This window comes from Sphingomonas sp. CARO-RG-8B-R24-01 (genome assembly GCF_022662295.1).
Lineage (GTDB): Bacteria > Pseudomonadota > Alphaproteobacteria > Sphingomonadales > Sphingomonadaceae > Sphingomonas.
The window spans coordinates 166,668-222,201 of sequence record NZ_JAKNQI010000004.1 but is presented as its reverse complement, the minus strand read 5'-3'; the positions used below and the strand labels follow the sequence as shown (position 1 = coordinate 222,201).

The 55,534-nt window shown below is 67.8% G+C and carries 54 protein-coding genes and 1 tRNA gene (1 of these 55 running past the window's edge); 34 read left to right on the top strand and 21 right to left on the bottom strand.

What is annotated here, in order from left to right:
• Positions 1-74: 74 nt before the first annotated feature.
• Both L8G49_RS10700 and bamE read right to left on the bottom strand, forming a co-directional pair.
• Positions 75-581, bottom strand: coding sequence for an RcnB family protein (locus tag L8G49_RS10700; RefSeq protein ID WP_242185597.1), 507 nt, complete (start codon positions 579-581; stop codon positions 75-77).
• A gap of 140 nt (positions 582-721) precedes the next feature.
• On the bottom strand, positions 722-1,240 hold the full coding sequence (gene bamE / locus L8G49_RS10695; protein ID WP_242138116.1) for an outer membrane protein assembly factor BamE: 519 nt from the start codon (positions 1,238-1,240) through the stop codon (positions 722-724).
• A gap of 129 nt (positions 1,241-1,369) precedes the next feature.
• Here bamE and L8G49_RS10690 point away from each other — a divergent pair, with 129 nt between their 5' ends.
• Entirely contained in the window at positions 1,370-1,885 is a 516-nt protein-coding gene (locus L8G49_RS10690; protein WP_242185577.1) for a ubiquinol-cytochrome C chaperone family protein, read from the top strand.
• Entirely contained in the window at positions 1,882-2,415 is a 534-nt protein-coding gene (locus L8G49_RS10685) for a DUF177 domain-containing protein (protein ID WP_242185573.1), read from the top strand. The genes L8G49_RS10690 and L8G49_RS10685 overlap by 4 nt, the downstream gene beginning before the upstream one ends.
• Before the next feature lie 747 nt (positions 2,416-3,162).
• On the opposite strand, the gene L8G49_RS10680 is transcribed toward L8G49_RS10685, so the two are convergent.
• From L8G49_RS10680 to L8G49_RS10670, 3 genes are all read right to left on the bottom strand, one after another.
• Complete coding sequence (locus tag L8G49_RS10680) at positions 3,163-3,699, bottom strand: histidine phosphatase family protein (protein WP_242185566.1); 537 nt, start codon at positions 3,697-3,699, stop codon at positions 3,163-3,165.
• Positions 3,700-3,715: 16 nt separating this feature from the next.
• Positions 3,716-6,448, bottom strand: coding sequence for an ATP-dependent DNA helicase (locus tag L8G49_RS10675; protein ID WP_242185564.1), 2,733 nt, complete (start codon positions 6,446-6,448; stop codon positions 3,716-3,718).
• A gap of 104 nt (positions 6,449-6,552) precedes the next feature.
• A complete protein-coding gene (locus L8G49_RS10670; RefSeq protein ID WP_242185563.1) occupies positions 6,553-7,125 on the bottom strand; it encodes a Uma2 family endonuclease in 573 nt (190 codons plus the stop codon).
• 53 nt (positions 7,126-7,178) lie between these two features.
• Here L8G49_RS10670 and L8G49_RS10665 point away from each other — a divergent pair, with 53 nt between their 5' ends.
• The 5 genes from L8G49_RS10665 to L8G49_RS10645 all read left to right on the top strand — a co-directional run bounded on the left by L8G49_RS10665 (position 7,179) and on the right by L8G49_RS10645 (position 13,282).
• Positions 7,179-8,747, top strand: coding sequence for a lysine--tRNA ligase (locus L8G49_RS10665; protein ID WP_242185560.1), 1,569 nt, complete (start codon positions 7,179-7,181; stop codon positions 8,745-8,747).
• A 12-nt stretch (positions 8,748-8,759) separates the two neighbouring features.
• A complete protein-coding gene (locus L8G49_RS10660) occupies positions 8,760-9,581 on the top strand; it encodes a shikimate 5-dehydrogenase (RefSeq protein WP_242185557.1) in 822 nt (273 codons plus the stop codon).
• A gap of 248 nt (positions 9,582-9,829) precedes the next feature.
• Positions 9,830-11,059 carry a Na+/H+ antiporter NhaA gene (nhaA, locus tag L8G49_RS10655; protein ID WP_242185555.1) on the top strand — a complete coding sequence of 410 codons (1,230 nt, stop codon included), beginning with the start codon at positions 9,830-9,832 and terminating at the stop codon, positions 11,057-11,059.
• Positions 11,052-12,056: a histone deacetylase family protein gene (locus L8G49_RS10650; protein WP_242185554.1), complete on the top strand. Its 1,005-nt coding sequence runs from the start codon at positions 11,052-11,054 to the stop codon at positions 12,054-12,056. The genes nhaA and L8G49_RS10650 overlap by 8 nt, the downstream gene beginning before the upstream one ends.
• The gene (locus L8G49_RS10645; RefSeq protein WP_242185540.1) at positions 12,056-13,282 is read left to right on the top strand and encodes an MFS transporter; all 1,227 of its coding nucleotides are present in this window, start codon (positions 12,056-12,058) and stop codon (positions 13,280-13,282) included. The genes L8G49_RS10650 and L8G49_RS10645 overlap by 1 nt, the downstream gene beginning before the upstream one ends.
• 237 nt (positions 13,283-13,519) lie before the next feature.
• Here the strand turns inward: L8G49_RS10645 and L8G49_RS10640 are convergent, their stop codons facing one another.
• The 3 genes from L8G49_RS10640 to sucC all read right to left on the bottom strand — a co-directional run bounded on the left by L8G49_RS10640 (position 13,520) and on the right by sucC (position 16,613).
• Entirely contained in the window at positions 13,520-14,449 is a 930-nt protein-coding gene (locus L8G49_RS10640; RefSeq protein ID WP_242185539.1) for an electron transfer flavoprotein subunit alpha/FixB family protein, read from the bottom strand.
• Positions 14,446-15,192: an electron transfer flavoprotein subunit beta/FixA family protein gene (locus tag L8G49_RS10635; RefSeq protein ID WP_242185536.1), complete on the bottom strand. Its 747-nt coding sequence runs from the start codon at positions 15,190-15,192 to the stop codon at positions 14,446-14,448. The genes L8G49_RS10640 and L8G49_RS10635 overlap by 4 nt, the downstream gene beginning before the upstream one ends.
• Before the next feature lie 221 nt (positions 15,193-15,413).
• Positions 15,414-16,613, bottom strand: a complete 1,200-nt coding sequence (gene sucC / locus L8G49_RS10630; RefSeq protein ID WP_242185534.1) for an ADP-forming succinate--CoA ligase subunit beta — start codon at positions 16,611-16,613, stop codon at positions 15,414-15,416.
• A 112-nt stretch (positions 16,614-16,725) separates the two neighbouring features.
• On the opposite strand from sucC, the gene L8G49_RS10625 reads away from it, so the two are divergent.
• Entirely contained in the window at positions 16,726-17,241 is a 516-nt protein-coding gene (locus L8G49_RS10625) for a sterol desaturase family protein (RefSeq protein WP_242185751.1), read from the top strand.
• Positions 17,242-17,266: 25 nt separating this feature from the next.
• On the opposite strand, the gene L8G49_RS10620 is transcribed toward L8G49_RS10625, so the two are convergent.
• Complete coding sequence (locus tag L8G49_RS10620) at positions 17,267-18,202, bottom strand: ribose-phosphate pyrophosphokinase (RefSeq protein ID WP_242138102.1); 936 nt, start codon at positions 18,200-18,202, stop codon at positions 17,267-17,269.
• A gap of 128 nt (positions 18,203-18,330) precedes the next feature.
• Here L8G49_RS10620 and L8G49_RS10615 point away from each other — a divergent pair, with 128 nt between their 5' ends.
• The 8 genes from L8G49_RS10615 to L8G49_RS10580 all read left to right on the top strand — a co-directional run bounded on the left by L8G49_RS10615 (position 18,331) and on the right by L8G49_RS10580 (position 25,974).
• The gene (locus tag L8G49_RS10615; protein WP_242185532.1) at positions 18,331-19,656 is read left to right on the top strand and encodes a glutamate--tRNA ligase; all 1,326 of its coding nucleotides are present in this window, start codon (positions 18,331-18,333) and stop codon (positions 19,654-19,656) included.
• A 354-nt stretch (positions 19,657-20,010) separates the two neighbouring features.
• Positions 20,011-20,685, top strand: a complete 675-nt coding sequence (locus L8G49_RS10610) for a TonB family protein (RefSeq protein ID WP_242185530.1) — start codon at positions 20,011-20,013, stop codon at positions 20,683-20,685.
• A gap of 52 nt (positions 20,686-20,737) precedes the next feature.
• Positions 20,738-21,088, top strand: coding sequence for a hypothetical protein (locus L8G49_RS10605; protein WP_242138099.1), 351 nt, complete (start codon positions 20,738-20,740; stop codon positions 21,086-21,088).
• 2 nt (positions 21,089-21,090) lie between these two features.
• Positions 21,091-22,122 (top strand): bifunctional diaminohydroxyphosphoribosylaminopyrimidine deaminase/5-amino-6-(5-phosphoribosylamino)uracil reductase RibD, encoded by a 1,032-nt coding sequence (gene ribD, locus L8G49_RS10600; protein WP_242185528.1) that lies wholly within the window; start codon positions 21,091-21,093, stop codon positions 22,120-22,122.
• A gap of 4 nt (positions 22,123-22,126) precedes the next feature.
• On the top strand, positions 22,127-22,744 hold the full coding sequence (locus L8G49_RS10595; RefSeq protein ID WP_242185527.1) for a riboflavin synthase: 618 nt from the start codon (positions 22,127-22,129) through the stop codon (positions 22,742-22,744).
• Complete coding sequence (ribB, locus tag L8G49_RS10590; RefSeq protein WP_242185525.1) at positions 22,734-23,897, top strand: 3,4-dihydroxy-2-butanone-4-phosphate synthase; 1,164 nt, start codon at positions 22,734-22,736, stop codon at positions 23,895-23,897. Before L8G49_RS10595 ends, ribB begins: the two co-directional genes overlap by 11 nt.
• Positions 23,897-24,316 (top strand): 6,7-dimethyl-8-ribityllumazine synthase, encoded by a 420-nt coding sequence (ribH, locus tag L8G49_RS10585; protein ID WP_242185518.1) that lies wholly within the window; start codon positions 23,897-23,899, stop codon positions 24,314-24,316. The genes ribB and ribH overlap by 1 nt, the downstream gene beginning before the upstream one ends.
• Before the next feature lie 284 nt (positions 24,317-24,600).
• Positions 24,601-25,974, top strand: a complete 1,374-nt coding sequence (locus L8G49_RS10580; protein WP_242185509.1) for a cytochrome P450 — start codon at positions 24,601-24,603, stop codon at positions 25,972-25,974.
• A gap of 325 nt (positions 25,975-26,299) precedes the next feature.
• On the opposite strand, the gene L8G49_RS10575 is transcribed toward L8G49_RS10580, so the two are convergent.
• Positions 26,300-27,388: an alkene reductase gene (locus L8G49_RS10575; protein ID WP_242185500.1), complete on the bottom strand. Its 1,089-nt coding sequence runs from the start codon at positions 27,386-27,388 to the stop codon at positions 26,300-26,302.
• 54 nt (positions 27,389-27,442) lie between these two features.
• Here L8G49_RS10575 and L8G49_RS10570 point away from each other — a divergent pair, with 54 nt between their 5' ends.
• The 6 genes from L8G49_RS10570 (at position 27,443) to L8G49_RS10545 (ending at position 33,749) form a co-directional block, all read left to right on the top strand.
• Positions 27,443-28,363 (top strand): DMT family transporter, encoded by a 921-nt coding sequence (locus tag L8G49_RS10570; RefSeq protein ID WP_242185498.1) that lies wholly within the window; start codon positions 27,443-27,445, stop codon positions 28,361-28,363.
• Between the two features lie 9 nt (positions 28,364-28,372).
• Positions 28,373-29,074, top strand: coding sequence for a COQ9 family protein (locus L8G49_RS10565; protein ID WP_242185496.1), 702 nt, complete (start codon positions 28,373-28,375; stop codon positions 29,072-29,074).
• Between the two features lie 367 nt (positions 29,075-29,441).
• On the top strand, positions 29,442-29,714 hold the full coding sequence (locus tag L8G49_RS10560) for a FeoA family protein (protein ID WP_131533015.1): 273 nt from the start codon (positions 29,442-29,444) through the stop codon (positions 29,712-29,714).
• A 14-nt stretch (positions 29,715-29,728) separates the two neighbouring features.
• The gene (locus L8G49_RS10555) at positions 29,729-31,591 is read left to right on the top strand and encodes a ferrous iron transporter B (protein WP_242185491.1); all 1,863 of its coding nucleotides are present in this window, start codon (positions 29,729-29,731) and stop codon (positions 31,589-31,591) included.
• A gap of 29 nt (positions 31,592-31,620) precedes the next feature.
• Entirely contained in the window at positions 31,621-32,193 is a 573-nt protein-coding gene (gene ssb / locus L8G49_RS10550) for a single-stranded DNA-binding protein (protein ID WP_242185489.1), read from the top strand.
• A gap of 32 nt (positions 32,194-32,225) precedes the next feature.
• Positions 32,226-33,749 (top strand): PAS domain-containing protein, encoded by a 1,524-nt coding sequence (locus tag L8G49_RS10545; protein ID WP_242185480.1) that lies wholly within the window; start codon positions 32,226-32,228, stop codon positions 33,747-33,749.
• Positions 33,750-33,752: 3 nt separating this feature from the next.
• Here the strand turns inward: L8G49_RS10545 and L8G49_RS10540 are convergent, their stop codons facing one another.
• From L8G49_RS10540 to L8G49_RS10530, 3 genes are read right to left on the bottom strand one after another with little or no spacing between them, the layout of a single operon-like run.
• Positions 33,753-34,151, bottom strand: coding sequence for a response regulator (locus tag L8G49_RS10540; RefSeq protein WP_242185471.1), 399 nt, complete (start codon positions 34,149-34,151; stop codon positions 33,753-33,755).
• 28 nt (positions 34,152-34,179) lie between these two features.
• A complete protein-coding gene (metW, locus tag L8G49_RS10535; RefSeq protein ID WP_242185469.1) occupies positions 34,180-34,812 on the bottom strand; it encodes a methionine biosynthesis protein MetW in 633 nt (210 codons plus the stop codon).
• Positions 34,809-35,924, bottom strand: a complete 1,116-nt coding sequence (locus L8G49_RS10530; RefSeq protein ID WP_242185467.1) for a homoserine O-acetyltransferase — start codon at positions 35,922-35,924, stop codon at positions 34,809-34,811. Before L8G49_RS10530 ends, metW begins: the two co-directional genes overlap by 4 nt.
• A gap of 108 nt (positions 35,925-36,032) precedes the next feature.
• Here L8G49_RS10530 and L8G49_RS10525 point away from each other — a divergent pair, with 108 nt between their 5' ends.
• A complete protein-coding gene (locus L8G49_RS10525) occupies positions 36,033-36,941 on the top strand; it encodes a prephenate/arogenate dehydrogenase family protein (protein ID WP_242185465.1) in 909 nt (302 codons plus the stop codon).
• 228 nt (positions 36,942-37,169) lie between these two features.
• Here L8G49_RS10525 and L8G49_RS10520 read toward each other — a convergent pair whose 3' ends face one another.
• The 4 genes from L8G49_RS10520 to ftsE are packed head-to-tail and all read right to left on the bottom strand — an operon-like array spanning position 37,170 to position 40,007.
• Entirely contained in the window at positions 37,170-37,880 is a 711-nt protein-coding gene (locus L8G49_RS10520; RefSeq protein WP_242185455.1) for a 1-acyl-sn-glycerol-3-phosphate acyltransferase, read from the bottom strand.
• Complete coding sequence (locus L8G49_RS10515; RefSeq protein ID WP_242138084.1) at positions 37,877-38,413, bottom strand: YdcF family protein; 537 nt, start codon at positions 38,411-38,413, stop codon at positions 37,877-37,879. Before L8G49_RS10515 ends, L8G49_RS10520 begins: the two co-directional genes overlap by 4 nt.
• Positions 38,410-39,303 (bottom strand): FtsX-like permease family protein, encoded by an 894-nt coding sequence (locus L8G49_RS10510; protein ID WP_242138083.1) that lies wholly within the window; start codon positions 39,301-39,303, stop codon positions 38,410-38,412. Before L8G49_RS10510 ends, L8G49_RS10515 begins: the two co-directional genes overlap by 4 nt.
• Positions 39,300-40,007: a cell division ATP-binding protein FtsE gene (gene ftsE, locus L8G49_RS10505; RefSeq protein ID WP_242185447.1), complete on the bottom strand. Its 708-nt coding sequence runs from the start codon at positions 40,005-40,007 to the stop codon at positions 39,300-39,302. The genes L8G49_RS10510 and ftsE overlap by 4 nt, the downstream gene beginning before the upstream one ends.
• 212 nt (positions 40,008-40,219) lie before the next feature.
• Here ftsE and L8G49_RS10500 point away from each other — a divergent pair, with 212 nt between their 5' ends.
• Positions 40,220-41,041 (top strand): zinc-ribbon domain-containing protein, encoded by an 822-nt coding sequence (locus L8G49_RS10500; RefSeq protein WP_277923208.1) that lies wholly within the window; start codon positions 40,220-40,222, stop codon positions 41,039-41,041.
• Here the strand turns inward: L8G49_RS10500 and L8G49_RS10495 are convergent.
• Positions 40,992-42,374, bottom strand: a complete 1,383-nt coding sequence (locus L8G49_RS10495) for an MATE family efflux transporter (protein WP_242185442.1) — start codon at positions 42,372-42,374, stop codon at positions 40,992-40,994. The genes L8G49_RS10500 and L8G49_RS10495 overlap by 50 nt on opposite strands.
• A 123-nt stretch (positions 42,375-42,497) precedes the next feature.
• On the opposite strand from L8G49_RS10495, the gene L8G49_RS10490 reads away from it, so the two are divergent.
• A tRNA-Leu gene (locus L8G49_RS10490) sits at positions 42,498-42,584 on the top strand.
• Between the two features lie 105 nt (positions 42,585-42,689).
• On the opposite strand, the gene L8G49_RS10485 is transcribed toward L8G49_RS10490, so the two are convergent.
• The gene (locus L8G49_RS10485) at positions 42,690-43,547 is read right to left on the bottom strand and encodes a serine hydrolase (protein WP_242138079.1); all 858 of its coding nucleotides are present in this window, start codon (positions 43,545-43,547) and stop codon (positions 42,690-42,692) included.
• Between the two features lie 394 nt (positions 43,548-43,941).
• Here L8G49_RS10485 and L8G49_RS10480 point away from each other — a divergent pair, with 394 nt between their 5' ends.
• Positions 43,942-44,385: a VOC family protein gene (locus tag L8G49_RS10480; protein WP_242185440.1), complete on the top strand. Its 444-nt coding sequence runs from the start codon at positions 43,942-43,944 to the stop codon at positions 44,383-44,385.
• Between the two features lie 66 nt (positions 44,386-44,451).
• On the opposite strand, the gene L8G49_RS10475 is transcribed toward L8G49_RS10480, so the two are convergent.
• Positions 44,452-44,712: a hypothetical protein gene (locus tag L8G49_RS10475; RefSeq protein ID WP_242185438.1), complete on the bottom strand. Its 261-nt coding sequence runs from the start codon at positions 44,710-44,712 to the stop codon at positions 44,452-44,454.
• A gap of 295 nt (positions 44,713-45,007) precedes the next feature.
• On the opposite strand from L8G49_RS10475, the gene htpG reads away from it, so the two are divergent.
• Positions 45,008-46,903, top strand: a complete 1,896-nt coding sequence (gene htpG, locus L8G49_RS10470; RefSeq protein WP_242185428.1) for a molecular chaperone HtpG — start codon at positions 45,008-45,010, stop codon at positions 46,901-46,903.
• A gap of 58 nt (positions 46,904-46,961) precedes the next feature.
• On the opposite strand, the gene L8G49_RS10465 is transcribed toward htpG, so the two are convergent.
• Positions 46,962-47,663, bottom strand: a complete 702-nt coding sequence (locus tag L8G49_RS10465; RefSeq protein WP_242185426.1) for a phosphatase PAP2 family protein — start codon at positions 47,661-47,663, stop codon at positions 46,962-46,964.
• 312 nt (positions 47,664-47,975) lie between these two features.
• On the opposite strand from L8G49_RS10465, the gene L8G49_RS10460 reads away from it, so the two are divergent.
• The 7 genes from L8G49_RS10460 to L8G49_RS10430 form a co-directional block, all read left to right on the top strand.
• Complete coding sequence (locus L8G49_RS10460) at positions 47,976-48,653, top strand: response regulator transcription factor (RefSeq protein WP_242185424.1); 678 nt, start codon at positions 47,976-47,978, stop codon at positions 48,651-48,653.
• Positions 48,646-49,998 (top strand): HAMP domain-containing sensor histidine kinase, encoded by a 1,353-nt coding sequence (locus tag L8G49_RS10455; RefSeq protein ID WP_242185422.1) that lies wholly within the window; start codon positions 48,646-48,648, stop codon positions 49,996-49,998. The genes L8G49_RS10460 and L8G49_RS10455 overlap by 8 nt, the downstream gene beginning before the upstream one ends.
• Positions 49,999-50,157: 159 nt before the next feature.
• Positions 50,158-51,231, top strand: coding sequence for a type III polyketide synthase (locus tag L8G49_RS10450; protein ID WP_242138072.1), 1,074 nt, complete (start codon positions 50,158-50,160; stop codon positions 51,229-51,231).
• Complete coding sequence (locus tag L8G49_RS10445) at positions 51,228-51,914, top strand: methyltransferase domain-containing protein (protein ID WP_242185412.1); 687 nt, start codon at positions 51,228-51,230, stop codon at positions 51,912-51,914. Before L8G49_RS10450 ends, L8G49_RS10445 begins: the two co-directional genes overlap by 4 nt.
• A complete protein-coding gene (locus L8G49_RS10440; protein ID WP_242185400.1) occupies positions 51,893-53,023 on the top strand; it encodes an FAD-dependent monooxygenase in 1,131 nt (376 codons plus the stop codon). Before L8G49_RS10445 ends, L8G49_RS10440 begins: the two co-directional genes overlap by 22 nt.
• A gap of 4 nt (positions 53,024-53,027) precedes the next feature.
• Positions 53,028-53,450, top strand: a complete 423-nt coding sequence (msrB, locus tag L8G49_RS10435; RefSeq protein WP_242138069.1) for a peptide-methionine (R)-S-oxide reductase MsrB — start codon at positions 53,028-53,030, stop codon at positions 53,448-53,450.
• Between the two features lie 182 nt (positions 53,451-53,632).
• Positions 53,633-55,534, top strand: partial view of a PBP1A family penicillin-binding protein gene (locus L8G49_RS10430; RefSeq protein WP_242185750.1) — the 5' portion only. The gene runs 186 nt beyond the window's last position; the window shows 1,902 of its 2,088 coding nt (coding positions 1-1,902); the start codon lies at positions 53,633-53,635; its stop codon lies off the right edge, out of view.

The following is a 55,534-nucleotide window of genomic DNA, read 5'->3' as shown; positions in this document are numbered from 1 at the left end:
GGATTGCCGTCCCCAATGACGACCGGCCGCCCCCCTGGCGGAGGACGGCCGGTGTCTCGCTACGAACGAAGCGGTTAGCGGTAGAAGCCGCGGATCACATCGATGACATAGCCGCGCCGGGTGTCGACGAGGATCACGTCGTTATAATGCCGCACCCATTGCTGGCCCCAGCCGGCGCGCGGCAGGCGATAGCGCCACGGGTCGGCGATGACATAGCGCGGTCCATAATACGGCGCGTCGATGCGCAGGCCAGGGCGGAAAGCGGTGTAGCGGAACGGCGCGTTCCAGTTGCCGCGGGCGTAATAGGCCGGGTTGCGGTCACGCCAGCCGCGCCAGTCGTCGCGGCCCCAGGCGCGGTCGCGGTCGCGCGCATCCTCGCGATATTCCTGGCGGGCATCGCGCACGTCGCGCCGCTGTTCGCGGATGTCGCGCGGGTCGCCGCTGCGATAGGCCTGGCGCAGGTCGCGCTGTTCCTCGCGGATTTCGCGACGGTCGTGCCGCAGTTCCTCGTTCGATTGCGCCTGTGCGGCCACCGGCGTCAGCGTGGCGGCAAGCAGGGCGGTGACGATAAGGGTACGCATCAATCATCTCCTCCAATGGCGGACCGGCGCTTCGCCGAAGCGCCGAACCATGAGAGGCGATATGCCCGGTGCGAACTGAACCCTCCGCGAACAGGCGCGTCAGCCCAGCGACAGGGTTGTATCAGGGTGTAACGCCGGCGTTACGGCGTGTCGCGACCACCGCCACTGCCGTTGGGGCCACCGCCCGTACCCCCGCCGCCACCACCGCCGCCGATGGCGCCGACCGTTCCGATGTTGCCGAACAATTCGTCGAAGAAGCTGCGCTTCTTGCCCAGGGTCGGCGTGATCTTGCTCGACGGGCTGATGCTCGCGACCTGTTCGACCCCGGTGCGCCGCACCGCCGACACCACGCCGCGATCGTCGAAGCTGATCCGCACGGTCGTCTGCTCGCGCACCTTCGGGTTGTTATAGGCGTAGTTGCGGGTCTCGCGGCTGATATAATACCAGTCGCCTTCGTTGAACTGGCTGGTGAAGGTAGGCTTGCCGAGCACCGCGAGCACCGACTGGCGGTTGTCGGTGCCGGTCTGGACCGAATTGACCAGGTCGGGATCGATCACATAGCCCTGATGCGATTTCAGCGGAACGCAGGCGCTCCCCCCCACGATGATGGTGGCGGCGAGGACGGCGGCCGTCAGCTGGCGGACGGACTTAAGGCTCATCGACTTCTCCACACGGGCACGACACCCCAGGGGCGGGGCGCGCCATTCCATTGCATCCCGGACGCGATGCCTCAATATGCCGGGAAACGCGGCCAAACAAGGGCAGGCCTTGGGCAACCGCGAGAGGATATGCGTTTGAACTGGTTATCGAAGGTTTTCGGGGGTCGCGAGGACGCGGTCGCGCTGGCGCTGTACCACGGCGTCGTCGCGCAGGCGCGGCTGCCGCACTGGTATGAGGCGGGGGGCGTGCCCGACACGATCGACGGCCGCTTCGACATGATCGCGGCGATCCTGTCGTTCGTCCTGCTGCGGCTCGAACGCGACCCGTCCGCCGCCGCGGCGAGCGCGCGGCTGACCGAGCGGTTCGTCAGCGACATGGACGGGCAGCTGCGCGAATCCGGCGTCGGCGACATCGGCGTCGGCAAGCATATCGGCAAGATGATGGGAATGCTCGGCGGTCGGCTCGGCGCCTATCGCGACGGTCTGGCGGCGCGCGACCTCCGCCCCGCGCTGGAACGCAACCTGTACCGGGCGGGGCCCCCTGCCCCCGCCGCGCTGGCGCATACCCAGGACGCGCTGTTCGCGTTCGACGCGCGACTCGCGGCCCTGCCCACGTCCACGATCCTTGCGGGAGACATCGCATGACCGCCCCCGAATTTTCCCGCACCGAGCGGATCGACACGATCGGCGAGGGCGAACGCACGATCGCGATCACGGCGAACGAGGCCGAGCGCGCGGCGCTCGCCAAGCGGTTCGACCTGGTCTCGGTCGACCGGCTCGAGGCGCAGTTCGCGGTGCGCCGCGATGCCGCCGGCGTGGTCGCGCGCGGGACCGTGCGCGCGGCGGTGGTGCAGGCGTGTTCGGTCACCGACGATCCGTTGCCGGTGACGGTCGAGGAGCCGATCGCACTGCGCTTCGTCGACCACGAACCCGATTCGGAGGAAATCGAGCTCGATCCCGACGCGCTCGACACGATGGTGTTCGACGGGGCATCGATCGATCTCGGCGAGGCGGCGGCGGAAACGATGGCGCTGTCGCTCGATCCGTTCCCGCGCGGGCCGAACGCCGCGGCCGCGCTCAGGGCGGCAGGGGTGATCAGCGAGGAAGAGGCCAAGCCCGCGGGCGCGCTCGCAGGGCTGAAGGAAGCGCTCGAGAAGCGGCTGAACCGGTCGTGACCCGTCGTTGACTCGAACAACACCGCCAGCCCCTCCCCGGCGAAGGCCGGGGCCCAGTCGCGAAGGTCGCTGAAGCGAAGCGCAGCACCCGCCTCATGCCGCCCGCTCCTGGGCCCCGGCCTCCGCCGGGGAAGGGATCAGGGTATGGCGGTGCCTGTTCCTGGACGGGCGTTTCACCACCTCCCGCAAGGTTCGAGCGGCATCAAGGGCACCTTCTGCGCTTCCCCGGCGAAGGCCGGGGCCCAGTAGCGAAGGTTGCTGGGGCGAAGCGCAGCACCCGCCTTATGCCGCCCGCTCCTGGGCGCCGGCCTCCGCCGGGGAAGGGATCAGGGTATGGCGGTGCCTGTTCCTGGACGGGCGTTTCACCACCTCCCGCAAGGTTCGAGCGGCATCAAGGGCACCTTCTGCGCTTTCCCCGGCGAAGGCCGGGGCCCAGTAGCGAAGGTTGCTGGGGCGAAACGCAGCACCCGCCTTATGCCGCCCGCTCCTGGGCCTCGGCCCTCGCCGGGGAAGGGATCAGGGTATGGCGGTGCCTGTTCCTGGACGGGCGTTTCACCACCTCCCGCAAGGTTCGAGCGGCATCGAGGGCACCTTCTGCGCTTCCCCGGCGGAGGCCGGGGCCCAGTAGCGAAGGTTGCTGGGGCGAAGCGCAGCACCCGCCTCATGCCGCCCGCTCCTGGGCCCCGGCCTCCGCCGGGGAAGCGATCAGGGTAAGTGCGATTTGCAAGACAGTAGCGGCGACCCGTCTCAGTCCTCGTCCGGCCCCAGGGTCGCGTCCAGATCGCGCGGGCGCACGAACTTCGTCAGCCGCGCCGCGCCTGGCGCGAGATCCCCCCATTCCCCGTCGAACGTCATCTCCGCCATCGTCGCGGTCGGATATTTCGCCTCGAGCGCCACCCGCAACGGCTCCTCCGACATCGGCACCAGCCACAAAGCGAGATCCTCCAGACCCGGATTATGCCCGACCAGCAGCAGCCGCTCGGTCGCCACGGGCACCGCATGCACCAGGTCGAGCAGCGTCACCGCCGAGGCGAGATAGATCCGCCGGTCCCACGCCGGCGCGAGGGTACGGCCATAGCCACTCTCCACCCCCGCGAGCGTCTCGACCACGCGCACCGCGGGCGAGGCGACGACGTGGTCGAACGCCAGCCCCGCGCCGCGCAGATGCGTCCCCATCATCGCGGCGGCGCGTTTTCCCTTTGCATTCAATGCCCGATCAAAATCGCGCAGCGCCGGGTCATCCCAACCCGACTTGGCATGGCGCAGCAGCGTCAGCGTCTTCACGGGCCTTCTCCGTCATTCAGGCGGTTGCGCGAGCCCCATGCCCCGTTTGCACGACCGAGGGAAGCGCCGCGGCGCGCGCAACGGCCTCATCGAGCGTGACGCGCGTGATCGCAACGCCGGGCGGAAAGGCGGTGAGCAACCGCGACGGCATCGCGGAGGACAGCAGCACGAACATCCCGTGATCGTCCGCGCGGCGGATCAGCCGCCCGAACGCCTGCGCCATCCGCGCGCGGACGATGCGGTCGTCATAGGCCTTGCCGCCCCCCTCCCCCGTCGCCGCCATCCGGCGCGCGGCGTGGAGCACGGTCGGCTTGGGCCAGGGCACGCCTTCGAGCACGACGAGCCGAAGCGAGCGCCCGGGAACGTCGACGCCGTCGCGGAGCGCGTCGGTGCCGAGCAAGGACGCCGCCGGATCGTCGCGGAAGATATCGACGAGAGTCCCCGGGTCGATCGGGTCGACGTGCTGCGCGTAGAGCGGTAGCCCTTCGCGCGCCAAGCGGTCCGCGATCCGCGCATGGACTCCGCGCAACCGCCGGATCGCGGTGAACAGCCCGAGCATTCCCCCGCCGCTCGCCATCCCGAGCCGCGCATAGGCGTTGGCCAAAGCGCCCATGTCGCCGCGCTTGACGTCGGTAACGATCAGCACTTCGGCTTGCGACGCATAATCGAACGGCGACAGCGCGGCGAACCGGCTCGCGCCGCGCAGCACGTGGTTCGCGCCGGTGCGCGCTTCGGCGACGTCCCAGCCTTCGTCGCTGCTCGCATCGCCGCCGCGCAGCGTCGCGGACGTCACCAGCACGCCATGTGCCTGCTTGAGCACCGTCTCGGCGAACGGTCGGGTCGGGTCGAGCCAGTGGCGGTGGAGCCCAACGTCGTAATCGCGCCCCTCGACTCGGTCGACCGCCATCCAGTCGACGAAATCGGGCGAGGCTGGTCCACCGATCCGCGTCAGCAGCGACAGCCACGCCGCGACCGTATCCGCGCGCCACGCAAGCGACGCGACCGCGCCCTCGATCCGCGCGCGCGCCTGCCCGTCCATCCAGTCGGGCCCTTCCTCGAGCACCGCCTCGAGCCGTCGCCCGAGCGCGACCAGCGGGCGCACCAGCGCATCGAGCGCCTCGGCGGCGGGTGCGGCGGCCTCGATCAAGGCGGGATCGGGTTCGGCAAGTTCGGTTTCCAGGCCATAGCCCGCATCGCCCTCGGTGTCGGCGCGCGCATAGGTCAGCCCGCGCACCGCCGCGAGCAGCGCCTCGACCGGCCCGAACGGGGCACCCTCCCCCAGCCGTTGCAACCAGCCGTCGCTCGCCAGCGCGTGCGCCGCGACGACCGCATCGGTGATCGCGCGACCGCCCGCCTCGTCATAGCTCGCCACGTCGGAGAGTCGCGCCGCGAGACCGCGCCGCCGCCCGCGCCCGCCCGATTCAGGGCCGATCACCCAGCGGCGCAGCTCGATCGTCTCCGCGCCGGTCAGCGCGGTCGAGAACATCGCGTCGGCGGCATCGAAAATGTGATGGCCCTCGTCGAACACGTAGCGCGTGGGACGGGTCGTCTGCTCGCGCCCGCGCGCGGCGTTGACCATCACCAGCGCGTGATTGGCGATCACCAGATCGGCATCGGCACTTGCGCGCGCGGCGCGTTCGATGAAGCATTTCCTATAATGCGGGCACCCCGCATAGACGCACTCGCCGCGCCGGTCAGTCAGCGCGGTCGATCCGTTGCGGCGGAACAGCGTGGTCAGCCAGCCGGGTAGGTCACCCCCGACCATGTCGCCATCCGCGGTATACCCCGCCCAGCGCGCGACCAGTTGCGCGAGGATCGCCGCGCGCCCGGCGAACCCGCCTTGCAACGCATCCTCGAGATTGAGCAGGCACAAATAATTCTCGCGCCCCTTGCGCGTCACCACCTTGGCCTTGCGCACGGTCGCGTCGGGGAACAGCCGTGCGCTTTCCTGCCCCAATTGCCGCTGGAGCGCCTTGGTGAAGGTCGACACCCACACCGCGCCACCCGCCTGCTCCGCCCACAGCGACGCGGGCGCGAGATAGCCGAGCGTCTTGCCGATCCCGGTGCCCGCTTCGGCGAGCACCATGTTGGGCGCGCCTTGCGTCATGCGCGGCGCGAACGCCTCGCGCGCGGCCTGGGCATAGGCGCGTTGCCCCGGGCGCTGCTCGGCGGCGCTGCCGGTGAGCGTGGCGAGCCGTTCCTGTGTGCGGTCAGCGTCGAGCGACACGGTGCGCGGGGCCGGGCGGGGCGCGCCTTCGGTCCATTCGGGGAGGCGCGTGTAGAGCCAGCGTTCGGCAACCTTGGGCTTGGGGAGCCGCTCGACCAGCAGCGGCGCCCAGGTCCAGCGCAGCTTGAACAAGGATTGCGCGGCGGTCCACGATCCCTCGCGCTCGGGCCAGTCGTCCGATCCGATCATGCCGAGCAACGCCTCGGTCGCGGTACGGAGGAATTGCGCGATCGCGGCGTCGGTCTCGGGCGCGGCGAGCCCCGCGACGCGCGCCAGCCCGCGCGGGGTCGGCACCATGAAGCGCGCGGGGCAGAGGAAAGCGTAGAGTTCGAGCAGGTCGAGCCCCGACAGATCGGCATAGCCCAGCCGCTGCCCGATCAGCGCGGCGTTGAGCAGGATCACGGGGGTATCGGCGGCGATCCGGATCGCCTCGCCACGCCCGATCGGCCGCGTGCCGTTCGCATCGGCGATCCAGATGCCGCTGTGGCTGGCATGCAGGGCAGGATAGGGAAGCGTGGCCACGGGGGGTATATCGCGTGGCGGGAACGGAATGGCAACGCTCGAGGCGGTGGATTGCTCGCTTCGCCATCGGAAACGGCGCTCCCCCGGCGCGCGTGGGGAAGCCGTTATAGGAGGCCGCGTCCGTCGATCGCCAACGCCGGCATCGTCGCACTGGTGAGTTCGCCCTCGAGCGGCACCATGCGTCGCGCGGCGAAGCCGTCCACCCCCGGATCCCAGAACTGGTGCACCTCGCCGCTTGCCACCGCGACGACCCAATATTCCGGCACGCCGTGCGCCGAATACAGCGCGCATTTGACGCCGAGATCGCGGGCAACCGTGCTGTCCGCTACCTCGACAACGATCGCGAGGTCGCGCACTTCATAATAGCGATCGTCCGACCCCCCGCGGGCAACGATCACGTCGGGCTGCGGCAAATCGTGCGACGGTAGCGCGAGCGACGATTCGCTGAACGCCTCATACCGCGAGCCGATGTCTTCCAGCGCGCGCTGCAAGCGACGGGTCAAATAATTCTTGATCCGATTATGCCGCCGGAATTCCGCGTTCATGACCTCGATCACCCCGTCAATCAGTTCGACCTTTCCGTACGCGTCAAACACGCCCGCGTGATCGAGGAGTGTGAAATCCTCGATACGGAGCTTCAGGCGATGCGGCTCGGTCAGGGACGGCGGCATGTTCATGGGATGACCATAGCATTTGCGCTTGCCCCCCTAAAGCGGCAAACGCGGGCATCATGACCGACACAGCTTTCCGCACCGCCGCCCAAGACTCCAAGGCCTGGCCGTATGAGGAAGCGCGCAAGCTCCTCAAGCGCCATCCCGACGGCAAGCCGGGGAACGCACCCGTCATCTTCGAAACGGGCTATGGCCCCTCGGGCCTCCCGCATATCGGCACGTTCAACGAAGTGCTGCGCACGACGATGGTGCGCCACGCGTTCCAGACGCTGTCGGATGCGCCGACCCGGCTGATCGAGTTCAGCGACGATATGGACGGGCTGCGCAAGGTGCCCGACAACGTCCCCAACCAGGCGATGCTGACCGAGCATCTCGGCAAGCCGCTCAGCCGGATCCCCGATCCGTTCGAGAAGTTCGAGAGTTTCGCCGCGCACAACAATGCGATGCTGCGCGACTTCCTCGATCGCTTCGGCTTCGAATACGAATTCATCTCCTCCGCCTCGCAATATGAGGCCGGGGTGTTCGACGATGCGCTCAAGGGCGTGCTGCGCAATTATGCCGCGATCATGGGCGTGATGCTGCCGACGCTGCGCAAGGAACGCGCCGCGACCTATTCGCCGATCCTGCCGATCAGCCCCAAGACCGGGGTGGTGCTCCAGGTCCCGGTCGAGGTCGTCAACGTCGAGGAGGGGACGATCCGCTTCACCGACAGCGACGGCGAAGTGCTGGTACAATCGATCCTCGGTGGCCATGCGAAGCTGCAGTGGAAGGTCGACTGGGCGATGCGCTGGGTCGCTTTGGGCGTCGATTACGAGATGTACGGCAAGGACCTGATCGACAGCGGAATCCAGTCGGGCAAGATCGCGCGCGTGCTCGGCGGTCGCCCGCCCGAGGGGCTGATCTACGAGATGTTCCTCGACGAAAAGGGCGAGAAGATCTCCAAGTCCAAGGGCAATGGCCTGACGCTCGAGCAGTGGCTCGATTACGGGACGCAGGAGAGCCTGTCCTTCTTCGCCTACCGCGAACCCAAGAAGGCCAAGCAGCTCCACGTTGGCGTCATCCCGCGCGCGGTGGACGAGTATTTCGACTTCCGGGGCAAATATGCAGCGCTTCCGGTCGAGCAGAAGCTCGGCAATCCGGTGCACCACATCCATGACGGCGCCGTGCCGGGGACGACCCCGCCAGTGACCTTCGGACTGCTGCTCAACCTCGTCGGCGTGCTCGGCGCAGGCGCGACCGCGGAGCAGGTGCGTGGCTATCTGAGCAACTACGTTGAAGGCGAGATCACGCCCGAGCTCGACGCGCTGATCGGCCATGCGCTTGCGTACAACCGCGATTTCGTCGCGCCGACGCTTCAGCGGCGCAAGCCCGTGGGGATCGAGGTCGCCGCACTCGAACGGCTCGATCGCGATCTTGCCGCCGCGCCCGCCGATGCGTCGGCGGTCGATTTGCAGAACATCGTCTATGCGATCGGCAACGAGGGCGGGTTCGATCCGCTGCGCAGCTGGTTCGGTGCGTTGTACGAGACGCTGCTCGGATCGTCGCAGGGCCCGCGGATGGGCAGCTTCATCGCGCTGTACGGGATCGACAATACCCGCACGCTGATCGCCGAAGCGCTGGCGGACTGACGGAGGGCGCTGATGCCGACCAAACCGCTGATCGGGCGCGACACACGGCTTTGCATGTCGCTGGCGGCGCGTCCGGGCAATTTCGGGACGCGCTTCCACAACCGGCTGTACGAGATGCTGGGGCTGGATTTCGTCTACAAGGCGTTCTCGACGCGCGACCTGGAGGGCGCGGTCCGCGGGATCCGCGCGCTCGACATTCGCGGCTGCGCGATCTCGATGCCGTTCAAGGAAGCGGTGATCCCCATCCTCGACGGGCTCGCCCCCTCGGCAGCGGCGATCGACAGCGTCAACACGATCGTCAACGACGACGGCGTGCTGACCGGGCACAATACCGATTACGCCGCGGTCGCACGGCTGATCGCCGACATCGACCCCGCGACGCGTTTCGTGCTGCGCGGGTCGGGCGGGATGGCGAAGGCGGTGGCGGCGGCACTCCGCGACGCGGGGTTTCGCGACGGGACGATCGTCGCGCGCAATACGGCGGCGGGGCAGGGGCTTGCGGCGCTGTACGGGTTCGGCTGGCGTGCCGAGCTGGGCGAGGATGCGGCGGGGCTGCTGCTCAACGTCACCCCGCTCGGGATGACGGGGGGCGATGCCGCTGCGCTCGCTTTCCCGCAGGCGATGATCGCGGCGAGCGACGTGGTGGTGGACGTGGTGCAATATCCGCCCGAGACGCCGCTGCTCCGCGCGGCGCGGGCGGCGGGCAAGCGTGTGATCACGGGGGCGGAGGTGGCGACCTTGCAGGCGCTCGACCAGTTCGTGTTGTACACCGGGGTGACGCCCGACGCGGATCAGGTCGCGGAGGCCGCAGCGTTCGCCCGCGCGAACGGGTAGGCAGAAGAGGAGCGGGGAAGCGGGCGAGGATTACCGCCACCCCATTCCGTCATCCTGAACTTGTTTCAGGATCCAGCCCTCCACATGTCCGGACTATGCCTGTTGCGCGGTGGATGCTGAAACACGTTCAGCATGACGGCAGCTTTTGGGGCCGGGGACGACCGAAGTGGCGACCGGGAAGAGGCGTTTCCCAAACCCGCCGCTCGCTTCCGGTTCCCCCCGCGTCTCCCACGCGTTAGGCCGGATACATGGCACACCTCCCCACCCCGCCGCGCGCCGTGCGGAAGATCCGTTCCGCCTTGCGGACCTTCCTGGCGCATGAGGCGACCAGCGGGCTGGTCCTGATGGCGGCGGCGGCGGTCGCGTTGATCGTCGCCAACTCGCCACTCGCCGACGCGTATTTCCACGTGCTCCACGTTGCGACCGGCCCGGTGCTCGCGCCCGCGATCGGGCCGATGACGGTGCATCTGTGGATCAACGACGGATTGATGGCCGGGTTCTTCCTGTTCGTCGGGCTCGAGATCAAGCGCGAGCTGGTCGACGGACAACTGTCCTCGCCGGCACGACGGCGCCTGCCGGTCGTCGCGGCGGCGGCGGGGATGATCGTTCCCGCGCTCGTCTTCCTCGCGATCGCCGGTGGCAATCCGATGTTCCGCGCCGGCTGGGCGATCCCCGCCGCGACCGACATCGCCTTTGCGATCGGCGTGCTCGCGCTGCTCGGCCGGCGCGTCAGCCCGGCGCTCAAGCTGTTCCTCACGACGGTCGCGATCGTCGACGATTGCGGCGCGGTCGCGATCATCGCGCTGGCCTATACCAGCGGGATCGACCTGGTCGCACTCGGCGGGGCGGTCGGCGTGGTGCTGATCCTGCTGGTGCTCAAGAACCGGCGCGTAATGCAGATCTGGCCGTATCTGGTGGGGTTCGCCGCACTCTGGTGGCTGGTGCTGCTGTCGGGCGTGCATGCGACCGTCGCCGGCGTCGTCACCGCCGCGCTGATCCCGGTGACGCGGTCGCCGGGCATGCCGGATTCGGTCGAATCGCCGCTCCACCGGCTCGAACATGCGCTGTCGCCGTGGGTGTCGTTCGGGATCGTGCCGCTGTTCGCCTTCGCCAACGCCGGGGTATCGTTCGCCGGCATCAGCCCGGCGGTGGCGCTCGACCCGCTCGTGCTCGGCATCGCGGGCGGGCTGTTCCTGGGCAAACAGGCCGGGATCATGGGCGGCGTCGCGCTCGCCGAACGGCTCGGGATCGCGCGACGACCGAAGGGGATGCGCTGGATCCAGCTGTACGGCGTCGCACTGCTCGCGGGGATCGGTTTCACGATGAGCCTGTTTATCGGGGGACTGGCGTTTCCGGGCAGCGAAGCGTTGCAGGACGAGGTCAAGATCGGCGTGCTCGCCGGATCGACGCTGGCGGCGGTGGCGGGCTATCTGGTCCTGCGACTGGTCCCGGCGACACGAAAGGAACGCGATGCGTAGCTTCTTCTCTCCCCGCCAGCTCGCGCATGCGCCGGCGCAGGAGCTCCACAACGGCGGCTTCACCGCTTATGCCGAGACACCGTCGCGCGCGGAGACGATCCTCGCCGCCATCGGCGGCGCGGAAACCCCGATGGATCGCGGCGACGCGGCGATCCGCGCGGTCCATACCGACGATTACCTCGCGTTCCTGCGCGACGGCCCGGGGCGCTGGGCGGCGGCGGGGCGGCCGGGGGATGCGATGGGCTATGTCTGGCCGGTGGTCGGGCGGCGGTCGCTCAGGCTCGACCGGATCGACGGGCAGATCGGGCGCTACAGCTTCGACGCCTCGACCCCGCTGACCGCGCAAAGCTGGGACTCGGCCTATGCCAGCGCGCAAAGCGTGCTCGCCGCGACGCAGGCCGTACTCGAGGGCGAACGCGCGGCGTTCGCGCTGTGCCGCCCGCCCGGCCATCATGCCGGCGCGGATTATTACGGCGGCTATTGCTACCTCAACACCGCCGCGATCGCCGCGCAGGCCGCACGCGACGCGGGGCGGCAGCGCGTCGCGATCCTCGATATCGATTATCACCACGGCAACGGCACGCAGGACATCTTCTGGGATCGCGGCGACGTGTTCTACGCGAGCATCCATGCCGATCCGGTAAGCGATTACCCGTTCTACTGGGGCCATGCCGACGAGACCGGCGCGGGCGACGGCGAGGGCGCGACGCTCAACCTGCCGCTGCCGCAAGGCGCCGGCCTTGCGCCGTTCCGCCGCGCGCAGGATCAGGCGCTGGAAGCGATCGCGCGGTTCGCGCCCGACCTGCTCGTCGTCAGCTTCGGCGCGGATACGTGGGAGAGCGATCCGATCGCGCATTTCAAGCTGACCACCGACGATTATGCCGTGCTCGCGCGGGACATCGCCGCGTGCGGCTGGCCCAGCGTGATCGCGATGGAGGGCGGCTATGCGGTCGACGCCTTGGGCCGGAACGTCGCCAGCCTGTTGTCCGGCTTCTGATGGCGGCGCATGCCAAGGGGAGTGCCGGATACCGCCGCCTGACGCTGGCGATGCTGTTCGCGGGCTTCTCGACCTTTTCGCTGCTCTATTCGGTCCAGCCGCTGCTCCCTGTCTTTGCGGCGCAATTCGGCGTGAAGGCGGAAGGCGCGAGCCTCGCGGTCTCGCTCGCGACCGGGCCGCTGGCGATCGGGATCCTGTTTGCCGGCGCGCTGTCCGACCGGATCGGGCGCAGACCGATGATGGTCGCCGCGATGTTCCTCGCCGGCCTGTTCAGCCTTGCCACCGCGATCGCGCCGAACTGGACGGTGCTGCTCGCGCTGCGCTTCGCCACGGGAGTCGCGCTGGCGGGGGTGCCCGCGGTGGCGATGGCCTATGTCGCGGAGGAGGTCGACCATGCCTCGGTCGGGTCCGCGATGGGCCTGTACATCGCGGGCAGCGCGATCGGCGGGATGGCGGGGCGGCTCGGCGTCAGCCTGATCGCCGAGGTCGCCGACTGGCGCTGGGCGCTGGGGCTCGTCGGGCTGGCGGGGCTGGCAATGGCGGAGGCGTTCCGTCGGCTCGCGCCCGAGTCGCAGGGCTTCGTCCGGCGGATGCAGCGGCGTGGATCGGTCTGGCAGGCGACGCGAACGCTGTTCGCGGATCGCGCGCTGCCGCTGCTCTATGCCGAGGCGTTCCTGCTGATGGGCGTCTTCGTCACGCTCTACAACTATGTCGGGTTCCGCCTGATGGCCCCGCCGTACGGCCTGGGCCATGCGGCCGTCGGGGCGATCTTCCTGCTGTACCTGCTCGGGTCGGCGAGTTCGGCCTGGTTCGGGGCGCTGGCGGGGCGGCGCGGGCGGCGGCTGGTGTTCTGGATGCCGGTGGTCCTGCTGATCGCGGGCATCGCGCTGACCGCGACCACGCCGTTGTGGAGCGTCGTCGTCGGGATCGCGGCGGTGACGATCGGCTTCTTCGGCGCGCATTCGATCGCCAGCGCCTGGGTCGGGCGGCGCGCGCTGGAGCATCGCGGGCAGGGCACCGCGCTGTACCTGTTCTTTTATTATGCCGGATCGAGCGTGCTGGGCTCAGCCGGCGGTATCGCCTGGACGCGCGCGGGGTGGCCCGGGGTCACGCTGTTCTGCCTGATGCTCGGTGCGGCCGCGCTGGTCGTCGCGCTGATGCTGCGGCATGTGCCGCCCTTGCCTGGCCAGACCGTGACGCCGCCCAAGCCGATCGGCAGCGATTGACGCGAAACGGGTGACGAGGTTCAGCGGACCGATGCGCTGCACAAACCGCGAACCCCCACGCGGGGCGCGCAAACGATTCGCTGAACCTGCCGACTCGTACTCGCTGCCCCCCCGAGCAACGGCATGGTTCATGCCGAGTAACGGCGCCGCAAACAACAAGGAATGTTGCGCTACCATAATAAAACGGGCGACCCTTTTGGGCCGCCCGCTTTAGCCGCTCGACGTCGGTCACGCCGCTCAGAGCTTGCCGGTCAGCTCCGGCAGGATCTTGAACAGATCCCCGACCAGGCCGATGTCCGCGACCTGGAAGATCGGCGCGTCCTCGTCCTTGTTGATCGCGATGATCGTCTTGGAATCCTTCATGCCCGCGAGATGCTGGATCGCGCCCGATATGCCGACCGCGACATAGACTTCCGGCGCGACGATCTTGCCGGTCTGGCCGACCTGATAGTCGTTCGGGGCATAGCCCGCGTCGACCGCCGCACGGCTCGCGCCGACGCCGGCACCGAGCTTGTCGGCGAGCGGATCGATCAATTCGTGGAACTTGTCGCCCGACCCGAGCGCACGCCCACCCGAGACGATGATCTTGGCCGAGGTCAGTTCCGGCCGCTCCGACTTGGCGATCTCGCTGCCGACATAGGTCGACACGCCGAGGTCGCCGGTCGTCGCGACCGCCTCGATCGTGCCCGTGCCGCCCTCGGTCGCCGCCTTGGCAAAGGCGGTGCCGCGGACGGTGATGACCTTCTTGGCGTCCTTCGACTGGACCGTCGCGATCGCGTTGCCTGCATAAATCGGGCGCGTGAACGTGTCCTCGCTCTCGACCGACAGGATGTCGCTGATCTGCATGACATCGAGCAGCGCGGCGACGCGCGGCGCGATGTTCTTGCCATTGGTGGTGGCGGGCGCGAGGAACGCGTCGTGATCGCCCATCAGCTGGACGATCAGCGGCGCGACGTTCTCGGCGAGCGCATGCGCATAGGCGGCGTCGTCCGCGACATGGACCTTGCCCACGCCCGCGATCTTCGCGGCTTCGGCGGCGACGGCGTCGACGCCCTGGCCAGCGACGAGCAGATGCACCTCGCCGAGCTGCGCAGCGGCGGTGACCACGGCGAGCGTGGCGTCCTTGACGGTGGCACCGTCATGTTCGACCCAAACGAGCGTCTTCACTTGGAAACTCCCATCGTCTTGAGCTTGGCAACCAGTTCATCCACGTCCGCGACCTTCACGCCGGCGGAGCGCTTGGCGGGTTCGACCACCTTGAGCGTGGTCAGGCGCGGGCTGACGTCGACCCCGAAATCGGCCGGTGTCTTCTGCGCCATCGGCTTGGACTTGGCCTTCATGATGTTGGGCAGCGATGCGTAGCGCGGTTCGTTGAGCCGCAGGTCGACCGTCACGATCGCCGGAAGCTTGAGCGTCCCGGTCTCCGACCCGCCATCGACCTCGCGCGTCACGGTGACGCTGTCGCTGGCGAGCTCGACCTTCGACGCGAACGTCGCCTGACCGACACCGAGCAACCCCGCGAGCATCTGCCCGGTCTGGTTGTTGTCGTCGTCGATCGCCTGCTTGCCGAGGATCACCAGATCGGGCTTTTCCTCGTCGACGATGGCTTTCAGCAGCTTGGCAACGCCGAGCGGCTCGACCCGGTCCTCGGACACGACCAGGATCGCCCGGTCGGCGCCCATCGCGAGCGCGGTGCGCAGCGTTTCCTGGCTCTTCTGCTCGCCGATCGACACGACGACGATCTCGGTGACACCCTTATCTTTGAGCCGGATCGCTTCCTCGACCGCGATCTCATCGAACGGGTTCATGCTCATCTTGACGTTCGCCAGATCGACGCCCGTTCCATCCGCCTTCACGCGGGGTTTCACATTGTAATCAAGCACCCGCTTGACCGGTACCAGCACCTTCATCGGCTATCCCTTCCAAGGTCGATTGCGTTCGCCGCCTGCATTTAAGGCGGTGCATCTGGCGAGCAGATGGCTATTTTCCGCGCTTTTCGCAAGTACGGTACGGAAAACCCTGCCTGACGTAACGGCATTTCATTTGTCCGGTCAAACTATTCCGGGCCTAAACGAGAAAGGGGCCCGGACGTTTCCGTCCAGGCCCCCCGATTTTCGCGAATCACGCCGGATCAGGCGGCCTTCTGGACCTCGGCAACGATCTTCTTGGCGGCATCGCCAAGATCGTTCGCAGGAACGATCGCGAGACCCGAGGACGCGAGGATTTCCTTGCCCTTCTCGACATTGGTGCCTTCGAGGCGGACGACCAGCGGCACCGCGAGGTTCACTTCCTTCGCCGCGGCAACGATGCCCTCGGCGATGATGTCGCAGCGCATGATCCCGCCGAAGATGTTGACGAGAATGCCCTTCACCGCGGGATCGCTCAGGATGATCTTGAACGCCGCGGTGACCTTCTCCTTGTTCGCGCCGCCGCCGACGTCGAGGAAGTTGGCCGGGAACATGCCGTTCAACTTGATGATGTCCATCGTCGCCATGGCGAGGCCAGCACCGTTGACCATGCAGCCGATGTCGCCGTCGAGCTTGATGTAGGCGAGGTCGTACTTCGACGCTTCGAGCTCGGCCGGATCTTCCTCGGTCTCGTCGCGGAGCTCCAGCAGGTCCTTGTGGCGGAACATCGCATTGCCATCGAACGCGACCTTCGCGTCGAGCACCATCAGTTTGTTGTCTTCGGTCACCGCGAGCGGGTTGATCTCGATCTGTTCGGCATCGGTGCCCATGAACGCATCGTACAGCTTGGACGCGACGTTCGCGGCCTGCTTGGCGAGATCGCCCTTGAGTTCGAGGGCTGCCGCGACCGCACGGCCGTGATGCGGCTGGAAGCCGGTTGCGCAATCGATATCGATCGCGTGGATCTTCTCGGGGGTGTCGTGCGCGACGGTCTCGATGTCCATCCCGCCCTCGGTCGAGGCGACCATCGACACGCGGCCAGTGGCGCGGTTGACGAGCAGCGCGAGGTAGAATTCCTTGGCGATGTCGACGCCGTCGGTGACGTACAGGCGGTTGACCTGCTTGCCGTGCTCGCCGGTCTGGATCGTCACCAGCGTGTTGCCGAGCATGTCGGTCGCGGCGGCACGGACCTCGTCAGCGGTCTTGGCGAGGCGGACGCCGCCCTTTGCGTCGGGGCCGAGTTCCTTGAACTTGCCCTTGCCGCGGCCACCCGCGTGGATCTGCGCCTTCACGACATAGAGCGGCCCGGGGAGCTTCTCCGATGCTGCAACCGCTTCCTCGACCGACATGGCGGAGAAGCCCGCCGGAACCGGCACGCCGAATTTCGCCAGGAGTTCCTTGGCCTGATATTCGTGGATGTTCATGGGTTCGTGCCTTTCAGAGGTCGAGTTTGCGAGTGCCTTAAGCACAGCGGGCGCGGTGAATCCACCCCTTGCGACCCTCGCCTTTGCGCCGCGGGTCGCCTATGTGGGAGGGATGTCGTGGATTGCTGCCCTTGCGCTGTTTCTCGCCACCGTCGTCGGGATGGAGGCTTTCGCTTACGCTGCGCACCGCTGGATCATGCATGGATTCGGCTGGTTCCTCCATGCCAGCCACCATGCGCCACGTACCGGCAACTGGGAGCTGAACGACTGGTATGCCGCGATCTTCGCGGTGCCGTCGTTCGTGCTGCTGCTCGGCGGCGTGCAGCTTGGCTGGTGGCCGGGATGCACCTGGATCGGCGCGGGGATCGCGGCGTACGGGGCGATCTATTTCGGGTTTCACGACATCATCGTGCACCGCCGCCTGCCGACCCGCTATCTGCCCAAATCCGCCTATATGAAGCGGATCATCCAGGCGCACCGGTTGCACCATGTGGTCGAGACCAGGGACGGAAGCGTCAGCTTCGGGTTTCTGGTCGCGCAACGGCCGGAAGACCTGAAGGCGGAGCTGAAACGCCGCCACCGCGCCGGGGTGCGCGCGCCGATGACGCAGCGCGACCCGATCCACTGAGGCGCGGGGGGCGTCGTCCCCCGGCTCAGTCGAACAGCGACGACACCGAGCTTTCGTCCGCGATCCGGCGGATCGCTTCCGCGAGCAGCGGCGCGATCGTCAGGTTGCGGATGCGCTTGGCGTCCTTGATCACCTCGTGCGTCCCGATCGAATCGGTGATCACCAGTTCCTCGAGCGCCGACCCCTCGACGCGCGCGACCGCGCCGCCCGACAGCACGCCGTGCGTGACATAGGCCGCAACGCCCTCGGCGCCCGCCTGCTTCAGCGCGGCGGCGGCGTTGCACAGGGTGCCGGCCGAATCGACGATGTCGTCGATCAGGATGCAGAAGCGGCCCTCGACCTCGCCGATGATGTTCATCACCTCGGACTCGCCCGCGCGCTCGCGGCGCTTGTCGACGATCGCGAGCGGAGCGTTGTCGAGTCGCTTGGCCAGCGCGCGCGCGCGGACCACGCCGCCGACGTCGGGCGAGACCACCATCAGGTTGCGGCTGCCATAGCGCGTCAGGATGTCCGCCGACATCACGGGGGCGGCGAACAGATTGTCGGTCGGGATGTCGAAGAACCCCTGGATCTGCCCGGCGTGGAGATCGACCGACAGGACGCGGTCGGCGCCCGCGACGGTGATCAGGTTGGCGACGAGCTTGGCCGAGATCGGGGTGCGCGGGCCGGGTTTGCGGTCCTGCCGGGCATAGCCGAAATAGGGCACAACCGCGGTGATCCGCTTGGCCGACGCGCGCTTGAGCGCATCGATGCAGATCAGCAATTCCATGAGGTTGTCGTTCGCCGGGTAGCCGGTCGACTGGAGCACGAAGACGTCCTCGCCGCGGACGTTCTCGTGGATCTCGACGAACACTTCCTCGTCGGCGAAGCGGCGGACGCTCGCCTGGGTCAGCGGGATCTCGAGATAGGCGGCAATGTCGCGAGCCAGCGGGAGATTGGCGTTCCCGGTGAGAAGTTTCATGTGTGGCCGCCCTTTACTGCGTGACAAAATCGCGACTCCCTTAGAAGCGCGGGGCGGATCGCGAAAGGGGGCGGGGTACAAAGCGTCGCGCGCTTGCCCCGGCGCGTGGGGCTGCGTAGGCCGGAGGGATGACCGTCCGCACTCGTTTCGCCCCGTCGCCCACCGGGCACCTCCACGTCGGCAACATCCGCGCCGCGCTCCACAACTGGCTGTGGGCGCGCGCGCAGGGCGGGGAATTCTGGTTGCGGATCGACGATACCGATGCGGAGCGCAGCGAGGAACGCTTCGTCGACGCGATCCGCGCGGACCTGGCGTGGCTCGGGCTCGTGCCCGATGGCGAGGAACGGCAGTCGGCGCGGTTCGCGCTCTATGAGGCGCGGTTCGAGGCGTTGCGCGTGGCGGGTCGGGTCTATCCCGCCTATGAGACGGCGCAGGAGCTCGACCTCAAGCGCAAGATCGCGGCGGGGCGCGGGCTGCCGCCGATCTACGATCGCGCCGCGCTCGCGCTGAGCGACGCGGATCGCGCGGCGCTCGCGGCCGAGGGCGTTCAGCCGCACTGGCGCTTCAAGCTCGATCACGACACGCCGATCGTATGGGACGACCTGATCCGCGGGGCCCAGAAGTTCGATGCCGCGACGATGAGCGACCCGGTGATCCGCCGCGCCGATGGATCGTGGCTCTACATGCTCCCCTCCGCGATCGACGATGCCGAGATGGGGATCACGCACGTCGTCCGTGGCGAGGACCATGTGTCGAACACCGCGCTCCAGTTGCAGATGTTCACGGCGATGGGGGTGACGGCGCCCGCCTTCGCGCATGAGGCGCTGCTGACGGGGGCGGAAGGCAAATTGTCCAAGCGGCTCGGCTCGCTCGGCGTCGCGCATTTCCGCGAGATCGGGATCGAACCCGAAGCGGTGCGCGCGCTGCTCGCGCGGATCGGGACGAGCTTGCCGGTCGAGCCGCTGGTCGAGACGCAGGCGCTGGTCGAGAGCTTCGACTTCGCCAGATTCGGTCGCGCGCCCGCACGGTTCGACGAGGCGGAACTCGCCGGACTCAACGCCAAGATCGTTCATCAGCTCGATTTCGCGCATGTCGCCGAGCGGCTTCCGGCGGGGATGGGCGAAGCGGAATGGGCGGCGGTGCGGCCCAACCTGACGACTGTCGCCGAAGCCGCCGACTGGTGGCGCGTGATTGAAGGGCCGATCACCGCGGAGCGCGACCCCGCCGACGCCGATTTCCTCGAATCCGCGGCGCGGCTGACCAACGTCATCGCCTGGGACGCCGACCCGTGGCACGCGCTGACCGCCGCGCTCAAGCAGGAGACCGGGCGGAGCGGCAAGGCGCTGTTCCTGCCGCTGCGCCGCGCGCTGACCGGGCTCGATCACGGGCCCGACATGAAGGCGCTGCTGCCGCTGATCGGACAGGATCGGGCGCGCGAGCGGCTGGCGGGGTAGGACCGCCGCCGGAAGGTTAGGGGAAGGTTAGGGATAAACGCAGTCGTTTCGCGCGCGTTCTCCGAAGGGAAGGTCAAGCGAGCGGATCTGTCAAAGAGCGTGCCCGGAGCTTAGCGGAATCGCGGCGTGTAGGACATGCGGGATGGATATCTGTTCCAACCCGGGTCAGGTCGCCGGGCCGGACGCGCCGCACCGCACCGGCGGCAAGCCACCGCTTCGCGCGTTCGGACAGAATCATGCGCCCGCAGGCGGCGCTATGACATGAGACAACGTCTCTTGCGCTGGTAACGTTATGATGTAACATCCTCGATTAGTCCCGGCGCAGACCGGGCGGTCTTAGGTGGAGATGAGCGCATGGTTGCAGATCGCTATTCCCGGCCCGGCGGCCTCAATCCGGGCGGCGTCGCCTTCGCGCTTGGCGCGAGCGGCGTGCTGCTGTTCGGGCTTTCGCTGACAGCCCCGCATTTCGTGCAGCATTTCGTCCCGACGATCGAGGCGACCAACATCCCGCTCCCGACCGATCCACCCCCGCCCGAACATCCCAAACCGCAGCCGAAGAGCGTGCTGCCAAAGACGGTGACGCCGAAACCGATCGATCACGTCGATGTCACGGATCCGCCGATCCCGGTGACGACCGGCGGCATCACCGGGGTGAAGGTCGACCTTCCGCCGCTGGGCGGGACGGCCACGGCCGGGGACAGCGGCGATGCGGGGACGATCCCGCTGCCGCCCGCGCCGGTCCTCACCCCGGCCCGGATCGACGCGCGCTACCGCGACTCGTTCCAGCCCGCCTATCCCGCCGACGAGCGCCTTGCCGAACATGAGGGAAGAGTCGTCGTGCGCGTGCTGGTCGGCACGGACGGGCGCGTGAAGCAGGTCGAGGCGATCAGCGCGGCATCGCCCGCATTCCTGGAGGCGACTCGCCGCCAGGCGCTGTCCAGATGGCGCTTCACCCCGGCGACGCGCGACGGCGTGGCGGTCGAGGCGTGGCAGCAGATGGCGGTCCGCTTCCAGCTCGGGCAGGACTAGCGTGCGCGGGTAGGGCTGGCGCAGCCCCCTGCCCGCGCCTATCTCTCCTCCCATGAAGTTCCTGCAATATCTCTCGCCCAGGCAGGCGTTCCGCGACGTGAAGGGGTATGTCACGACGCGGCGGCCGCATCAGCTCGGCTTCATGGGGGTCGCGCTCGCGCTGACATACGTGATGATCATGGGCGTGATCTATGAATCGCGGATTCCGCCCAAGCCATATCACCGCGACATCATCTATGTGCAGAACTGGCGGCTCGACCGCACCGATGCGCAGATCATTGCGCAGCAGAAGATCGACGGCGCGGCGAAGGCCAAGCAGGACGCCGAGCTCGAGCGACTGAAGGCGGAACGCCGCGCGCAATTCAAGAAGGTGAACGACGGGCTGAAGGCCTGGGGGATCTAGCGATGACCGACCAGCGCTGGATCGGCGCGGCGCTCGCGCTGGCGTCGCGCGGGCGCGGGCGGACCGCGCCCAATCCGAACGTCGGGTGCATCATCGTCGCGCCAGGAGACGGGGGAGGCAAGGTCGTCGGGCGTGGCTGGACGCAGCCCGGCGGACGCCCCCATGCCGAGGCGATGGCGCTCGCGCAGGCGGGCGACCGCGCACGCGGTGCGACGGTCTATGTCACGCTCGAACCGTGCGCGCATGTCTCGCCGCGCGGGCCCGCCTGCGCCGACCTGCTGATCCTGTCGAACGTCGCGCGCGTCGTCGTCGCGCTGCGCGATCCCGACGCGCGCACCGATGGCGTGGGGATTGCGCGGTTGCGCGAGGCGGGGATCGTGGTCGACGTGGGGACCGGCGAGGCTGCCGCGCGCGCGTCGATGGCGGGTTTCCTCACGCGGCTTGCGTTGCGCCGTCCGTACGTGACGCTCAAGCTCGCCATGTCGCTCGACGGCGCGATGGCGCTGGAGTCGGGGACGAGCAAGTGGATCACCGGCCCCGAAGCACGCGCGCACGCGCATCTCGAGCGGTCGCGGCACGAGGCGATCCTCGTCGGCCGCGCGACGATCGACGCAGATTCGCCCGCGCTCGACGTCCGGCTTGCCGGACTTGAGGATCGCGCGCCGCGGCGGCTGATCCTGTCGCATACGCCCGCCTTCGCGCATCCCGATGCCGAGTCCGGCGCTTGGGAAAATGTCACGTCGCCGGAGGCGATTGCGGACCTCGACGGCGTCGATCACGTCCTGGTCGAGGGCGGCCCCGCCACCGCGACGGCGTTCCTCGCGGCCGATCTGGTCGACCGCCTGTTGCTGTACCGCGCGCCGATCCTGATCGGTGGCGGGCGCACGCTTCCTGACATCGGATTGACCGCGCTGGCCGACGCGCATGGCCGCTGGGCCTTGACCGATGCGCGCACCCTTGGCAGCGACCGGCTCGAGGTTTACGAACGCGTAAGGGCACCCCTTGCCGCGGCAACGACGGGCGCAAGAGGATAAAGCGATGTTCACCGGGATCATTACCGACATCGGCACGATCGACCGAGTCGAGCAGCGCGGCGACCTGCGCGTCATCGTCGCGACCGGCTATGACATGAGCGGGGTCGATCTCGGCGCGTCGATTGCGTGCTCGGGCGTGTGTCTGACGGTGGTCGACAAGGGCGGGGATGCGCTGGGCGGCTGGTTCGCTGCGGACGTCTCGGGCGAAACGCTGTCGCGCACCGCCGCGGGGCAATGGACCGACGGCGCGAAACTCAATCTGGAGCGCGCGCTCAAACTCGGCGAGGAGCTCGGCGGGCATATCGTGACGGGCCATGTCGACGGGATCGGCGAGGTCGTCTCGACCACGACCGAGGGCGGATCGCTCCGCGTCGTGATCGCTGCAGGTCCGGACATCGCGCCGTTCGTCGCGCCCAAGGGGTCGATCACGCTCGACGGCGTGTCGCTCACCGTCAACAGCGTCGAGGATGAGGATGACCGCGTGCTCGTCGGGATCAACCTGATCCCGCACACCGCCGCCGTCACCACGCTCGGCAGTCTTCATGCCGGTTCGCCGATCAACATCGAGATCGACGTGCTGGCCAGGTATCTCAAGCGCATGGAGCATTATCGTGGCCGTTAACCCATCGACCGGTCCCGAAGTCGCGCGCCTGCGCCACGGCTTCCTGTCGTCGCCCGAGGAACTGATCGACGAGGCCAAGAACGGCCGCATGTTCATCCTCGTCGATGACGAGGACCGCGAGAATGAGGGCGACCTCGTCATCCCCGCGCAGATGGCGACCCCCGAGAAGATCAACTTCATGGCCAAACATGGCCGTGGCCTGATCTGCCTCGCGATGACCAAGAAGCGCGTCGACGAGCTCGGGCTCGGGCTGATGAGCCGCCACAATGGCACGCGGCATGAGACCGCCTTCACCACCTCGATCGAGGCGCGGGACGGCGTGACGACGGGCATTTCCGCCGCCGACCGTGCGCGGACGATTTCGGTCGCGATCGATTCGTCCAAGGGCAAGGAAGAGATCGTGACGCCCGGCCACGTCTTCCCGCTGGTCGCGCGTGATGGCGGCGTGCTGGTGCGTGCCGGGCATACCGAAGCGGCGGTCGACGTGTCGCGGCTCGCGGGGCTCAATCCGTCGGGCGTGATTTGCGAGATCATGAACGAGGATGGCACGATGAGCCGGCTCGATGATCTCGTCGGCTTCGCGCAGCTCCACAATCTCAAGATCGGTACGATCCGCGACCTGATCGCCTATCGCCGCCGCCACGACCATCTCGTCGAGAAGCGCGCCGAAATGGCGTTCGAGTCGAAATGGGGCGGGCAGTGGAAAGCGATGACCTTCCACAACAAGGCGACCGGCGACGAGACGATCGCGCTGGTCAAGGGCAAGATCGACCCGGCCAGGCCGACCTTGGTCCGGATGCACACCGCCTCCTATTTCGTCGACATGTTCGGCGAGACGTCGGAACGATCGGGCCTGTTGTCGGGGGCGATGGAAGCGATCGCCGCGGAAGGCGCGGGCGTGATCGTCGTGATCAACCGCCCGATGAAGGATTCGGTCACGCGCTTCATCAAGCTGCGCGGCGAGGGCAAGGGCGCGGGCGCGCCCGAGGTCGAGGAACTCCGCGATTACGGCGTCGGCGCGCAGATCCTCGCCGAACTCGGGGTCGAGGAAATGATCCTGCTGACCAACACGCATCACGCGCTCGTCGGGCTCGAAGGCTATGGCCTGTCGATCGTCGACGAACGCACCATCCCCGGCACGGGCGGAGAATAATGGCCAAGATCCTCATCGTCGAAGCGCGCTTCTACGAGCATCTCAACGACCTGCTGCTCGAAGGCGCGCGCGCCGCGATCGAGGAGGCGGGGCACAGCCACGAAACGATCACCGTGCCGGGCGCGCTTGAGATTCCCGGCGCGGTCGCGCTGGCGGCGGACAGCGAGCAATATGACGGGTTCGTCGCGCTGGGCGTCGTGATCCGCGGCGAAACCTATCATTTCGAGATCGTCGCGGGCGAAAGCGCGCGCGGTCTGATGGCGCTGTCGATGGACGGGCTGGCGATCGGCAACGGCATTTTGACAACCGAGAACGAAGCGCAGGCGCTGACGCGCGCGCGTAGGCACGAGAAGGACAAGGGCGGGGAAGCCGCCAAGGCCGCGCTGGCGATGATCGCGCTGAAGGAACGATTCGGCTGAATCGCGCGCGGGTTTCATTCGCACCCGGCATTCCGCACCCTGCACCGCTTTGCGCTTCCCCGGCGAAGGCCGGGGCCCAGGAGCGCAGGTTTTGGTAACGAAGCGCAGCGTTTGAACTTCTCAGGTCCCTCTCTTGGGCCCCGGCCTTCGCCGGGGAAGCAGAATTGGAAAAAGTTAGAATAGGCCTGCCCTTGCCGGGGAAGCGCGGCGACGCTCGGCGCACCCTCTTCCCACCGTCCCCCCGCTTACTTATACCGGTGTCAATAAGCGGGGAGAGCGACACGATGGCATACGCCCACACGTTCAAGGCCAATCCGCACTGGCTGCCGCGCCAGAAGCAATCCGCGATCCGCGCGATTCCCGGTGAGGACGGGCTTCCCTTCATCGGCAACACCTTCCGCATGCTGCGCGATCCGGGGGCGTTCGGGCGGCGGATGATCGCGACCTATGGCCCGGTGTTCCGCAACAATGCGTTCGGCGGCCCGACCGTGACGCTGGTCGGCGCGGACGCGAACGAACTGGTGCTGTTCGACCGCGACCGCGTGTTCTCGTCCGAACAGGGGTGGGGGCCGCTGCTCAACCTGCTGTTCCCGCGCGGGCTGATGCTGATGGACTTCGAGAAGCACCGCGCCGACCGCAAGGTGATGGCGGTCGCGTTCAAGCCCGAGCCGATGCGGCATTATGCCGAGACGCTCAATGCGGGGATCGCGCGCGCGGTCGCGACCTGGGGCGATCGGCCGCTGCGCTTCTACGATGCGATCAAGGAACTGACGCTCGATCTCGCCGCCGAGAGTTTCCTCGGGATGCCGCTGGGGGAGGAGGCGAACCGCATCAACCAGGCGTTCGTCGACGAGGTTCAGGCGTCGATCACGCCGATCCGCATTCCCCTCCCCGGCACCCAAATGCGCAAGGGGGTCCGCGCGCGCGCCTATCTTGTCGACCTGTTCAAGCGCGAGATTCCGGCGCGGCGGGCGGGCGACGGGCAGGATTTCTTCTCGCAATTCTGTCGCGCGACCGGGGATGACGGGCAGCCGCTGTCGGCCGATGCGATCGCGGATCACATGAACTTCCTGATGATGGCGGCGCATGACACGATCACCTCGTCGGCGACGAGCCTCGTGATGCTGCTCGGACAGAATCCCGAATGGCAGGAGAAGCTGTGCGCGGAGATCGCCGGGCTCGGGCTCAACGACGACGGCGCGCTGCCCTATGGCCAGCTCGACCGGCTGGAACTGACCGACATGGCGTTCAAGGAAGCGCTGCGGATGATTCCGCCGGTGCCATCACTGCCCAGGCGCGCGATCAAGGATTTCGATTTCGGCGGCTATCACATCCCGGCGGGCAGCACGGTCAGCGTCAGCGTCGCCTATACCCATATGATGCCCGCGCTATGGCCCGAGCCTTCGCGGTTCGATCCGCTGCGCTTTACGCCGGACGCGGTCCGCGCGCGGCACAAATATGCCTGGGTGCCGTTCGGGGGCGGCGCGCACATGTGCCTCGGGCTGCACTTTGCGACGATGCAGATCCGCATCCTGCTGACGCAGCTGCTGAGCCGGTATCGGATCGAGCTCGAACCGGGGTCGGGAGCGGAATGGCAAGCCTGGCCGATCCCGCGACCGAAGGACGGGTTGCCGCTGCGGTTCGTGCCGCTGGGGTAATTCCCCGTCCCCCAAGTCCGTCATTCGCGCGGAGGCCAGCCCCCTGCGAAAGATGGTTACGGACGCAGTATCCGCTGTTTTCCCGCGAAGGCGGGAATCCAGAGCCGAGCAGACCGACGGCTTGCAGTTCTTGCAACCCCTGGACTCCCGCCTTCGCGGGAGAACAGCGATGCTTTTTACAGAGGCCATGCGCAGGCAGAACTCGTCTCGGGCGTCTGATGTACCTGGCACCGTCAGCCGCTATGAATCCCCGCCTGCGCGGCGATGACGGTATTGGGGAAGGGACCGCCACGCCATGACTGGCGCGGCGGTCGTCAGGTAACGCTTACGCGTCCGCCTTCTGCAACGCGGGGTAGTCGATATACCCCTCCGGACCCTGGCTGTACCAGGTCCTGGCGTCGTCCTTCGCCAGCGGCGCGCCGGTGCGCAGGCGTTCGGGCAGGTCGGGGTTGCTGATGAACGTCCGCCCGAAGGCGATCGCATCGGCCACGCCCGAATCGATGACGGCCTGCGCCTCCGCGACGGTCATGTAATCCGAGTTGAGCACCAGCGGCTTGCTGAACACCTTGCGGATCTCTGGCGACTGCTTGGGCACGTCGGTCCGGCCGAACGTCCCGTTCGGGCCGGGTTCGCGCAGTTCGAGGAAGGCGATGCCGATCTCGTCGAGCACCTTGGCAGCGGCGGTAAACAGGCCGGTCGCGTTGCTGTCGTCGACACCCTGCGAGTCGCCATTGGGCGACAGGCGCACCGCGGTGCGATCGGCACCGGCGACGCTCGCCACCCGCTCGGTCACTTCGCGCAGCAGGCGGATGCGGTTCTCGATCGGGCCACCATAGGCGTCCTCGCGGAAGTTTGCGTTGTCGCGCAGGAACTGGTCGATCAGATAGCCATTGGCGGCGTGAATCTGCACCCCGTCGAACCCGGCGGCGAGCGCGTTGCGAGTCGCCAGCGCGTAATCGTCGATCAGGCGGGGAATCTCGGACAGTTCGAGCGGGCGGGCGGTCTCGAAGTCCTGCTTGCCCTCATAGGTATGCGCCTGGCCCGCGGTCGCGGTCGCCGAGGAGGACACCGGCTGCGTGCCGATCACCGAGGAATGGACCTGGCGGCCCATGTGCCACAGCTGCACCATGATCCGGCCACCGGCGGCATGGACGCGATCGGTAATCGGCTTCCACGCCTCGACCTGCTCGTCGTTCCACAGGCCCGGTGCGAACGGCCAGCCGAGACCCTCGCGGCTGATTCCGGTCGCTTCGGTGATGATCAGCCCCGCGCTCGCGCGCTGCTCGTAATAGTCCTGCATCATCTCGGTCGGGACGAACGTCTTGGTCGACCGACCGCGCGTCAGCGGCGCCATAAGGATGCGATTGGGCGCGTGGATCGCGCCGAGCTGGATCGGATCGAACAGGCTGGGCATGTGCACAAGGTCCTTTTGCTGTGACGCAGCACAGATAGGAGGCTACACGGCGACATGCATCCGCGCTCCCCCGAAAGAAAAACTGTCGCCGCCCAAAAACCGCCTGAGCCGACGGCGCTCGCGATCGTCGCGGTGATCCTCGCCAACGTCGCGCTCGCGTTCGGGCCGTGGTTCGTCCGGCTTGCCGATGTCGGGCCGGTATCCTCGGCGTTCTGGCGCATTACGCTCGCGGCGCCGCTGCTTGCCGGAACCGCGCTGGCGACGGGGTGGCGACCGTTCGGCGCGAACGGCGCCAATCTGTCGCGCCTGTTGTGGGGTATGATCGCGCTGGGCGGCATCTGCTTCGCGGCGGACCTGGGAAGCTGGCACCTCGGCATCCTGCGGACCACGCTCGCCAATGCGACTTTGTTCGGCAATTGCGCGATCCTGATGTTCCCGATCTACGGCTTCCTGGTCTCGCGCGCGTGGCCGACGCGGATCCAGGGCATCGCGCTGGCGCTGGCGACGGCGGGGGCGATCCTGCTGATGGGGCGCTCCTACCAGCTCGATTCGCGGCATCTGGCCGGCGATATGCTCTGCCTGCTCGCGGGGGTGCTCTACACCGCCTATTTCATCCTGATGGCGCGCGCGCGCACGACGCTGGCGCCGATCCCCGCGCTGGCGCTGTCGACGATGGCCAGCGTGCTGCCGCTGCTGATCTTCGCGCAAGCGCTCGGCGAACAGATGTGGCCGACCCATTGGGGACCGCTGATCGGGCTCGCGCTGGTCAGCCAGGTGATCGGGCAGGGGCTGATGATCTTTGCGCTCGGCAAGCTGCCGCCGCTCGTCGTCGGTCTCGCCCTGCTGGTTCAGCCGATGGTCGCGGCGACGATCGGCTGGACCGTCTATGGCGAGAAACTGGGGCTGGCGGACCTGTTCGGCGCATCGCTCGTCGCGGTCGCGCTGGTGCTGGTAAGCCGTCGCGCACGCGACTAGATAGGGCGCATGGCCGATCCGATCCCGCTCCCCGTTCCAGCATCCGTTCCCGTCAACCGTCTCGCTGACGCGACGCTCGACGAAATCCGCGCGGCGCTGGCGCCGTCCATCGCGGACAATGCCGGGTTCGATGGCTGGGGCGATGCCGCGCGCGACATGGCGGCGGACCAGGCGGGGGTTGACCGCGACGTCGCGCGGCTGGCGTTTCCGGGTGGTGCCGTCGACATGATCGAGGCGTGGTTCGCGCAGGTCGATGCCGAGATGCTCGCGCGCCTGCCGCAGGCGCGGCTGACGATGATGAAGGTGCGCGACCGGATTCCCGCGCTGGTCGAGGCACGGCTCGACATCGTCGCGCCCAATCGCGAGGCCTTGCGGCGGGCGCTGGCGATCCTGGCGCTGCCGCAGAATGCGGTGCGCGGGGTCAAGCTCGGGTGGCATGCCGCCGATGTGATGTGGCGCGCGGCGGGCGACACCGCGACCGACTATAACCATTATACCAAGCGCACGCTGCTCGCCGGGGTCTATGCCGCGACCGTCACCGTGTTCCTCGACGACGACAGCGAGGGGCATGCGGATACGCGCGCGTTCCTTGCCCGGCGGATCTGGGGGATCATGCGGTTCGAGCGGATCAAGAGCCGGATCGTCAGCCAGTCCGAACTGCGGCCGAGCTTGTCGCGGTTCATCGGGCGGCTGCGCTACCCCGCGGTGTGATTCGGCGGCCACCCCGGCCTGCTCGAGTCTCTTGCGAAACCACAAGTGTTCTCCCGCGAAAGCGGGAGCCCAGGAGTCACGAGAGCTTTAAGGTGTTGTTTTGCTTGGCCCTGGATTCCCGCCTTCGCGGGAAACAGCAAATAAGGGTCCAAAAGCTGACTTTCACAGAGGTCTCGCGCAGGGCGGGGCCGCTACGTTGGTCGCGGGACGGCGGTTCCGAATCCCGACATGGCGGCCCTGGCCTTCGCCGGGGTGACAGGGGTGTCGATCGCCTCCTGCGCCATCCTGCCGGCCGGATGCGACGAACTGCGAACCGCTCGCATTTAGTGCTGGCGTTGTCCTCGCGTTATTGATAATCACTCGCATCATGGATATGTCCAATCCCGTGAAGCTGCCCTTGAGCCTCGAATCGCTGCCGCATCGGCAGGTCGCGACGGTTGCCGCGATCGACTGGGCGCATCTGTCGACTCCCGAAGCGCGCCGTCTGCGCGAACTCGGGTTCGATGAAGGCGTCGGGATCGAGGTGCTTCACCGCGCCAGCCTCGGCAAGGGGCCGATCGCGTGCCGGATCGGCCGCATGACCGTCGCGCTGCGTCGCGCCGTTGCCAGCACGATCTTCGTTTCGCCCGTCACGCAATAAGTGACCCCATTACGATGACCGCCACGCCCCTCGTGGCGCTGGTCGGCAATCCCAATGCCGGCAAGAGCGCGCTGTTCAACGCGCTGACCGGTGCTCGGCAGAAGGTCGGGAATTATCCCGGCGTCACGGTCGAGCGCCATTCGGGCAAGCTCGCGCTGCCCGACGGCCGGATCGTCGACCTGGTCGACTTGCCCGGTGCCTATAGCCTCGAACCGTCCAGTCCCGACGAGCGCGTCACCCGCGACGTCGTCACCGGCACGCAAGCCGGCGAGCGATTGCCCGACGCGCTGGTCGTCGTGGTCGATGCGTCCAACCTCGACAACCATCTGCGCTTCACGCTCCAGCTGATCGCGCTCGGACTCCCCGTGGTCGTCGCGCTCAACATGTTCGATCTGGCCGAGCGCGACGGTCTGACGCTCGACTCCAAGAAGCTTTCGGAAGAACTCGGCGTTCCCGTCGTCCCCACCGTCGCGGTGCGGCGGCGCGGGCTCGAGGAGTTGAAGACGCTGCTCGGCGGGATCGTCGATGCGGACGCGGCGATCCGGCTTCGCCCGAGCAACCATGCGATCGGCGAGGACATCGTCACGCTGCAACGCCGTGCGCGCAAGATCGCGACCGCGGCGACCGTGGCGGAGGCGCCCGCGCGGCGCTGGGGCCATGCATTCGATTCGGTCGCGCTGCATCCCGTGTTCGGGCTGGTGCTGCTGTTCGTCATCCTGTTCGCGATGTTCCAGGCGGTGTTCTTCGCGGGTGCCGCCCCCGCGGATGCGATCGCGGCGGGGTTCGACTGGGTATCGGGGCTGGTCAAGGACGTGATGCCCGATTCGGTGCTGCGCTCGCTGATCACCGACGGGATGATCGCGGGCGTCGGCGCGGTGGTGAAATTCCTGCCGCAGATCCTGATCATGTTCTTCTTCATCCTGGTGCTCGAGGCGAGCGGCTACATGGTCCGCGCCGCCTTCCTGATGGACCGGGTAATGGCGAGCGTCGGCCTGTCGGGGCGCGCGTTCATCCCGTTGCTGTCGAGCTTCGCCTGCGCGGTGCCGGGGATCATGTCGACGCGGACGATCGAGGACGAGAAGGACCGGCTGACCACGATCCTCGTCGCGCCGCTGATGACATGTTCCGCGCGGTTGCCGGTCTATACGCTGGTGATCGGCGCGCTGATCCCGAACACCAAGGTGCTGCCGTTCGTCGGGTTGCAGGGGCTGGTGATGCTCGGGCTGTACATCATGGGGGTGGTCGGCGCGTTCGTCGTCGCGCTGGTGCTGCGCAGCACCGTGACCAAGGGCGAATCCTCGGGTTTCATGATGGAAATGCCCAAATATCAGATGCCGCGCGCGCGCGATCTCGCGATCGGGCTGTGGAGCCGCGCCGAGATCTTCCTCAAGCGCGCGGGCACGACGATTGCCTTCACGACGATCATCCTGTGGGCGCTGCTGAGCTTCCCCAAGCCGCCCGAAGGGAGCCCGGTCTCGGCGGTCAATTATTCGATCGCCGGGCGGATCGCCAACGGGATCGAGCCCGCATTCCGCCCGATCGGCTTCAACCGCGACATCGTGCTAGCGCTGATCCCCGCGATGGCGGCGCGCGAGGTTGCGGTGGCGGCGCTCGGCACGGTCTATGCCATCGATACCGCAGGCGAGCAGAGCGAGGCGAAGATGGCGCAGACGCTCCACGCGCGCTGGAGCCTGCCGACCGCGCTCGCCTTCCTGATGTGGTTCGTGTTCGCGCCGCAATGCATTTCCACGATCGCCGTCACCCGGCGCGAGACCAACGGTTGGAAGTGGCCCGCCTTCATGGTTGGCTATTTGTTCGCGCTCGCCTACATCGCTGCGGGGGCGGTCTACTGGGCCGCGATAGGACTCGGGCTCTAAGGAGCCCCACAGCAGCGGGACTTGAGACTATGGCGGGCAGCGTCAACAAGGTGATCATCGTCGGCAATCTCGGCCGCGATCCCGAAAGCAAGAGCTTCCAGAACGGCGGCAAGGTCGTCAACCTGCGCATCGCGACGTCGGAAAGCTGGAAGGACAAGAACAGCGGCGAGCGCAAGGAGCAGACCGAATGGCATTCGGTCGCGATCTTCAACGAGGCGCTGGGCGGCGTCGCCGAGCGCTATCTGCGCAAGGGCTCGAAGGTCTATATCGAGGGTGCGCTCAAGACGCGCAAATGGCAGGACGCTCAAGGCCAGGACCGCTATTCGACCGAGATCGTGCTGCAGGGCTTCAACGGTGTGCTGACGATGCTCGACGGCGCGCCGGGTGCGGGCGGCGGTGCCGGCGGTGGTGGCGGCGCGCGGGATGACTTCGGCGGCGGCGATGACTTCGGCGGCGGTTCGGGCGGTGGCGGCTACGGCGGCGGCGGTGGTGGCGGCCGGGGCGGCGCGAGCCGGGGCGGTGCAGCGGGCGGCGGCGGCATGGGCGGCGGCGCGGCGCGCGGTGGTTTCGCCGACGATCTCGATGACGACGTTCCGTTCTGAACCGAACCGGGTGTGCTGCGTTCCGTTAACCTATGACAAATATCCTGTCTGTTGATGCGCCGATCGGCAACGGCTGGCGCATCGATGAAGGTGTCCGTGCCGCAGCGATCGCCGAACATCGGATCGAGACGCTGCGGGACGATCTCGCGCTGAAAAAGATCACCGATTTTGCGGCGGCCCTGTGTGACGCGCCGATCGCGCTCGTCAGCATCGTGGAGCTGAGCCGCCAGACCTTCCTGTCGCGCACCGGGCTCGGTCCCAGCGAAACGCCGCGCGAAACGTCCTTTTGCGCGCATGCGATGGTGGAAGACGACATCATGGTCGTCCCGGATGCACGACTGGACCCCCGCTTCGCCGACAATCCGTTGGTGACCGGTGAGTTGGGCATCCGGTTCTACGCCGGCGTTCCGCTGGTCAGCGAGGCGGGGATTCCGCTGGGCTCGCTATGCGTGATCGCGCGCGAGCCGCGCGATGGCTTGACCGATTTCCAGCGCCAGGGGCTGAAGGTGCTGGCCGACGATGTCCTCAACCGGTTGAGCGACAGTCGTGCCAGCGCGATTTCGCGCGCGACGATTGCCGACAGCGAGAGCCGATTCCGCACCCTCGCCGACAGCATGCCGCAAATGGTGTGGTCGACGTTGCCGGATGGCTTTCACGATTATTACAATGCGCGCTGGTACGAGTTCACGGGAATGCCCGCGGGGTCGACCGATGGCGATGGCTGGAACGACATCTTCCATCCGGAGGACCAGGCGCGCGCCTGGGGCGTCTGGCGGCAGTCGCTGGAGACCGGCGAACCGTATCAGATCGAATATCGCCTGCGCCATCGGGACGGCACCTATCGCTGGACGCTCGGCCGCGCGTTGCCGATGACCGACAGGGCGGGCAAGATCACCCGCTGGATCGGCACCTGTACCGACATTCACGAACAGAAGCTGGCCAGCGAAGAGCGCGAGGTGGTCGCGCAGGAGCTGAGCCATCGGATCAAGAACATCTTCGCGGTGATCGCTGGCCTGATCACCTTCGCCGCCCGCTCGCGCCCCGAGTTCCGGCCGATCGCCGAGGATTTGCGCCACCGCGTCACGGCGCTGGGGCGCGCCCACGACTTCGTCCGGCCGCATAGCGCCAAGTCGCGCCCGGACGTCGCACAGACCAGCTTGCACGGCCTGCTGGATGCGCTGTTCCTGCCCTATCAGGCGGTCGACGCGGCCCGCATCAGCGTGGGTGGAGCGGATGTCCCGATCGACGACCGGTCGGCCACGCCGCTTGCCCTGCTGTTCCACGAGCTGGCGACCAACGCGACGAAATATGGTGCGCTTTCCAACGATCTGGGCTCGGTGACGGTCACCAGTCTGATCGACGGCAGCGACATTGTCCTGGTCTGGCAGGAAGACGGCGGTCCGAAGGTACGGCAACCGGAGACCCTGGGCTTCGGGGCGCAATTGATCGATCTGAGCGCCAGCCGCCAGCTGGGCGGCACGGTGGTGCACGACTGGGCCGAAGATGGCCTGCGCGTGGTCGTCGAAGTCTCGCGCGCGGCGCTCAGCCGCGGCTAGGCGTCATCCCAGCCGGACGAAATCGCTGTTCATCATCATCAGCGGCATGTCGTCGTCTGCGGTCGCCGCCGCAGCCGCGGTCAGGATCGCGGATTCGCTGAAGGGCTTGCGGACATAACCGACCGCGCCGCTCGGGTGCGCGATCTGCCCCGGATTGGCGGTGACGAACACGACCTTCAGCCCGAACTGGTCGGTCAGCTGCCGCGCGAGTTCCGGCCCGGTCGCCCCATCGCGCAGATTGATGTCGACCAGCGCGAAGCTGCAATCCTGCGCCGCATCCAGCGCGCCGAGCTTGTCGGCGGCGATCGCCTTCACTTCATACCCCGCGTCCATCAGGATCCGCTCCAGGTCGAGCGCGACGAAAATCTCGTCTTCTACGATCAAGGCGGTTGGCAGGGACATAAGATGAACACGATCTACATAATGTAAGTTAAAGGTTCGAACCCCGCGTCGAAGGCTTTGGTTCCGACAATTCACCGGATCGAAGAAGGAATACGGCATGCTCCGCGCGAAAATTCGCTGCTGCGGACGTGGTTTGCTTGTCCCCTGACAAGAACCACGCGCCTTCGACCGCAATGTTTCGCGTTCGCACGAAGGCGCGAAAGTCGTCGATGGTAACGTGATGGATGTTGGGCGTATCGAACCATTGTTCGGGCAACAACCGCGTCACCGGCATCCGTCCGCCCCACAACAGCGACAACCGTACCCGCCAGTGCGCGAAATTGGGGAAGGACACGAACGCGCGCTGGCCGATCCGCAGCAGATGATCGAGCACGACATCGGGATGCCGCGCGGTCTGGAGCGTCTGACTGAGGATCGCATAGTCGAAGCTGGCGTCGGGATATTCGGACAACTCGACGTCGGCATCGCCCTGGATCACCGAAAGCCCGCGCGAAACGGCCGCCGCGACATTGCCTGCGTCGAGTTCGAGCCCGCGCGCGTCGACCCGCTTGGTATCGCGCAAAGCGGCCATCAGCGCGCCGTCGCCGCAGCCGACGTCGAGCACGCGTGCCCCGGGCTCGATCCGGTCGGCGATGATCGCGAGATCGGGGCGGAGCGTCATGCGCCGGCCCTCAGGAAACCATCGACGACGCGGTTCAACTCGGGCGCGTCGAGCAGGAACGCGTCGTGCCCGAACGGGCTCGACAATTCGACGAAACTGACCGGCGCGCCCGCCGCGTTGAGCGCGTGGACGATCGCGCGCGATTCAGCGGTGGGGTACAGCCAGTCGGTATCGAAACTGACCAGGCAAAAGCGCGCCTTGGTCGCGCGGAAGGCGTTGGCGAGATGGCCGCCATGTTCCTCCGCCAGATCGAAATAATCCATGGCTCGCGTAATGTAGAGATAGGAATTGGCGTCGAACCGGTCGACGAAGCTGATCCCCTGGTGGCGCAGATAGCTTTCGATCTGGAAATCGGCGTCGAACCCGAAGCTCTTGGCGTCGCGCGCCTGCAACCGCCGCCCGAACTTGGCGGTGAGGCCGGCCTCGGACAGATAGGTGATATGCGCCGCCATCCGCGCGACCGCGAGGCCCGCCGCGGGCGGATCGGCCTCGGCATAATAGGCCCCCTCGCGCCATTTCGGGTCGGCCATCACCGCCTGGCGCCCGACTTCATGGAAGGCAATGTTCTGCGCGGTGTGCCGCGCGGTCGAGGCGATGACAACGACCGCGCGGACCCGGTCGGGGAAGGTCGCGGGCCAGCTCAGCGTCTGCATCCCGCCCATCGACCCGCCGACGACCGCCGCGAGCGTCTCGATCCCGAGATGATCGAGCAGCATCGCCTGCGCGCGGACCATGTCGCGGATCGTGATGACGGGGAAGCTCATCCCCCACGGGACGCCGGTCGCGGGGTTGACCGTCGCGGGTCCGGACGAGCCCATGCAACTGCCCAGCACGTTCGAGCAGATGATGAAATGCCGTTCCGGATCGACCGGCTTGCCCGGGCCGACCATCCGTTCCCACCAGCCGGGCTTGCCCGTCACCGGATGCCGCGAGGCGACATGCTGGTCGCCGGTCAGCGCGTGGCAGATCAGGATCGCGTTCGAACGATCTGCATCGAGCGTGCCGTAGGTTTCGTATGCGATCTCGACCGGCGAGAGCAGCCCGCCGCCATCGAGCCGCAACGGCCCCGGCAGCGTGACGTGGCGGGCAAGCCCAAAGCGCGTGTCGTCCATGCCGCCAGCGGATAAGCGCGTGGCGGGCTGGGTTCAAGCGGCGCGAGGGTCGGGTAGTGGCGGGGGGCGCGCTTGCCTTCGCCGAATCGATCCGCCATGCCGCAGGCCATGTTGCCCTTCGCCCGCGTCACCATCATCGGTATCGGTCTGATCGGATCGTCGATCGCGCGCGCGGTCCGCTCGACCATGCCCACGGTGCGGCTGACCGGCTATGACGCGGACGCCGACGTCCGTGCGACCGCGACGCGGATCGACCTGTTCGACGATGTCGCGGACAGCGGTGGCGCGGCGGTGATCGACGCCGATCTCGTCATCCTGTGCGTCCCCGTCGGCGCGATGGGCGCCGCCGCCGCCGAATTCGCCGCCGATCTGCCCGCCGAAGCGATCGTCAGCGATGTCGGCAGCTGCAAGGCCGAGGTCGTCCGCGCGCTCGGCGAAGCGTTGCCGGGGGCGACCTTCGTTCCCGCGCATCCGGTCGCGGGGACCGAGCGCAGCGGGCCCGAGGCGGGGTTTGCGACGCTGTTCCACAAACGCTGGTGCATCATCACCCCGCCCGAGGGGACCGATCCGCTCGCGGTCGAACGCGTCGCCGAATTCTGGCGGCGGTTGGGCGCGGAGATCGAGATGATGGCACCCGACCATCACGACCGCGTGCTCGCGATCACCAGCCATCTGCCACATCTGATCGCCTATACGATCGTCGGCACCGCATCGGACATGGAGGAAGTGACCCAGTCCGAGGTGATCAAATATTCGGCGGGCGGTTTCCGCGATTTCACGCGGATCGCGGCGTCCGACCCGACGATGTGGCGCGACGTGTTCCTGGCGAACCGCGAGGCGGTGCTGGACATGCTGCAACGCTTCTCGGAGGACCTAACCGCCCTTCAGCGCGCGATCCGCTGGGGGAAGGGGGACGAACTGTTCGACCTCTTTTCCAAGACACGCGCGATTCGACGCGGGATCATCGAGCAGGGGCAGGACGATCCGGCCCCCGACTTCGGACGGACGCACGAATAGCGCGCGGGCCTTGCGTCTGCGCCGCGGAACGCAGCGGCCAGCCCCCGTCTTCCGTCATGCCCGCGCAGGCGGGATCTCCGCGAAAGTCGCCCTCCCGTCACCCCGGCGCAGGCCGGGGCCGCCACGTTGCCGGGACGCAACCGGCGATACGGCGCTCCACCGCGCCGGCACGCCCAGGTAATTACGCGGCCCCGGCCTGCGCCGGGGTGACGGGAGGGGCAACGCGACTCACCCGCGTGGCGCCATCGCCTGGTCCTGCTCCAGTGCATTGATCGCGGCATGCACCCGCGCCTCGGCCTCGGCGCGGGGCAGGCCGGGCGGGATCGGCGTCCCGAAGCGGAACGTCACGGTTCCCGGCAGATGCGGCCCCTGCCGTGGCCATACCAGCCCGCTGTCGATCGCGATCGGTACCACCGGGATCTTGAGCAGCTGGTACAGGCCCGCAAAGCCCGCCTTCAGCTCGGGTTGCTCGCCCGGCGTGACCCGCGTGCCCTCGGGGAAGATCAGGATCGACCGTCCCGCCGCCAGCGCGACCCGCGCCTCGCGCAGCATCCGCCGCAGCGCGCCGGCCGACGCCTCGCGGTCGACGACGATCACGCCGTATCGTTTGGCGGCCCAGCCCCACACCGGGATGTCGGTCAGCTCCTGCTTCATCACGATCGCGGGATTGTGCAGCATCCGGCCGAGCTCGAGCGTCTCGTACATCGCCTGGTGCTTGGCGGCGTAGATCACCGGTCCATCGGCGAAACACTGTCCCTCGATCCGCCGGTCGATCCCGAGGATGTGCCGTGTCGTCCAGCCGTGGAAGCGGGTCCAGAAATGGGTGTGCGCGACCATCGCCTTCCAGCCGAACAGCGCGGAAATTGCCGAGGTCAGCACGATCGGCACCGAGCCGCCGTAGAAGATGACCGTGAACAGCAGATTGCGCATCATGATCATGTCGCCGCCCCGACCAGCAGCGCCACGCGGCGCAGAATCAATTTGTTATACTCGGCGATCAGCACCGCATAGCGCGGACTGCTGGGAACGCCATCGCCGATCACGGTCGCGTCGCCGTCCAGCGCGTTGACCAGTTCGAGCCGCGCGCGCGCCAGATGCCAGTCCGACGTCACCAGCCGCACCGAGCGATAGCCATGCTCGCGCACCCAATCGGCGGTTTCGTCCGCGTTCGATCGCGTATCGACCGCCTCATGGCCAAGGTCGATGCAGCAGGCGAACAGCTTGGGGCTGACCTTATATTCGTGTGCCAGTTCGCCGGGCTTCACCGCGGGCGCGACACCGCTGATCAGCATGCGCTTCGCCGCATGATCCTGCAGCAGCGCCAGGCCGCGCGTGATCCGCCCCGACGATCCGGTCAGCACGACGATCGCATCGGTGCGGGGTCCGCTCACCGGCGCGGGCATGGTCGCGAGGAACAGCGCGAACCCGCCGCCCCACAGCAGCGCGAGCACGGCGATCAGGCGAAGGATCACAATACCCGCCGCAGCGCCGCGAGCACCGACAGGCGGGCCGACAGCGTCGCCAGCACGGCAAAGGCCAGCGGGAGGCAGGCCAGGATCGCCCAGTCGCGCGTGCCCAGCGTCAACCCCGCGACGAGATCCGATTCCAGCGCGTTCAGTTGCGCGCCGATCAACGCGACCACGCCCACCGCCACCGCCATGCCGAGCAATCCGCCAATCAGCGTATCCACGCCGATCCGCCGCTGGAACAACCGCGCGACCTGGACGTCGGTTGAACCCAGCATGTGGAGCACCGCGATGGTGTCGCCGTGCGTGTCGAGCCCGGCGCGCGCGGCGAGGATCACGACCGCGGCGGTCGCCCCCGCCATCAGCACGACCAGCCCGCCCGCCAGCCCGGTCAGCATCGCCATGACGGTCCGCACCGGCGCCATCCAGCTTTCCTGGCGGTCGATCCGCGCGCTGGGTGCGGCGGTCCGCACCGCGGCGGTCACGCGCTGCACCGTGGCTGCGCGGCCGCTGGACAGGTCGACGTCGATCATCGCCGGGATCGGCAGGTCGGGGTCCGCCCCGTCCGCGCCGAGCCAGGGGCGCAGCATCTCGGCAAGCCGCGCGCGATCGACCGGTGCCGCCCGCCGGACCTCGGGCAGCCGCCGCAGAGCCACAAGCGCCGCCGCGGCCTCGCGCGTGCGCACGCCCTCGGCAGGCGCGACGATCTGCACCGTCAGCCGGCCCGCAAGCTGGCGGTCGAGCAGCGCCGCCGCCCCCAGCGTCGCCAGCCCCAGCGCCGCCGCCAGCACCGTCAGGAACAGCATGATCGCCATCACCCACAGCATCACGCGCGTGCCGCGCCGGTCGTCGAGCAGCCGCCGGTCGGCCTTGGAGGCGATCAAGCCGCCGCTCATGCGGACTTGCCGGGGGGTGGGAAGCGCAGCGAACCGGTCGGATCGAGCAAACGTCCCTTCTCGAGCCGCATCATATGGGCATGCGGGATGCGACCGAGCGTCTGGAAATCGTGCGTCGCGACGACGACCGTCGTCCCCAGCCGGTTGAGCGAATCGAACAGGTGCAACAGCCGTTCCGCCATGTCGGGATCGACGTTGCCGGTCGGTTCGTCCGCGACGAGGATCTCCGGCCGGCCGATCACCGCGCGCGCGATCGCGACGCGCTGCTGCTCGCCGCCCGACAGGGTGGGGGGTCGCGCCGCGATCTTGTCCGACAGCCCGACCCAGGCGAGCATCTCGCGCACCGGATCCGCGACGTCGCGCTCGGGCACGCCCGATACGCGCAGCGGCAGCGCGATATTGTCATAGGCCGACAGGTGCGGGACCAGCCGGAAATCCTGGAACACCACGCCGATCCGCCGCCGGAAGCCCGGCAGCCGGGTGCGCGGCAGCGTGACCGCATCCTCGCCGAACAGCCGGATGCTGCCGCGCGTCGGACGCTGCGACAGGTACAGCAGCTTCAGCAGCGACGTCTTCCCCGCGCCCGACGCGCCGGTCAGGAAATAGAAGGCACCCCGCAACAGCGTGAAGCTGACGTCACTCAGCGTCTCCTGCCCCGTGCCGTAGCGAAGCCCCACATTCTCGAACTGAACGATATTCGCCATGCGGCGTGCGCTACCCGCTACTTGTCTGTGCCCCGCCCCTGCATCGCACGATCCCTTGCGCCGCGACAAGCGCGCAGGTTCGCGCCTGTTGGCGGCCCCTTGCCACCGGGGCCAAGGACAGCGTAGTTTCCCGGGACACCGCGGACGCCCTGGCTGGTGTATCCTGCGATATGCCGCCGCGACCGTCCGCCCTTACCGTCTGAATTGCCCCGATGATTCTCGAATGTACCGAGTGCCAGACCCGTTACGTGATTCCCGACACCGCGATCGGGCCGGACGGCCGCACCGTGCGCTGCGCAAGCTGCAAGCATAGCTGGTTCCAGGCGCCGCTGCCCGCGCTGGAACTGGACGCGCCGATCGAGGAAGAGGAAGACGAAGACGAAGCCCGCGTCGAGGCGCCCCACGCCCGCCCCCCCGCCGGGACGCCAACCAGGGCGCCAACCGGAACGATCGCCAGTCCGCTGCCCAATGCGCTGGCCCCGCCGATCCCCGCCGCGCCGGACTCGCGTGCGGATATTGCGGGCGAGGCGCAGGGTTTCATCGTATCGGAATCGGCGCGCCCGACCTATGGCGATTACGATGCCTTTGCGCACCGCCCGCCCTTTCGTCCCCGCCGCAACAGCGTGCGCCGCTGGACGCTGGCCGCGGTGATCGCGGGGCTGGCGATGATCGGCGCGACCGCCGCGATCGTGTCGACCGGTGCTCCGCGCACCGCCAGCACGCTGTTCCACCCGGCGGTGGAAACCCCGCTGAAGATCGTCAACCGGCCGGTCGACCGCCATGATTATAACGGCAACGAGATCTTCGCGATCAGCGGCACCGTGCTCAACCCCACCGACACGCGCCAGCCCGTCCCCGACATTCGCGCCGACCTGCGCGATGCGCAGCAACGCATCGTCTTCAGCTGGACGATCCGCCCCGAGGCGACCTCGCTTCCGCCGAAGGGGCGCGTCGAGTTCAACAGCGCGAAGCTCGACGTGCCGGTCAATGCGAAGGATCTGGTGCTGAGTTTCTCGGGCGAGCCGCAGCACTGACCCACAGGAACCGCGCGCCGTGCAGGATCGTGGCCGCGACCATTCCCAGTCCCGAGGCATAGACCAGCCCGAGCGGCCCGACGCCGTGCGTCACGAACACCCAGCCGAGGCCCCCCGTCACGACGAAAAAGGCGAGGATGCTGTTGGCTCCCGCGACGATCTGGTCGCCGAGCGAGCGCAGCGCATAGACGAACACGAGTTGCACGCCGTCGAACAGGATGAACGGCACCCACACCGGCAGCATCGCCAGCGCGGCGGCATGGACGCCCGCCGCCGCCGGGAAGGCCCCGACGATCGGCCCGCGCACCAGCAGGATCCCCAGCGCCAATAGGCCCGTGACGCCCGCCGCCAGCCCCGCCGCGATCAGCGCGCGGAAACGCACCCAAGCCGGCTGCCCCTCGCCGATCGCATTGCCGACCCGCACCCCCGCCGCCGACGCCAGGCCGACCGCCGCGCCGAACGTCACGTTATGCAGCGAGAAGACGATCTGGAAGGCGTGCGCGGTCACCGGGCCAAGGTCGGTCGACAGCGCGATCAGGATCGAGAACCCCGCGAGCTCGAGCCCGGAGGCGATCGCCGGCACCGCGCCGAACCACGCGAGCCGCACCGCGCCCGGCACCGCCGCGCGCCACGCCGACAGCGTCATCACCCGGATCTCGCGCGCCTGCGCGTCCCGCGTGGTCCACGCCACCGCCAGCATGCCGGCCGCCCCCAGCAGCGACGCGATCGCGGTGGCCGCCGCCGCGCCCACCGCCCCCAGCGCGGGCGCGCCAAGGTGCCCGTCCGCCAGCGCCCAGGCGAGCAGCGCGTTGATCGGCAGGGTCGCCAGGTTGACGACGGTGACGCGCCGCGGCCGCGATATCCCCTCGAGGAAGAAGCTCGCCGCGATGCTGATCATCTGCGCCGGATAGGCGAGCGCCATCACCCGGACCACCGCCGCCGCCGGATCGACCAGCGCGGGCGCAACGCCGATCATCGCCAGCAATGGCGCGGCGTACAGCCCGAACCCCAACGCCCCCGCCAGCCCCAGCATCCCCGCCAGCACCAGCCCTTCGCGCAGCGTCGCGCCAGTCCGCCGCAGTTCGCCCGCGCCATCCGCCCGCGCGGTAAACACCAGCACCCCCGACAGCCACGCCAGCCCCGCCACGATGGTGATGAAGGTGAGCGCGCGACTCGCGCCGAAAGCGGCGACCTGATCGGTGCCGGTCAGCCCGACCACGACGATATCGGTGACGCTCAGGATGGTCCAGTTGAGGCTGGTGAGCATCACCGGCCACGCCAGCGCCAGGATCCGGCGCGTCTCCTCGAGGATGGATTGGCGCGCCATGGTCATGCAGCGCTGCTACCGGGCCGGGACAAAATGCGAAAGGCTTTGACGACAGCCATTGCGCAGCCCGAATAGCTTTGCTAGGGGCGCTCGCCTACCAGCTGCCGGGCTTGCCCGGTGATGTTACGTGCGGCCGTGGCGGAACTGGTAGACGCGCAACGTTGAGGTCGTTGTGGGCGAAAGCCCGTGGAAGTTCGAGTCTTCTCGGCCGCACCATTTTCCAGATGCAGATGTGCAACGGACCCTTTCGGGGGCCACCCCTCTATGTCGTGACGACGGTCGTCGCGATCGCCCGCGCGAATCCGGTCGACCCGGCAGGGCTCACTGCATGCGCAGGAACAGCGCCAGGGCGTTGCGGACGCTGTCGGCAAAGCGGTCGTAGATCACGCGCGACACCTGCGCGATGACCGGCTGGCGATCGCGTCCCCCGCGCGCGAACACCGCGACGGCCACGCGGCGGCCATCGGGCATGGTAATGATCCCCACGTCGTTGGTCACTCCATCGAGCGTGCCGGTCTTGTCCTCCACCAGCGTTCCCGCAGGAAGAAGCGCGCGGATACGGCGCGTGCCCGTCTCGCATCGGCGCATCAGTTCGAACAGGAAGCCCCGGCTCTGCGCGGTCAGCACGGTGCCGTTGTCGAGCTTGTACAGCAACGCTACCATCGCGACCGGGGTGGCAACATCCTTGCTGTCGGCAAGATGGCCACGTTCGCGCAGCAGCTGGGCGATCGTCCGGTCCACCCGGATACCGAGGATCTTGTGCGACCACAGCCATTGCTGGACAGCGGCGGGCCCGCCGAGCGTGGCGAGCAGCTGGTCGGCCGCCTGGTTGTCGCTACGGACCAGCATCAGCTCCAGGACTTTCGCCGCGGGACGGCCATAGATCATGTCGCCGAGGCTGTGACGACCCTGATCGACCTCGGCGAGATAGGCAGCGGCGATGGCGAGCTTGACCGTGCTCGCCATCGGAAACGGGATGTCGCCGTTGACGGCAACGGTCGTTCCATCGCGCAGGTCGAGCGCGGCAATGCCATATTCGCCGGAGCGTTCCGCGACCAGCTTGCTCAGCTCGCGCTCGAGCCCGACGAGCTCGGGCGAACTGGCGGCCACTGGTGCCGGGATCAGGAGGCTTGCGGCGATACCTGAGAGAAGCAGGCGGGAAAGCAGGGGTACGCGCATCGATCGTCCTTGCGTGTTGTCCTTCAGCGACGGGCTGTTGATAAACTGAAAAACCTGAATGCGACGTGTTGCACGCCGGCGCCGCGCAGCCAACGCCAGATTACGCGCGGCGGATGGGAAGCGGGTCGGGGCATGGATCCTGGAACCGGGGACGGGTGGGATGGGTAGGGAACGCCCGTCGGCCAGGCCCCGAGGATGAACGTGGCTCCGCGACGCGCCAGCCACCCAGGGACCACCTCCCTGCGCACGGTCGCCGCGCGGATGCGGCCCGAGCGCCACGACCTGATCGCCAGGCGACCGACCGCTCGCGGGCATGGGATTGCGCGCGGATTTGCTGTAGCATGCCGCGACAGAATGCGGAGGAGGCAAGGGTGTGTCGATCAGTCGCAGACTATTGCCCGTCGCCGCCGTTCTGGCCGCGCTGACGCCCATGTCCGTATCGGCAGAGCCGCCTGGAAGGATCACCGGCATCGGTGGGATCTTCTTCAGGAGCAAAGACCCGAAAGCGCTGCTGGCCTGGTATCGCGACGTGCTCGGCATCAAGGTCGAATCCTGGGGTGGCGTGCTGCTGCCTTATGACGCGCCGGACCACCCGCCCGTCCTGACCCTGAACGTGTTCGAGCAAGCGTCCGGTTACCTGGCCCCTTCCACGCGCGAGTTCATGCTGAACTTCGCGGTCGACGATCTCGCGGCGTTCCTCGGTCGGTTGCAAGCGAAGGGCGTTCCCATCCTCAAGCGCGACGACAGCGACCCCAGCGGCAAGTTCGCGTGGATCGTCGATCCGGATGGGACCAAGATCGAGCTGTGGGAACCCAACGCCAAACCCGCGTCGCAATAGGGTCTTCTGGCCGGCGATGGCCTTTCGGAAATGGCCAGTTCTGGAAGGCGATCGCAGACGCTCGCGCTACTTGCCGAGCGCACGCCTCGCTCCCTGCACTGCCAACAGGCTCAAGATGGATGCGCCCGAACAGATGAACAGGGCGACGAGATAGGCGACCGCATAAAGCGCGTCATGGGCCCACACGTGCCACCAGATCGTGGCGGTGAGAATGACGAGGGGGACAATGGCGATGAAGCCCGCCGCACCCCACCGATGCCGCGGGAAGATCACTTGCGCCAACACGCCCGCGATGAAGGTAGCTCCGAATAACGACCAAGGGTTCATGCAGCATCATTGCTGCTGCCGCGACCCGCCGCAAGAGCGCGTTTCCACCCCCCTGGCTGTCCTACAAGCCACCCCCCTGCTATTGTCCCGCCGGGCTCTTTGACAGCACCGGCATCCTCCCGATGCGCCCCGATGAAGCGGTCGGGGCGCGACATCGATTTCGCCTAACTTTCGCCTAACCTTCCGCGCCCGCTCCGGCAGGGTGCGCACGTGCGACCCCTGCAAACCCTTGACCCCATCGCCCTGCCAACCCAACTCCGGCGCATCACCACCGCATAGGGGCTGCGACCACATCATGACGACCACCACCGCTCCGGAAACCACTCCCCAGACCCACGCCTTCGAGGCCGACGTCGCCAAGCTGCTGCACATGATGGTGCATTCGGTCTATTCCGACAAAAGCGTGTTCCTGCGCGAACTCGTCTCGAACGCGGCGGACGCGTGCGAGAAGCTGCGCTACGAAGGGATCGCCGACCCCTCGCTGCTCGGCGACGATGCCAGCCCGCGGATCACCGTCACGCTCGATCCCGATGCGCACCGCCTGACGATCGAGGACAATGGCATCGGCATGAGCGCCGCTGAAATGACCGATGCGCTCGGCACGATCGCGCGCTCGGGCACCAAGAGCTTCATGGACAAGCTCGCCGACGCGCAAGGCAGCGACGACCCGCAGCTGATCGGCCAGTTCGGCGTCGGCTTCTACGCGGCGTTCATGGTCGCAAGGACGGTGGACGTGGTGTCACGCCGTGCCGGGGCGGACGATGCATCGATCTGGTCGTCGGACGGGCTGGGCAGCTACACGATCGCACCGATTGCGCCGTCCGAAGCGCCGTCGCGGGGGACGCGCGTCGTGCTCCACCTGCTCGACGACGCACAGGACTATGCGCAGCGTTTCACGGTCGAACGGACGATCAAGGCGCAGTCGGGGCATGTTCCCGTGCCGATCTTCCTGCGCGAGAAGCCCGATGCCGAGCCGGTCGAGATCGCCGATGGCGCGGCGCTCTGGACCAAGCCCAAGTCGGCGATCACCGAGGCCGATTACACCGATTTCTATCGCAGCGTGTCGGGCCAGTTCGATGATCCCGCGCTGACGCTGCATTACCGGGCGGAAGGGCGCCACGAATATTCGGTGCTGGCGTTCGTGCCGTCGACCAAGCCGTTCGACCTGTTCGATCCCGATCGCGCCGGGCGGATCAAGCTGTACGTCAACCGCGTCTTCATCACCGACGAGGCGGAGGTGCTGCCCCGCTATCTGCGCTTCGTGCGCGGGCTGGTCGACTCGTCCGACGTGCCACTCAACATGTCGCGCGAGATGATCCAGCAAAGCCCGGTGCTCGCCGCGATCAAGAAGGGTGTCACCGCGAAGATCCTGTCCGAGCTCGAAAAGCGCGCGACCGCCGAGCCCGAGGCCTATCTCGGCATCTGGGACACGTTCGGGCCGGTCCTGAAGGAAGGGCTGTACGAGGATTTCGAACGCCGCGACGCGCTGCTCGACCTCGCGCGCTTCCACACGACCACGTCGGACGGCGGCTGGCGCTCGCTTGCGGACTATGCGGCGGGGCTGAAGGAGAACCAGACCGCAATCTATTATGTGACCGGGACCGATCTCGACCGGATCGCCACCGCGCCCCAGCTCGAGGGCTTCCGCGCTCGCGGCGTCGAAGTGCTGCTGCTGTCCGACCCGATCGACAATTTCTGGGTGACGGCGGGAATCGACTATCAGGGCAAGCCGTTCCGGTCGGTCACGCAAGGCAGTGCCGATCTCGCGCTGATCCCGCTGCTGGAGGGCACCACGCCGCCGTCCACCGAGGCGAGCGGTGCCGTGTCCGACTTCCTCGCCTTCGTGAAGACGACGCTGGCCGACTCGGTTTCGGACGTACGGGCGTCGGATCGCCTGACCGAAAGCGCGGTGTGCCTGGTGGCGACCGAAAGCGGCATGGATCGCCAGCTCGAACGGATGCTGGCGAGTGCGGGGCAGGCACCGCCCAAGGCCAAGCCGGTGCTCGAAGTCAATCCGCAGCATGCGCTGATCGTCAAGCTCGCCGCACTCGGCGAAGGCGATACGACGCTACGCGAGGATGCGGCGCATCTGCTGTTCGACGAGGCGCAGATCGCCGACGGCGAGCAACCGCTCGACCCGCGCGCCTTCGCCGCCCGCCTCGCGCGCGTCCTCACCCGCGCGCTGGGGTGAACGGCCCGGCCGGGCTCTTGCGGCGCAGGTCCGCGAGCGCCCGGCCCGTCGGGCGCGGTCAGTCGCCCGGTTGCTCGAGCGTGTTGCGCGCCTGGAGCCACCAGGCGATCGTGGCCGCCAGAAAGGCCCAGCTCGCCCCCAGGATCCAGCCCGCCAGAACGTCCGTCGGCCAGTGCACCCCCAGATACAGCCGCGACAGGCCGATCAGCAGCGTCAGCGCCATCGCCGCCAGCAGGACATACACCCGCAACCCCGACGATTCGACGCTGCGCGCGACCAGCGCCGCGAGCGTGAGATAGACGATCGCCGAGTCGGCGGCATGACCGCTCGGGAAGCTGGTGTTCGAGAAGGTCGCCCAATGCGCGACGACGTTCGGCCTCGGCCGGTCGAACACCGATTTGAGGGTCTCCACCGCAAAGGTGCCAAGCAGCGACGCGGCGATCAGGAACCCGGCCATCGCGGCCTTGCGTGCGATCAGCAAGGCCCCGGCGACCAGTGCCACGACGAGCGTCAGCGTGGTCACGTCGCCAAGCGCAGTAAAGTCGAGCATCGCCTTGTACAGCGCGTGGAAACCCGCCCCCGGGCGATCCGCCGCGTTCCGGATCGCGCGCAGGATCATGGCGTCGAAGGCGTTGGTGTCGCCGGCCCCGACTTCGGAGGCGAGGTGCAGGACGAGCAGGAGCAAGGCCGCCGCGATCCCGAAGGCAAGCAACAGCGCCCGGTCGGGGCGTCGTTGCAGGGATTGCAGGGCTCGCAGCATTACCATGATCACACGCTCGTTTCCGGGGCACCGCCAACCCGGTACGGGTCGCGTCCAAGCTGACGCAACGGACGAAGCCACGGTTGGTCTCCGTCGCGCAGGCGCGCCGGGACCGCCCGCACCACAAGGTTGGCACTTTGTAATCGCCGTCGGCGCTGTATCCGGCACCCAGACCCGCTACCGGCGCTCGCAGCCGCGGGGCGGCGCCCGTTTCGGGGCATCGCCACAAGGGCTTCGTTTCGGGCCAGCGCGGCGCTATCGGTGACACGATTCCGGCGCGCGGCATCAACTGCGAAAGACTGAAGACGGCCTATGCGTATCCTGCTTGCCGAAGACGACCAGGAGGTTGCGGACTTCATCGCGCAAGGGCTCGCGGGGCTCGGGCATGTCGTGACGTGCGTCGGCGATGGTTCGGCGGCCGCACGGCGCGCGACCGAGGAACCTTTCGACGCGATCGTGCTCGACCGGATGCTGCCCGAGGTCGAAGGACTGGAAGTGCTGCGGCGGATCCGCGCGGCGGGGGGCAGGGCTCCGGTGCTGGTGCTCACCGCAAAGGGCGGGATCGCGGATCGGGTCGAGGGGCTGGACGCCGGTGCGGACGATTATCTGGTCAAGCCGTTCGCACTGGCCGAGCTTGCCGCGCGGCTCAACGCGCTGGCGCGGCGCGCCCCGGGCGACGCGGTACCGACCCGGCTCGAGGTAGGCGACATCGTCATCGACCTGTTGCGGCGCGACGTGACGCGCGCCGGGCGCGTGGTGCATCTGCAACCGCGCGAGTTCGCCTTGCTCGAGCAATTGATGCGGCATGTCGACACGGTGGTCACGCGCACGATGTTCCTCGAGCTGGTCTGGGGCTTCCATTTCGATCCGCAGACCAACATCGTCGAAAGCCACTTGAGCCGGCTTCGCACCAAATTGCGCGAAGGCTTCGAGGACGATCCGATCGAAACCATCCGCGGGGCCGGCTATCGGATCCGAAGCCATGGCTAGCGTGCGCGCCAGCGCGGCTTACCGGATCGCCTTCACCTGTTCCGCCGCCTTCGCGCTGGCGATCCTGCTGCTGGGCGGTGCCGTCTATTTCGCCGCGGACTCGGCATTTCGCGCGCAACGCGATTCGGCCATCCAGGAAGCGATCGTTGCGCTGAAGAGCCAGCCCGATCTTGCCGCGCTTCGCCGCGAAGTCAGCGAGCGCGAAGCCAGTGCGTCGACCGAGGCGCTCGGGTTCGCGGTGTTCGACCGGGCGGGACGCCGCATCGCCGGATCGATGGTGACGTCCCGCCCGCCGCTCGGCTGGAGCACGATCGTCTTTCGGGATCCCGCCGAGGGGGAGGACTCCGCCCATGCCCTGGCGGTCGCGCGGGACGATGGCAGCCGTATCGTGGTCGCGGCCGATTCCGAGACGATCGAAGTGATCGACGCCACGATCCTCGAACTGTTCAGCGTCGCGTTCGTGGCTGTGCTATTGGTCGGGCTGTGCGGCGCCCTGCTGCTCGGCAGCTACCTCCGTCGCCGGTTGGGCGCGATCAGCCGGACCGCGCGCGCGGTGGTGGCAGGCGATCTCGCGCAGCGGGTGCCGATCGGCGCCGCGGACGACGAATTCGACCAGGTCGGGCACGCGCTCAACACCATGCTCGACCGGATCGCGCATCTCATGGAAAACCTCCGCCAGGTGTCGAGCGACGTGGCGCACGACCTGCGCACGCCGCTGCTGCGGTTACGCAACCGGCTCGAACAGGTCGGGACCGTCGAGGGTGCCGCCGAGAAGGCGATCGAGCAGGGCGACGCCCTGCTGGCGTTGTTCACCGCCATTCTGCGCATCTCGGAAGTGGAAGGGGGGGCGCTGGTGCAGAGTTTCGCGCCCGTCGACCTGTCCCTGCTCGCGACCGACGTGGCCGAAAGCTACGCCCCCGCGATGGCGGACAGCGATCATGCGCTGAGCTGGTCGATCGAGCCGGGGATCTGCGTGCTTGGGCATCGCGAACTCCTGGCGCAGGCGATCGGCAACCTGCTCGACAATGTCCGGGTCCACACCGGCCAAGGCACCGCCGCGCGCCTGATCCTCGCCGGCATTGGCACCGTCGCGCAGGTGACCGTGGTCGACGATGGGCCCGGTGTCCCGGCGGCGGACCACGAGCGTATCCTCCAGCGCTTCGCGCGAACCGAGGCCAGCCGGACCAAGGCGGGCAACGGCCTGGGGTTGAGCCTCGTGGCGGCGATCACCGCGGCCCATGGAGGAACCGTAGCGATCGCCCCGGGAACGGTCGGTCTGGGCGTGACTTTGGCGTTGCCGCGATCGCACAGCGGCGGCGGGTACGCGCAGGTTGGGAAACTGTAACCCGTACCCCCGGTCGCGGTTTTCCGCGCCCGTGGTGGCCGGGAACGGCCCGCACGTCGCGGCTTGGGGCATCCGTTCGGGGCTTCCCGGATCCGAACGCGCGGGCTAGCGTTGTCTCAGCGGTCGGGAACCCCACTCTCCGCCGATTGAAAGCGTGCATTGCTTACCACCGCTCACATCACCGGGATCGGCACCGCCGTCCCGGGACACGACATCCACGCCGCTTTCATCGCGTGGGCGCGCGCGCGCCTGCCCGATCCCCGCAGCACGAGGGTGTTCGATCGCATGGCGTCGCGCGCCGCGATCAACCATCGCTGGTCGATCCTCCCGGTCGGTGACGACGGCGGATCGCCGGTCGATGCGGGGGGATTCTATGCGCGCGCGGTCCTGCCGGGAACCGCGGAACGCATGAAGCTCTATGCCGAAGCCGCGCCCGCACTCTCGCTCGCGGCGATCTCGGCGCTCGGGGAAAAGGTGGCCCTCGACCACATCTCGCATCTGGTCGTGGCGAGCTGCACGGGGTTCGTCGCGCCCGGCATCGATCAGATCATTGCCGCACGGCTCGGGCTGGCCCCGACGGTCGAGCGGCTGCTGGTGGGGTTCATGGGCTGTTATGCGGCGGTCGCGGCGCTGCGCAGTGCCCGGCATATCGTCCGGTCCGATCCCGCCGCGCGGGTTCTGGTCGTATGTGTGGAACTGTCGACCCTTCATCTGCAGGATACGCCGGCGCTGGAGCCTTTGCTGGCGATGCTGCAGTTCGGCGATGGCGCCGCCGCCGCACTCGTCTGCGCTGACCCGCTAGGCTTTGCGCTGGACGCGCCGTTTGCGACCACCTTGCCGGATTCCGCCGAACTGATTCGCTGGGACATCACCGACCAGGGTTTCGCGATGCACCTTTCGGGCGAAGTTCCGGGCCGGATCGCGGCCGGACTTGCGGATCCGGTCTTTGCCGCTGCGGCGACGGGAGGGCGCGACCCGCAGGACATCGACGGCTGGGCCGTCCATGCCGGTGGGCGGTCGATCCTCGACGCGGTCGAAACCGCCCTGCACCTGCCGCATGACGCGCTGGCGACCTCGCGGGGCGTCTTGGCCGATGTCGGCAACATGTCCTCGGCGACGCTGATGTTCGTGCTGGCACGGTTGCTCGCAGGTCCGCGGATCGAAAATGGTGTTGCGCTCGCCTTCGGGCCCGGCCTTGCCGCCGAAGGCTTCGGTTTCCGGAGCGCCCGATGACGCTGCGACAACGCGCCATCGCCGAAGAGTTGATGGACGCGGACGATCTGTCGGCCGAAACCTATGCTGCGGTCGTGGGGGATCTCGCCAAGGTCAACGTCGTGACGATGGCACCCCGCCCGACGCTCGATTTCCTCGCGCGCGCGACCGCCGGCATGTCCCGGTTCAAGCTGCTCGACGTAGGGTTTGGCGATGGCGACATGCTCCGCCGGATCGCGCGGTGGGCTGAACGGCGTGGCTTGGTGGCGGACCTCGTCGGGGTGGACCTCAACCCGCGCAGCGCGCTTGCGGCAACCGGGCACACCCCGGGCGAACTGCCGATCCGCTACGTCACCGGCGATTATGCGGACCACGCGGGGGCCGGTTGGGACTTCGTGGTCAGCAGCCTCGTCGCGCACCACATGACCCATGCCCAGTTGATCGCCTTCCTGCGGTTCATGGACCGGGAAAGCGCGCGAGGCTGGTTGATCAACGATCTGCACCGTCACGGCGTCGCGCATGTCGGCTTTCCGATTCTGGCGACGCTGGCGCGCTGGCATCCGATCGTCCGCCATGACGGCACCTTGTCGGTCGCACGCTCCTACCGCCCCGGTGAATGGCCCCCGATCCTTGCCGAGGCCGGTGTTGCCGCGCGCGTCTATTGCGTTTTTCCGTACCGGTTATGCGTCGAACAGCTGCGCTGATCGTCGGCGGCGGCCCCGCGGGCGCCAGCGCCGCGATCGTGCTTGCGCGTGCGGGCGCACCACATCTGCTCGTCGAGCGTAGTCGGGAGACCGGAGACGCGATCTGCGGCGGCTTCCTCAGCTGGCGCACGCTCGAATCGCTTGCCCGGATCGGGATCGCGCCCGGCGCCCTGGGCCCGGCAAGGGTCGTTCGGAACCGCATCTTCCTGGGCCACCGGCGCATCGACACGCCCTTGCCCCGCCCTGCGCACGGCGTTTCCCGGCGGCTTCTGGATACCGTCCTCATGCAGCAAGCCATCGCCATGGGCGCGGCCGTCGAGCGCGGCGTGACGGTCCGCAGCCTCGTCGGCAGCACCGCGCTGATCGACGATGGTGCGGAACTGGCCGGCGACACGCTGTTCCTGGCAAGCGGGAAGCACGATGTCCGCGGCGCGGCGCGACCAGCCGAAGCCCGCGGGGAGGACCCTGTGCTAGGTCTGCGCGTCCGCCTTGCCGCTGCACCCGGTCTCACCCGCCTGATCGGCGACGCGATCGAACTCCATCTGTTCGACCGCGGCTATGTCGGCATCGTGCTGCAGGAAGACGGAAGCGCCAACCTGTGCATGGCGGTCCACCGCTCGAAGATGCTGGCCGCGGGCTCACCCGCTGCTTTGCTCGACACGCTGGGTCGGGACCATCCTGCGCTTGGCGACCGGCTAGCCTATCGAACCGGGGGGGAGCCGATCGATGCGATCGCCAACGTGCCCTATGGCTGGCGCGCGTTGCAGACGACCGACGCGGTGTTTCGCCTCGGCGATCAGGCGGGCGTCATTCCATCGCTGGCTGGGGAGGGGATGGGAATCGCGATCGCCAGTGGCATCCGGGCAGGCCATGCCTATATCGCAGGAGGTGCGGCGGCGGCACCGCGCTTCCAGCGTGATTTCGCTGCTGCCACTGCCCGGCCGATCCGGCTGGCGGGACTGGTGCGCGACGCGGCCGAACGGCCGTGGCTCGGCAAAGCCTTGCTTCCGCTGGTCGGCCACGTCCCCGGACTGATTGATATCATCGCACGCGCCACTCGTATCGGCCATTCGCCGCTTGACCACGCCGCACGCCAACAGGAAAACTGAGTCCATGGAGCATATCACCCTGTCCGAAACCGAGTGGCGCAAGAAATTGAGCCCCGAAGCCTATCACGTGCTGCGCGAAGCCGGAACGGAACGGGCGTTTTCCGGCCGGTATAACAACAACAAAGCCGATGGCGTGTATCGCTGCGGCGGTTGCGCGCTGCCGCTGTTCGACTCGGCCGACAAATACGACTCGGGCTCGGGCTGGCCAAGCTTCACCCAGCCGATCGATCCCGAGAATGTTACCGACCACAGCGACACGAGCCACGGCATGACGCGGACCGAAGCGCGCTGTGCCCGGTGTGATGGTCATCTCGGCCATGTGTTCCCCGATGGTCCGCCACCGACCGGCCTGCGCTACTGCATGAATTCGCTGAGTCTCGAGTTCAGGGCGCGCGGCGCTGCCAACGGCGAAGAGGCGCGCGGCTGATCGATTCGGCAAGCGTCGCCGCGGCAGGGATTGCCAAGGCATGGCTTGTCGGATCGTCCGGCAAGCCCTAACGCTGACAACCGCGCATGGCCCGCTCTCCCGCTTCTTCCCCCCGCTCCGTGCGCGCGCCCCTGTGGCGGCGTCGGCTGGTGCTTGCACTGCAGCTGGTGGCGGGATTGGTGATGTTGGCCTTCGCGGTCCTGGCCATCACGGTCTATGTCTCGGAAGGCCAGTTGCCGAGCTATGACGAGCTGAAATCGTCTCCCAATGGCCAGATGATCCGCGTCCATGCCGCCGACGGCACGGTGATCGTGTCGCTCGGGCCGAGCTATGGCGAATGGCTGTCCTACGACAAGATCCCGATGGTGATGCGCGAGGCGATGGTGTCGGTCGAGGATCGCCGTTACCGGTCGCACTTCGGCGTCGACCCGATCGGTATGGCACGCTCGGTCCGCCTGGCGATCGACAATCGCGGCAAGGGTCGTCGCCTGCAGGGTGCGTCCACGATCACGCAGCAGGTCGCGCGGACGATCTTCCTGTCGAACAAATATACGTTCGGTCGTAAGGGCCGCGAAGCGATCCTGGCCCTCGCGCTCGAACGCAAGTTTACCAAGGACCAGATCCTCGAACTCTATCTCAACAAGGTGTATTTCGGCGGCGGGGCCTACGGCATCGACGCAGCCTCGCGCCGGTTCTTCGGCCACGGCGCGGACCATCTGAGCCTGTCCGAAGCAGCGATCATCGCGGGCCTGGTCAAGGCCCCGTCGGTCTATTCGCCCACCGCCGACGCGGAGGCCGCGGTCGGACGGGCCGGCGTGGTGATCCGATTGATGCAGGAAACCGGCGCGATCACGGCGGAGCAGGCAGCGGAAGCGAATCCGAAGGACGTCAAGCTTGCACCCGAACCCAAGCAGAACAGCGTCCGCTACTTCACCGACTGGGCGCTCCCGCAGCTCGAAGTGCTGATCGACGAAACGCAGCGTCCGCTCGAAGTGTGGACCACGCTCGACCTCAACATGCAGCGCGCGGCCGACACCGCGATCCGCTCCAACGCCCCGCCCGGGGCGCAAGGCGCACTGGTCGCGATCGATCGTGACGGGGCGGTCCGCGCCATGGTCGGGGGCACCGACTATGTCTCGTCGATCTACAACCGCGCGACCCAGGCACAACGCCAGCCCGGGTCGGCGTTCAAGCTGTTCGTGTATCTCGCCGCGCTCGAAGCAGGCCACAAGCCCGAGGATTCGATCGTGGACGAGCCGATCACGATCGACGGCTGGAGCCCCCGGAACGACAGCCGCCATAACTCCGGTGCGGTGTCGCTGCGCACGGCCTTTGCCTATTCCCTCAACACGATTGCCGCCAAGCTTGGGCAGGAGGTCGGGTTCGCCACCGTCGCCGACATGGCACGCCGCTTCGGCATCACCACCAAGGTCAACACCCATCCGTCGATGGTTCTCGGGACGTCGGACGTACGGCTGATCGACATGACGCGCGCATTTGCGAGCGTCGGCAACAAGGGCGTCGCCGTGACCCCTTACGGCATCACCAAGGTAACCACCTCGGGCGAAACCATCTATGCCCAATCGGTCGATACCAGCCATGTCCTGGTCGCCCCGTATGTGGCCGCGCAGATGACCGACCTGCTGCAGACCACGGTCAACACCGGGACGGGTCGCGCGGCGCAGATCGGCCGTCCGGTCGCAGGCAAGACCGGAACGACGACGTCGAACAAGGACGGCTGGTTTCTGGGCTTCTCGAGCGGGTTGACGACGGGCGTATGGATGGGTCGCGACGATGCGAAGACGATCGCTGGGCTGCACGGCGGGACGGCACCGGCGCGGGCCTTCGCCGACTTCATGAAAGTCGCCGTCGCCAACCGGCCGGTCGAACAGTTCGACACCAAGGTGACCTTGCCCGAATATCAGCTGGAGCCCGACCAGGAATCCTATTTTGGCGAGGCGGATAACGGACTGTTCGTGGACCAGAACGGCAACCCCGCGGAGCCCGGTCAGACCGTTCCGGCGCCTGTTGAGGGCCAACAGGTCGACCCGGACGGCAATCCGATCGTCCGTCAGCCTCGGCCG

Excerpts from the sequence above, each read along its gene's own strand:
- sucC (WP_242185534.1), bottom strand. The coding sequence starts at position 16,613 with ATGAACATCCACGAATATCAGGCCAAGGAACTCCTGGCGAAATTCGGC.
- L8G49_RS10625 (WP_242185751.1), top strand. The coding sequence starts at position 16,726 with ATGTCGTGGATTGCTGCCCTTGCGCTGTTTCTCGCCACCGTCGTCGGG.
- L8G49_RS10540 (WP_242185471.1), bottom strand. The coding sequence starts at position 34,151 with ATGTCCCTGCCAACCGCCTTGATCGTAGAAGACGAGATTTTCGTCGCG.
- ribH (WP_242185518.1), top strand. The coding sequence starts at position 23,897 with ATGGCCAAGATCCTCATCGTCGAAGCGCGCTTCTACGAGCATCTCAAC.
- L8G49_RS10690 (WP_242185577.1), top strand. The coding sequence starts at position 1,370 with ATGCGTTTGAACTGGTTATCGAAGGTTTTCGGGGGTCGCGAGGACGCG.
- L8G49_RS10485 (WP_242138079.1), bottom strand. The coding sequence starts at position 43,547 with ATGCGCGTACCCCTGCTTTCCCGCCTGCTTCTCTCAGGTATCGCCGCA.
- L8G49_RS10465 (WP_242185426.1), bottom strand. The coding sequence starts at position 47,663 with ATGCTGCGAGCCCTGCAATCCCTGCAACGACGCCCCGACCGGGCGCTG.
- L8G49_RS10610 (WP_242185530.1), top strand. The coding sequence starts at position 20,011 with ATGGTTGCAGATCGCTATTCCCGGCCCGGCGGCCTCAATCCGGGCGGC.
- L8G49_RS10560 (WP_131533015.1), top strand. The coding sequence starts at position 29,442 with ATGGATATGTCCAATCCCGTGAAGCTGCCCTTGAGCCTCGAATCGCTG.
- L8G49_RS10565 (WP_242185496.1), top strand. The coding sequence starts at position 28,373 with ATGGCCGATCCGATCCCGCTCCCCGTTCCAGCATCCGTTCCCGTCAAC.
- ribD (WP_242185528.1), top strand. The coding sequence starts at position 21,091 with ATGACCGACCAGCGCTGGATCGGCGCGGCGCTCGCGCTGGCGTCGCGC.
- L8G49_RS10520 (WP_242185455.1), bottom strand. The coding sequence starts at position 37,880 with ATGATCATGATGCGCAATCTGCTGTTCACGGTCATCTTCTACGGCGGC.
- L8G49_RS10455 (WP_242185422.1), top strand. The coding sequence starts at position 48,646 with ATGGCTAGCGTGCGCGCCAGCGCGGCTTACCGGATCGCCTTCACCTGT.
- L8G49_RS10700 (WP_242185597.1), bottom strand. The coding sequence starts at position 581 with ATGCGTACCCTTATCGTCACCGCCCTGCTTGCCGCCACGCTGACGCCG.
- L8G49_RS10620 (WP_242138102.1), bottom strand. The coding sequence starts at position 18,202 with ATGAAACTTCTCACCGGGAACGCCAATCTCCCGCTGGCTCGCGACATT.
- L8G49_RS10570 (WP_242185498.1), top strand. The coding sequence starts at position 27,443 with ATGCATCCGCGCTCCCCCGAAAGAAAAACTGTCGCCGCCCAAAAACCG.
- L8G49_RS10525 (WP_242185465.1), top strand. The coding sequence starts at position 36,033 with ATGTTGCCCTTCGCCCGCGTCACCATCATCGGTATCGGTCTGATCGGA.
- msrB (WP_242138069.1), top strand. The coding sequence starts at position 53,028 with ATGGAGCATATCACCCTGTCCGAAACCGAGTGGCGCAAGAAATTGAGC.
- htpG (WP_242185428.1), top strand. The coding sequence starts at position 45,008 with ATGACGACCACCACCGCTCCGGAAACCACTCCCCAGACCCACGCCTTC.
- L8G49_RS10580 (WP_242185509.1), top strand. The coding sequence starts at position 24,601 with ATGGCATACGCCCACACGTTCAAGGCCAATCCGCACTGGCTGCCGCGC.
- L8G49_RS10445 (WP_242185412.1), top strand. The coding sequence starts at position 51,228 with ATGACGCTGCGACAACGCGCCATCGCCGAAGAGTTGATGGACGCGGAC.
- L8G49_RS10545 (WP_242185480.1), top strand. The coding sequence starts at position 32,226 with ATGACAAATATCCTGTCTGTTGATGCGCCGATCGGCAACGGCTGGCGC.
- L8G49_RS10555 (WP_242185491.1), top strand. The coding sequence starts at position 29,729 with ATGACCGCCACGCCCCTCGTGGCGCTGGTCGGCAATCCCAATGCCGGC.
- L8G49_RS10685 (WP_242185573.1), top strand. The coding sequence starts at position 1,882 with ATGACCGCCCCCGAATTTTCCCGCACCGAGCGGATCGACACGATCGGC.
- L8G49_RS10500 (WP_277923208.1), top strand. The coding sequence starts at position 40,220 with ATGATTCTCGAATGTACCGAGTGCCAGACCCGTTACGTGATTCCCGAC.
- L8G49_RS10660 (WP_242185557.1), top strand. The coding sequence starts at position 8,760 with ATGCCGACCAAACCGCTGATCGGGCGCGACACACGGCTTTGCATGTCG.
- L8G49_RS10495 (WP_242185442.1), bottom strand. The coding sequence starts at position 42,374 with ATGACCATGGCGCGCCAATCCATCCTCGAGGAGACGCGCCGGATCCTG.
- L8G49_RS10670 (WP_242185563.1), bottom strand. The coding sequence starts at position 7,125 with ATGAACATGCCGCCGTCCCTGACCGAGCCGCATCGCCTGAAGCTCCGT.
- L8G49_RS10595 (WP_242185527.1), top strand. The coding sequence starts at position 22,127 with ATGTTCACCGGGATCATTACCGACATCGGCACGATCGACCGAGTCGAG.
- L8G49_RS10440 (WP_242185400.1), top strand. The coding sequence starts at position 51,893 with ATGCGTCGAACAGCTGCGCTGATCGTCGGCGGCGGCCCCGCGGGCGCC.
- L8G49_RS10475 (WP_242185438.1), bottom strand. The coding sequence starts at position 44,712 with ATGAACCCTTGGTCGTTATTCGGAGCTACCTTCATCGCGGGCGTGTTG.
- L8G49_RS10615 (WP_242185532.1), top strand. The coding sequence starts at position 18,331 with ATGACCGTCCGCACTCGTTTCGCCCCGTCGCCCACCGGGCACCTCCAC.
- metW (WP_242185469.1), bottom strand. The coding sequence starts at position 34,812 with ATGACGCTCCGCCCCGATCTCGCGATCATCGCCGACCGGATCGAGCCC.
- L8G49_RS10635 (WP_242185536.1), bottom strand. The coding sequence starts at position 15,192 with ATGAAGGTGCTGGTACCGGTCAAGCGGGTGCTTGATTACAATGTGAAA.
- L8G49_RS10510 (WP_242138083.1), bottom strand. The coding sequence starts at position 39,303 with ATGAGCGGCGGCTTGATCGCCTCCAAGGCCGACCGGCGGCTGCTCGAC.
- L8G49_RS10605 (WP_242138099.1), top strand. The coding sequence starts at position 20,738 with ATGAAGTTCCTGCAATATCTCTCGCCCAGGCAGGCGTTCCGCGACGTG.
- ssb (WP_242185489.1), top strand. The coding sequence starts at position 31,621 with ATGGCGGGCAGCGTCAACAAGGTGATCATCGTCGGCAATCTCGGCCGC.
- nhaA (WP_242185555.1), top strand. The coding sequence starts at position 9,830 with ATGGCACACCTCCCCACCCCGCCGCGCGCCGTGCGGAAGATCCGTTCC.
- L8G49_RS10575 (WP_242185500.1), bottom strand. The coding sequence starts at position 27,388 with ATGCCCAGCCTGTTCGATCCGATCCAGCTCGGCGCGATCCACGCGCCC.
- L8G49_RS10460 (WP_242185424.1), top strand. The coding sequence starts at position 47,976 with ATGCGTATCCTGCTTGCCGAAGACGACCAGGAGGTTGCGGACTTCATC.
- L8G49_RS10650 (WP_242185554.1), top strand. The coding sequence starts at position 11,052 with ATGCGTAGCTTCTTCTCTCCCCGCCAGCTCGCGCATGCGCCGGCGCAG.
- L8G49_RS10645 (WP_242185540.1), top strand. The coding sequence starts at position 12,056 with ATGGCGGCGCATGCCAAGGGGAGTGCCGGATACCGCCGCCTGACGCTG.
- L8G49_RS10665 (WP_242185560.1), top strand. The coding sequence starts at position 7,179 with ATGACCGACACAGCTTTCCGCACCGCCGCCCAAGACTCCAAGGCCTGG.
- bamE (WP_242138116.1), bottom strand. The coding sequence starts at position 1,240 with ATGAGCCTTAAGTCCGTCCGCCAGCTGACGGCCGCCGTCCTCGCCGCC.
- L8G49_RS10530 (WP_242185467.1), bottom strand. The coding sequence starts at position 35,924 with ATGGACGACACGCGCTTTGGGCTTGCCCGCCACGTCACGCTGCCGGGG.
- ftsE (WP_242185447.1), bottom strand. The coding sequence starts at position 40,007 with ATGGCGAATATCGTTCAGTTCGAGAATGTGGGGCTTCGCTACGGCACG.